The 52,352-nt window shown below is 63.6% G+C and carries 59 protein-coding genes (1 of these 59 running past the window's edge); 41 read left to right on the forward strand and 18 right to left on the reverse strand.

Features of this window, described 5'->3' with window-relative positions:
* The 6 genes from rdgC to ACF8NF_RS16970 form a co-directional block, all read right to left on the reverse strand.
* On the reverse strand, positions 1 to 366 hold a 366-nt coding region (gene rdgC, locus ACF8NF_RS16945; protein ID WP_392450903.1), incomplete at its 3' end, for a recombination-associated protein RdgC.
* Positions 367 to 372: 6 nt separating this feature from the next.
* The gene (locus ACF8NF_RS16950; RefSeq protein ID WP_392450904.1) at positions 373 to 834 is read right to left on the reverse strand and encodes a hypothetical protein; all 462 of its coding nucleotides are present in this window, start codon (positions 832 to 834) and stop codon (positions 373 to 375) included.
* A 20-nt stretch (positions 835 to 854) separates the two neighbouring features.
* Positions 855 to 1,142, reverse strand: a complete 288-nt coding sequence (locus ACF8NF_RS16955) for a hypothetical protein (protein WP_392450905.1) — start codon at positions 1,140 to 1,142, stop codon at positions 855 to 857.
* Positions 1,143 to 1,147: 5 nt separating this feature from the next.
* Positions 1,148 to 1,444, reverse strand: a complete 297-nt coding sequence (locus tag ACF8NF_RS16960; protein WP_392450906.1) for a hypothetical protein — start codon at positions 1,442 to 1,444, stop codon at positions 1,148 to 1,150.
* Positions 1,445 to 1,550: 106 nt separating this feature from the next.
* The gene (locus ACF8NF_RS16965) at positions 1,551 to 1,862 is read right to left on the reverse strand and encodes a hypothetical protein (protein WP_392450907.1); all 312 of its coding nucleotides are present in this window, start codon (positions 1,860 to 1,862) and stop codon (positions 1,551 to 1,553) included.
* A gap of 1,417 nt (positions 1,863 to 3,279) precedes the next feature.
* On the reverse strand, positions 3,280 to 3,633 hold the full coding sequence (locus ACF8NF_RS16970) for an excalibur calcium-binding domain-containing protein (RefSeq protein ID WP_392450997.1): 354 nt from the start codon (positions 3,631 to 3,633) through the stop codon (positions 3,280 to 3,282).
* A gap of 162 nt (positions 3,634 to 3,795) precedes the next feature.
* On the opposite strand from ACF8NF_RS16970, the gene ACF8NF_RS16975 reads away from it, so the two are divergent.
* On the forward strand, positions 3,796 to 4,206 hold the full coding sequence (locus tag ACF8NF_RS16975; protein WP_277848723.1) for a hypothetical protein: 411 nt from the start codon (positions 3,796 to 3,798) through the stop codon (positions 4,204 to 4,206).
* 1,073 nt (positions 4,207 to 5,279) lie between these two features.
* On the opposite strand, the gene ACF8NF_RS16980 is transcribed toward ACF8NF_RS16975, so the two are convergent.
* Positions 5,280 to 5,987, reverse strand: a complete 708-nt coding sequence (locus ACF8NF_RS16980; RefSeq protein ID WP_277848722.1) for a S24 family peptidase — start codon at positions 5,985 to 5,987, stop codon at positions 5,280 to 5,282.
* A 33-nt stretch (positions 5,988 to 6,020) separates the two neighbouring features.
* Positions 6,021 to 6,314, reverse strand: coding sequence for a hypothetical protein (locus ACF8NF_RS16985; protein WP_392450908.1), 294 nt, complete (start codon positions 6,312 to 6,314; stop codon positions 6,021 to 6,023).
* Here ACF8NF_RS16985 and ACF8NF_RS16990 point away from each other — a divergent pair.
* The 12 genes from ACF8NF_RS16990 (at position 6,313) to ACF8NF_RS17045 (ending at position 12,134) form a co-directional block, all read left to right on the forward strand.
* Positions 6,313 to 6,543, forward strand: coding sequence for a hypothetical protein (locus tag ACF8NF_RS16990; protein ID WP_392450909.1), 231 nt, complete (start codon positions 6,313 to 6,315; stop codon positions 6,541 to 6,543). The genes ACF8NF_RS16985 and ACF8NF_RS16990 overlap by 2 nt on opposite strands.
* A 44-nt stretch (positions 6,544 to 6,587) precedes the next feature.
* Positions 6,588 to 7,016: a hypothetical protein gene (locus tag ACF8NF_RS16995; protein WP_250439647.1), complete on the forward strand. Its 429-nt coding sequence runs from the start codon at positions 6,588 to 6,590 to the stop codon at positions 7,014 to 7,016.
* Positions 7,013 to 7,729 carry a phage antirepressor KilAC domain-containing protein gene (locus tag ACF8NF_RS17000; RefSeq protein WP_392450910.1) on the forward strand — a complete coding sequence of 239 codons (717 nt, stop codon included), beginning with the start codon at positions 7,013 to 7,015 and terminating at the stop codon, positions 7,727 to 7,729. The genes ACF8NF_RS16995 and ACF8NF_RS17000 overlap by 4 nt, the downstream gene beginning before the upstream one ends.
* Positions 7,726 to 8,559, forward strand: coding sequence for a helix-turn-helix domain-containing protein (locus ACF8NF_RS17005; protein ID WP_392450911.1), 834 nt, complete (start codon positions 7,726 to 7,728; stop codon positions 8,557 to 8,559). The genes ACF8NF_RS17000 and ACF8NF_RS17005 overlap by 4 nt, the downstream gene beginning before the upstream one ends.
* Positions 8,559 to 9,335 (forward strand): ATP-binding protein, encoded by a 777-nt coding sequence (locus ACF8NF_RS17010; RefSeq protein ID WP_392450912.1) that lies wholly within the window; start codon positions 8,559 to 8,561, stop codon positions 9,333 to 9,335. Before ACF8NF_RS17005 ends, ACF8NF_RS17010 begins: the two co-directional genes overlap by 1 nt.
* The gene (locus tag ACF8NF_RS17015; protein ID WP_392450913.1) at positions 9,332 to 9,841 is read left to right on the forward strand and encodes a hypothetical protein; all 510 of its coding nucleotides are present in this window, start codon (positions 9,332 to 9,334) and stop codon (positions 9,839 to 9,841) included. Before ACF8NF_RS17010 ends, ACF8NF_RS17015 begins: the two co-directional genes overlap by 4 nt.
* Positions 9,842 to 9,884: 43 nt before the next feature.
* Complete coding sequence (locus ACF8NF_RS17020; RefSeq protein ID WP_180319365.1) at positions 9,885 to 10,049, forward strand: hypothetical protein; 165 nt, start codon at positions 9,885 to 9,887, stop codon at positions 10,047 to 10,049.
* On the forward strand, positions 10,046 to 10,513 hold the full coding sequence (locus tag ACF8NF_RS17025) for a hypothetical protein (protein WP_392450914.1): 468 nt from the start codon (positions 10,046 to 10,048) through the stop codon (positions 10,511 to 10,513). Before ACF8NF_RS17020 ends, ACF8NF_RS17025 begins: the two co-directional genes overlap by 4 nt.
* Entirely contained in the window at positions 10,510 to 10,830 is a 321-nt protein-coding gene (locus ACF8NF_RS17030) for a DUF4406 domain-containing protein (protein WP_392450916.1), read from the forward strand. The genes ACF8NF_RS17025 and ACF8NF_RS17030 overlap by 4 nt, the downstream gene beginning before the upstream one ends.
* Positions 10,823 to 11,080: a hypothetical protein gene (locus ACF8NF_RS17035; RefSeq protein WP_392450917.1), complete on the forward strand. Its 258-nt coding sequence runs from the start codon at positions 10,823 to 10,825 to the stop codon at positions 11,078 to 11,080. The genes ACF8NF_RS17030 and ACF8NF_RS17035 overlap by 8 nt, the downstream gene beginning before the upstream one ends.
* 104 nt (positions 11,081 to 11,184) lie before the next feature.
* A complete protein-coding gene (locus ACF8NF_RS17040) occupies positions 11,185 to 11,601 on the forward strand; it encodes a hypothetical protein (protein ID WP_392450918.1) in 417 nt (138 codons plus the stop codon).
* Positions 11,598 to 12,134 (forward strand): hypothetical protein, encoded by a 537-nt coding sequence (locus tag ACF8NF_RS17045; RefSeq protein WP_392450919.1) that lies wholly within the window; start codon positions 11,598 to 11,600, stop codon positions 12,132 to 12,134. Before ACF8NF_RS17040 ends, ACF8NF_RS17045 begins: the two co-directional genes overlap by 4 nt.
* Positions 12,135 to 12,154: 20 nt before the next feature.
* Here ACF8NF_RS17045 and ACF8NF_RS17050 read toward each other — a convergent pair whose 3' ends face one another.
* Positions 12,155 to 12,712 carry a hypothetical protein gene (locus ACF8NF_RS17050; RefSeq protein WP_392450920.1) on the reverse strand — a complete coding sequence of 186 codons (558 nt, stop codon included), beginning with the start codon at positions 12,710 to 12,712 and terminating at the stop codon, positions 12,155 to 12,157.
* 108 nt (positions 12,713 to 12,820) lie between these two features.
* Here ACF8NF_RS17050 and ACF8NF_RS17055 point away from each other — a divergent pair, with 108 nt between their 5' ends.
* From ACF8NF_RS17055 to ACF8NF_RS17095, 9 genes are all read left to right on the forward strand, one after another.
* Positions 12,821 to 13,621 (forward strand): hypothetical protein, encoded by an 801-nt coding sequence (locus ACF8NF_RS17055; protein WP_392450921.1) that lies wholly within the window; start codon positions 12,821 to 12,823, stop codon positions 13,619 to 13,621.
* Complete coding sequence (locus tag ACF8NF_RS17060; protein WP_392450922.1) at positions 13,618 to 15,165, forward strand: terminase; 1,548 nt, start codon at positions 13,618 to 13,620, stop codon at positions 15,163 to 15,165. Before ACF8NF_RS17055 ends, ACF8NF_RS17060 begins: the two co-directional genes overlap by 4 nt.
* A complete protein-coding gene (locus tag ACF8NF_RS17065; RefSeq protein ID WP_392450923.1) occupies positions 15,162 to 17,486 on the forward strand; it encodes a hypothetical protein in 2,325 nt (774 codons plus the stop codon). The genes ACF8NF_RS17060 and ACF8NF_RS17065 overlap by 4 nt, the downstream gene beginning before the upstream one ends.
* A 419-nt stretch (positions 17,487 to 17,905) precedes the next feature.
* Positions 17,906 to 18,970: a hypothetical protein gene (locus tag ACF8NF_RS17070; RefSeq protein ID WP_392450924.1), complete on the forward strand. Its 1,065-nt coding sequence runs from the start codon at positions 17,906 to 17,908 to the stop codon at positions 18,968 to 18,970.
* A 17-nt stretch (positions 18,971 to 18,987) separates the two neighbouring features.
* On the forward strand, positions 18,988 to 20,274 hold the full coding sequence (locus tag ACF8NF_RS17075; protein WP_392450925.1) for a DUF4043 family protein: 1,287 nt from the start codon (positions 18,988 to 18,990) through the stop codon (positions 20,272 to 20,274).
* Positions 20,275 to 20,334: 60 nt separating this feature from the next.
* On the forward strand, positions 20,335 to 20,814 hold the full coding sequence (locus tag ACF8NF_RS17080) for a hypothetical protein (protein ID WP_047470172.1): 480 nt from the start codon (positions 20,335 to 20,337) through the stop codon (positions 20,812 to 20,814).
* 68 nt (positions 20,815 to 20,882) lie between these two features.
* A complete protein-coding gene (locus ACF8NF_RS17085; RefSeq protein ID WP_392450926.1) occupies positions 20,883 to 21,332 on the forward strand; it encodes a hypothetical protein in 450 nt (149 codons plus the stop codon).
* Complete coding sequence (locus ACF8NF_RS17090; protein WP_392450927.1) at positions 21,329 to 22,000, forward strand: DUF6682 family protein; 672 nt, start codon at positions 21,329 to 21,331, stop codon at positions 21,998 to 22,000. The genes ACF8NF_RS17085 and ACF8NF_RS17090 overlap by 4 nt, the downstream gene beginning before the upstream one ends.
* Before the next feature lie 18 nt (positions 22,001 to 22,018).
* Entirely contained in the window at positions 22,019 to 23,656 is a 1,638-nt protein-coding gene (locus tag ACF8NF_RS17095) for a hypothetical protein (protein ID WP_392450928.1), read from the forward strand.
* Here ACF8NF_RS17095 and ACF8NF_RS17100 read toward each other — a convergent pair.
* From ACF8NF_RS17100 to ACF8NF_RS17115, 4 genes are all read right to left on the reverse strand, one after another.
* Complete coding sequence (locus tag ACF8NF_RS17100) at positions 23,653 to 24,261, reverse strand: hypothetical protein (RefSeq protein WP_392450929.1); 609 nt, start codon at positions 24,259 to 24,261, stop codon at positions 23,653 to 23,655. The genes ACF8NF_RS17095 and ACF8NF_RS17100 overlap by 4 nt on opposite strands.
* Positions 24,258 to 24,464, reverse strand: coding sequence for a hypothetical protein (locus ACF8NF_RS17105; protein ID WP_212645729.1), 207 nt, complete (start codon positions 24,462 to 24,464; stop codon positions 24,258 to 24,260). The genes ACF8NF_RS17100 and ACF8NF_RS17105 overlap by 4 nt, the downstream gene beginning before the upstream one ends.
* A 52-nt stretch (positions 24,465 to 24,516) precedes the next feature.
* The gene (locus ACF8NF_RS17110) at positions 24,517 to 24,699 is read right to left on the reverse strand and encodes a hypothetical protein (RefSeq protein WP_392450930.1); all 183 of its coding nucleotides are present in this window, start codon (positions 24,697 to 24,699) and stop codon (positions 24,517 to 24,519) included.
* A 150-nt stretch (positions 24,700 to 24,849) separates the two neighbouring features.
* The gene (locus ACF8NF_RS17115; protein ID WP_392450931.1) at positions 24,850 to 25,218 is read right to left on the reverse strand and encodes a hypothetical protein; all 369 of its coding nucleotides are present in this window, start codon (positions 25,216 to 25,218) and stop codon (positions 24,850 to 24,852) included.
* A gap of 533 nt (positions 25,219 to 25,751) precedes the next feature.
* On the opposite strand from ACF8NF_RS17115, the gene ACF8NF_RS17120 reads away from it, so the two are divergent.
* Complete coding sequence (locus ACF8NF_RS17120) at positions 25,752 to 27,425, forward strand: AAA family ATPase (RefSeq protein ID WP_392450932.1); 1,674 nt, start codon at positions 25,752 to 25,754, stop codon at positions 27,423 to 27,425.
* 10 nt (positions 27,426 to 27,435) lie between these two features.
* Positions 27,436 to 28,305 (forward strand): DNA adenine methylase, encoded by an 870-nt coding sequence (locus tag ACF8NF_RS17125; RefSeq protein WP_392450933.1) that lies wholly within the window; start codon positions 27,436 to 27,438, stop codon positions 28,303 to 28,305.
* A gap of 307 nt (positions 28,306 to 28,612) precedes the next feature.
* On the opposite strand, the gene ACF8NF_RS17130 is transcribed toward ACF8NF_RS17125, so the two are convergent.
* From ACF8NF_RS17130 to ACF8NF_RS17140, 3 genes are all read right to left on the reverse strand, one after another.
* Positions 28,613 to 28,744 (reverse strand): hypothetical protein, encoded by a 132-nt coding sequence (locus tag ACF8NF_RS17130; protein WP_392450934.1) that lies wholly within the window; start codon positions 28,742 to 28,744, stop codon positions 28,613 to 28,615.
* A gap of 351 nt (positions 28,745 to 29,095) precedes the next feature.
* Entirely contained in the window at positions 29,096 to 29,596 is a 501-nt protein-coding gene (locus ACF8NF_RS17135) for a hypothetical protein (protein WP_392450935.1), read from the reverse strand.
* Positions 29,597 to 29,989: 393 nt separating this feature from the next.
* Positions 29,990 to 30,304 carry a KTSC domain-containing protein gene (locus ACF8NF_RS17140; RefSeq protein WP_392450936.1) on the reverse strand — a complete coding sequence of 105 codons (315 nt, stop codon included), beginning with the start codon at positions 30,302 to 30,304 and terminating at the stop codon, positions 29,990 to 29,992.
* Positions 30,305 to 30,392: 88 nt separating this feature from the next.
* Here ACF8NF_RS17140 and ACF8NF_RS17145 point away from each other — a divergent pair, with 88 nt between their 5' ends.
* The gene (locus ACF8NF_RS17145) at positions 30,393 to 30,665 is read left to right on the forward strand and encodes an H-NS family nucleoid-associated regulatory protein (RefSeq protein WP_392450937.1); all 273 of its coding nucleotides are present in this window, start codon (positions 30,393 to 30,395) and stop codon (positions 30,663 to 30,665) included.
* Between the two features lie 727 nt (positions 30,666 to 31,392).
* Here ACF8NF_RS17145 and ACF8NF_RS17150 read toward each other — a convergent pair.
* Positions 31,393 to 31,635 carry a DUF333 domain-containing protein gene (locus tag ACF8NF_RS17150; RefSeq protein ID WP_392450938.1) on the reverse strand — a complete coding sequence of 81 codons (243 nt, stop codon included), beginning with the start codon at positions 31,633 to 31,635 and terminating at the stop codon, positions 31,393 to 31,395.
* A gap of 120 nt (positions 31,636 to 31,755) precedes the next feature.
* Between ACF8NF_RS17150 and ACF8NF_RS17155 the strand changes: the two genes are divergently transcribed.
* The gene (locus ACF8NF_RS17155) at positions 31,756 to 32,043 is read left to right on the forward strand and encodes an H-NS histone family protein (protein WP_392450939.1); all 288 of its coding nucleotides are present in this window, start codon (positions 31,756 to 31,758) and stop codon (positions 32,041 to 32,043) included.
* 261 nt (positions 32,044 to 32,304) lie between these two features.
* Complete coding sequence (locus tag ACF8NF_RS17160) at positions 32,305 to 39,684, forward strand: PLxRFG domain-containing protein (protein WP_392450940.1); 7,380 nt, start codon at positions 32,305 to 32,307, stop codon at positions 39,682 to 39,684.
* A 192-nt stretch (positions 39,685 to 39,876) separates the two neighbouring features.
* On the opposite strand, the gene ACF8NF_RS17165 is transcribed toward ACF8NF_RS17160, so the two are convergent.
* Positions 39,877 to 40,629 carry a discoidin domain-containing protein gene (locus ACF8NF_RS17165; protein ID WP_392450941.1) on the reverse strand — a complete coding sequence of 251 codons (753 nt, stop codon included), beginning with the start codon at positions 40,627 to 40,629 and terminating at the stop codon, positions 39,877 to 39,879.
* A 233-nt stretch (positions 40,630 to 40,862) separates the two neighbouring features.
* Here ACF8NF_RS17165 and ACF8NF_RS17170 point away from each other — a divergent pair, with 233 nt between their 5' ends.
* The 14 genes in view from ACF8NF_RS17170 to ACF8NF_RS17235 are tightly spaced (at most 55 nt apart) and all read left to right on the forward strand, a layout consistent with a single transcriptional unit that may run on beyond the window.
* Positions 40,863 to 42,044, forward strand: coding sequence for a hypothetical protein (locus tag ACF8NF_RS17170; protein WP_392450942.1), 1,182 nt, complete (start codon positions 40,863 to 40,865; stop codon positions 42,042 to 42,044).
* On the forward strand, positions 42,041 to 42,502 hold the full coding sequence (locus ACF8NF_RS17175) for a hypothetical protein (protein WP_052155296.1): 462 nt from the start codon (positions 42,041 to 42,043) through the stop codon (positions 42,500 to 42,502). Before ACF8NF_RS17170 ends, ACF8NF_RS17175 begins: the two co-directional genes overlap by 4 nt.
* Before the next feature lie 18 nt (positions 42,503 to 42,520).
* Entirely contained in the window at positions 42,521 to 44,446 is a 1,926-nt protein-coding gene (locus ACF8NF_RS17180) for a hypothetical protein (RefSeq protein ID WP_392450943.1), read from the forward strand.
* 8 nt (positions 44,447 to 44,454) lie between these two features.
* On the forward strand, positions 44,455 to 46,119 hold the full coding sequence (locus ACF8NF_RS17185) for a hypothetical protein (protein ID WP_392450945.1): 1,665 nt from the start codon (positions 44,455 to 44,457) through the stop codon (positions 46,117 to 46,119).
* A 2-nt stretch (positions 46,120 to 46,121) separates the two neighbouring features.
* Entirely contained in the window at positions 46,122 to 48,020 is a 1,899-nt protein-coding gene (locus tag ACF8NF_RS17190; protein WP_392450946.1) for a hypothetical protein, read from the forward strand.
* Positions 48,021 to 48,075: 55 nt separating this feature from the next.
* The gene (locus ACF8NF_RS17195; RefSeq protein ID WP_392450947.1) at positions 48,076 to 48,513 is read left to right on the forward strand and encodes a hypothetical protein; all 438 of its coding nucleotides are present in this window, start codon (positions 48,076 to 48,078) and stop codon (positions 48,511 to 48,513) included.
* Positions 48,510 to 49,040, forward strand: a complete 531-nt coding sequence (locus tag ACF8NF_RS17200; RefSeq protein WP_392450948.1) for a hypothetical protein — start codon at positions 48,510 to 48,512, stop codon at positions 49,038 to 49,040. Before ACF8NF_RS17195 ends, ACF8NF_RS17200 begins: the two co-directional genes overlap by 4 nt.
* A gap of 9 nt (positions 49,041 to 49,049) precedes the next feature.
* Positions 49,050 to 49,556 (forward strand): hypothetical protein, encoded by a 507-nt coding sequence (locus ACF8NF_RS17205; RefSeq protein WP_392450949.1) that lies wholly within the window; start codon positions 49,050 to 49,052, stop codon positions 49,554 to 49,556.
* Positions 49,557 to 49,562: 6 nt separating this feature from the next.
* A complete protein-coding gene (locus ACF8NF_RS17210) occupies positions 49,563 to 50,399 on the forward strand; it encodes a hypothetical protein (protein WP_392450951.1) in 837 nt (278 codons plus the stop codon).
* On the forward strand, positions 50,396 to 50,938 hold the full coding sequence (locus ACF8NF_RS17215; RefSeq protein WP_392450952.1) for a hypothetical protein: 543 nt from the start codon (positions 50,396 to 50,398) through the stop codon (positions 50,936 to 50,938). The genes ACF8NF_RS17210 and ACF8NF_RS17215 overlap by 4 nt, the downstream gene beginning before the upstream one ends.
* A 39-nt stretch (positions 50,939 to 50,977) precedes the next feature.
* A complete protein-coding gene (locus ACF8NF_RS17220; protein ID WP_252652752.1) occupies positions 50,978 to 51,289 on the forward strand; it encodes a hypothetical protein in 312 nt (103 codons plus the stop codon).
* Positions 51,286 to 51,864 (forward strand): glycoside hydrolase family protein, encoded by a 579-nt coding sequence (locus ACF8NF_RS17225; protein ID WP_392450954.1) that lies wholly within the window; start codon positions 51,286 to 51,288, stop codon positions 51,862 to 51,864. Before ACF8NF_RS17220 ends, ACF8NF_RS17225 begins: the two co-directional genes overlap by 4 nt.
* Positions 51,861 to 52,109: a hypothetical protein gene (locus ACF8NF_RS17230; RefSeq protein WP_392450955.1), complete on the forward strand. Its 249-nt coding sequence runs from the start codon at positions 51,861 to 51,863 to the stop codon at positions 52,107 to 52,109. Before ACF8NF_RS17225 ends, ACF8NF_RS17230 begins: the two co-directional genes overlap by 4 nt.
* Before the next feature lie 46 nt (positions 52,110 to 52,155).
* Positions 52,156 to 52,352, forward strand: partial view of a hypothetical protein gene (locus ACF8NF_RS17235; protein WP_392450956.1) — the 5' portion only. It continues 190 nt past the right edge of the window; the window shows 197 of its 387 coding nt (coding positions 1-197); it begins with the start codon at positions 52,156 to 52,158; the stop codon falls past the right edge of the window.

Here is a 52,352-nt window from a genome sequence, read left to right on the forward strand (position 1 = left end):
GCCCTGCTTGGTGAAGGCCATGGGCAGCAGGTCCAGCTTGGCCTCGTCCTTGAGTTCCTTCTTTTCCTTCTTGCCGGGCTTGCGTCCTTCGGTGGCCTCGATGTGGGCGGCCTTCTCGTTGACGCGGCGGTTGAGCACGCTGGCCGGCAGCAACTTGGCCTCGGTCATGAAGCGCATCACCCACTGATTGGCCACGGACTCGGCCAGCGGGCCATGGGGCTCACCGCGCGGCGGCACCCAGCCGGCGCTGCGCTCCTGCGTGGCGCCGCACTCGGCAAACGGGCTCTTGCCCAGGGCGCCCTCGACGGCCCGCAGGTCTGGAGTCCAGGAATCGGAGATTCGGTAAATGATCAGGTTCTTGAGCATGGTGTGTCAGGCAAGGGATTTCGGATGCTTGGGTAGGCAGCCCAGGCGGTTGGCTTCTGCGTCGGTCCAGGATGCGTGGCCCAGCAGCAGGGTGTGGGCCTGGGTGGCCAGGGCCAGGTTGGGCTGCACTCGCCTTGCCTGAGACACGAGCAGATCCAGCAGCTTGGTATAGGCGCGGGTCTTGAGAATCCCCCAGCCGCCGAACTCGGGCGGCATGCGCTTCACCATCTGTTCGGCCTGGACGCCAATGCCCTTCACGGCTTCCCTGTGAACGAGCTTGGCCTCGTTGCGCAACTGGGCCGCCTCGGCCGAAAGTGCTTTTGCGCGTGCGCGCAGGTTGTAGGCTTCGACGGCGCGTTTCTCGCCCTTTGCTTCGAGGCGCAGCGCGGCGGCCTCGGTGGCCTTGGCCTTGGCCTTGGCACGCATGGTCATTTCTTGCGCGTAGAGATCTGCCGGTGTTTGCGACATGGGGTTCTCCAAACTGTGGGTTACAGGGCGCCGCCTTCGGTGTCGTCGGCAGGCAGGTGCTGGATGGCCGGCGCAGGGATGGCTGGCGCGCGAGGCGCGAGCCCGGCCAGGAATTCCTCGCGCTTCAGGTAGAGCTGGTCGATCAGGGCGTCGGCCAGGCGGGGCAGGTCGCGGGTGTTCATCAGCACCGCGCTGCGGTCCTTTTCGAAGGGCACGCCCAGGGCGACGAGGTTGGCGGCGCTGAGCTGCAGCACGGGCGCGAATGCGGCGCAGATCTGCGACAGGTTGAGCTTCTCGGGGTTCGGCATGGCGATCAGTGGGCCTGTGCCTTCGCCTGGGACTCGCGCATCGCCTGGTAGCCGGCGAGCATCGGTTCGAGCTGCTGACGCAGATCCACGCCGGGCTCCAAGCTCGTGCCAATGCTGGCCAGGGCGCAGCCCATGGCGTACAGGCCGCCGTAGACGGCGAATGTGTTGCCGTTGCGCTGGCCATAGGCACTCAGGATTTCGATGATGGGCTCGGCCACATGCGTCATTGCATGGGCGTGGTGGTTGGACGTGATTTCGCGGGTCACGCGCGCGCCCTCGATGGGGTCTGTGAATTGGCTCATGAGCTGGTGCTCCAGGTTCAGAAAAGGGGTGCTCCGGAGATGGCGGCCGCAGCGACAAGGCTGGCAGCCGAGAAGGCCGACCAGAGGAAAAAGCCGAGGAGTTTGGTCATGGCAGCTCGCGCAGGCATTCCATGGATTGCGGGCCGTTCCACACGACTGCATGACCTGGCGGGCAGGCCTGGGCGGCGCTGTGCGCGCGCTGCACGTCTGCTGCGCCATCCACCGGCTCCTGGGCCGCGCCGGCATCTGCGCAGGCGCTGAGCACCAGAGCCACCAGCAATGCCAAGCACAGCAGCAGCCAGCCGCCGGGCGTGGGCGCCGGGCCCGGCCCGGCAACAGGGCCGGGGCGCGAGGCCTCGCGGAGAAAGCGCGCATCGGGGTCAGGATTGAAGGGCTCGGATGGGATCACTCGTTGCATTTGGGCTCTCCAGAAACAGCAATCCCGCCAGAGGGCGGGATCGGGGTGGTGGCTGCTTGCCGTTGCAGGCGCTGGGCCTCCTGCTCGGCGATGAGGCGCTCTTCTTCGCGCCAGTCCGCATAGGTCTGCGGCTCATATGCGACGCGGCCGCGCTCGCCTCGCAGGCGGTTGAATCTGAATCTCACGATGAATTCCCAAAAAAAAAAGCCCGCCCTGCATTGCTGCAAGGCGGGCCAATGCCGCACTAGGCGGGCCCCACAAAAACACAAGCCGTCAGTGTTGCTGAGAGCTTGCCAATGCCCGCACGGTGCAGACGCGAGGAAGAAAAAGTCCGGTGCCCTTTCAGGGCGTGCCTATGAATTCCAGGAGAACCATGAGTCAGCCATAGGCCCGGTAGTCAACCGAGGTTCAACTTGTGACCGGGAACATTGGTCCGGCCAACACAGCGACGTAGAGAGAGATGAGGGTCACCACAGACCAGAAAAATGTTAGGAAAATATGCCGCATCACAATCCTCCTCAAGTCATTGAAAAAGCGTGCGAATCGCCCGAGAAAAAGCCTTCGAAAAACGTCGGAAGGGACTGCGAGATCTCCTGCTTCGAAGCTGTATGAGCTGGTAGCTGCCCCTTACCGGAAAAGCCTCCAATAGGCTCCTGTGATAGCGAGCATCCGGGTCTGGATTGAAAGACTCACTGGGCACAACTTGACTCATGCTTACCTCCATCAGCAGGGTTTTGCAGGGCTTGGGACAGACGTTATTTCAGCTTGTTGTGAGGCCTCTGCTTGCGAGCAAAGACAGGTTGGTCATGTAGGTCCGACAAGCCATGCCTGTATGAATTTCTTGGACAAGGTGTCCGCGTGGGACGCGGGAGGATGGTGGGAGCGCCGCTTGCTTGTCCGTGCGACGGTCGCGTAGGGAGGCAACACACATGCGCGATGCAAGCGCATCCAGGCCGGAGTCGCCAACAATGGTTTACATGCTTCAAGAAGCGGTGCTCTTAGACTGTCGCGCGCAACTCTATGAAAGGCTCCCACATGAAAATCGCGTTCGCCATGGCCGTTGCGGCCTTTGTTCTCGGAGGCTGTGCTGTGTATGACGATGGCTACCGTGGCGGGTACAAGAGCCATCCTCACGGTTGCCCGCCTGGCCAAGCCAAGAAGGGCAACTGCTGAACTCCAGAACCCGCCTCGGCGGGTTTTGTTTTTCGGGGTCCGTGTGAGCGGCCCGGTCCCCAGACGAAAAGGCCCGCGAGCGATGAAGCTGCGGGCCTTGGTGCAAAGTGCCGATGCCGAGAAGGCGCGCCTGGGAAGTAGAGAGGGAGGGAGGAGGAACCCAGGCTCGGCGTGAAACTGTTGAAGTTAGTATGCCCTGCCCATGTTCAGGCGAACATGAACAGGAGGTAAAGGGAGGTAGGGATCAGTTGCAGAACTGACGCTCACAGGGAATGCCATCGCCATCCCCGTCCATCTTGGTGCCGGGACAGTTGCGGAGAAAGAATGTGGCTTCTTCGCAAGACGTCATCTGCGAGCAGTGCGTGCGCCCGTCGCAGGTGTATTTCTGCGTGCTGGATGTGCTGCTGCGCACGTCAATGCTGCGAGGCCGTGGCTCCGTCAGCAGCAGGGTTGGCGATAGGCCGCCAGTCTTGGCTTGATATGCCGTGTACGCTTTCCAGGCCGCCACCGCGAGCAGCACGTAAACAATTAGCCTCAGCATTGAATGCCCCTCTCTTGTTGTGATTGGTATGGCGAGCATCGTATCGCAGCCCGCCATCGGCTGAAGGGTTCGTCTTCGCAGCGGCAAAGTGCCTTCTGAGTTACATTTAAATTTGCTGAGTCAAGAACTTCCTGCCGAAGAGGTAAACAAGAGTTGGATCGACGTCTTTTAATTCAGTCAGTTCGGCATGGCTACTGGTACAACTGCCTCCAGGAGGCCTTGTACCGACGAGCCGCACTCTTGATCAAATGTGTTCATCTAGTTGCGGCATGTGGTGCCGTGGTCGCTGCGGCGCTTGGGAAGTACCCTGCTTTGATGGGCATCTCTATCGCAGCAGCTGCGGCATGCGGTGGGATCTCTCGTCGAATCGATCCGTCCGCCAAGGTGCGCCACTTCAAGCACCTGAAGTGCAAGTTCCTAGAGCTTCGTGAGCAAGAAAATCAACTCAGTGATGAGGATTTGAATATGGCCCTCTTTCGCCTTCAGAGCGATGGAGAAAATGAAAAAGGGCTGACCTGGCTGGCTAACCCCGCAACAAACATGGCTCGCCGAGAAATGGGGTACAGAGATCCCAAAGACTTTGCGCGCGTCACCCTTCTTCAGAGCTTGGCAGCGAAGCTTGTTCGTTGACCGTCCTGCGGGAAGGCCTCTCTTGTTTTGCCCCGATGCGCTCGGGGAGGGCGTACTGCATCTGGTAGCAGCAGCGCGGCATCAACATGCCGCACCGTTTATTTGCTCCGTGGTGTCATCTCACTGCGTTCGTCACCGGAATGCCCGGGCGGTGTTCCATCGTCGGCTCCAGATGCGCTGGCGCGCACCCTTCACTGCCTCCCGCCTACTCTCTACAGGGCATGCCGCCCGCAGTTCCTTCCCTATGCCGTGAACCGTGCTTTGACGGACTGGCAACCGCGCGGAGACGCGGCGCGCTGACCTGGCCCATGCCCAGGAGCGCCATTGCGCCGGACGAATGCCCCGCTCGTGGGGCAAGCAACATCGGCGTGCAGTGCGAGAGCTGAGTGCAGATTGGATGAGGCGGCCATCTGAGATACTTGCTGCGGGGAGATACCGCTCCCCACTGCGCCCTGGTAAGGCGCATAAGGTGCGGTGACTTGGGGTGGTATGGGATGGATGTCCCGCCTGCTCGGCGATAAGAGCATCGCCCCCTTTCACCAAGCCGATGCCAGAAGCCTATTCGCGGTAAGCAACTGGCCGCGCCAGCAAGGGCGCGTAATAAGTGCAAAGCGGGTTCTTGACCCGTGGCCACGGGTCTTCACCGGAGCAATCCAAATGAAGACTTCTGTGCGTGTGAGCATCAAGATCGACGTGGCCAAGTGCCTCCAAGCCATCGGCTACATCGTTCTGCTACTGATGCTGTGACCGAGTGGGGCGGGCTGGAGCGATCCAGCCCGCTTCCCGCTGAACTTCTCACGCGCCGTCAGCGGCCGCCTCAACCAATCTGTACTCAAGCTCTCTTGTTAAAGACCGGGGCCAGCCCGGTCGATGCCGTGGTGCCCAACTTCCCTGCCGGTCCGCGATGTGCGGTGGCTGGGATGCTGAGATTTATTATCAGCGCCGCTGGTTTGTATGTCAACCAGCGCCGCTGATTTTTGTTTCGTGCGCGCTGGTGCCATCGGCGAATGGCCGTAAAAAAACCCGCACAAGGCGGGTCTTTTTTGACGTTGGGAAGATGAGTTGCAGTCGCGTCAGAGCATGATTCCTGCCCATACGGCGCGGCCAATTACTTCGAAATCATCACCTTCTCGGTACATGATTTGCTTGGGCTTGAAGCTGGGGTTGTCGGCTATCGCCAAGACGCCGGCCCCAGGGACATCCTGAAGACGCTTGATGAGCAGCTCACCGTCGGCACGGAAGGCATAGAAGTCACCGTTCAGCCGCTCCTTGTCCCCACGGTTTACGAGGACGATCGACCCGTCTGGGATTTTTGGTTCGTTGCTGTGGCCTGTCGCATCCACGACCACAGCATTTGCCTGAGAGACGCCAGCCTTCTTCAAAAAATCGGTCCGGAACACGAGGGCAGGTTTGTCGGCAGCGACGTAGGCCACCTTGCCAGTGCCGTTTGCAAAGCGGACATTGGCGTATCGCACTGACGTGTATTCGTCGCTGGAGGGTGGCGGCGGCGGGGTCAGCTCTGCGATTTGGGCCGCAGGGGCTGCCAGTCGCGGGCTGAAATCCTCAATGCGACAGCCTAGACCAGCGGCAAATCCTGCGGCTGCCTTCAGACTGAGGGCGGATGTGCCGCTCAGGAAGTTGCTGACAGCAGTCTGCCCGCCGATCCCAAACTCCGCGCCGAATTCCTTCTGGTTTCTGGGCTTGACCCTGTTCCAGATTTCACGCAGGGCACGCGCCTCTTCGCGGTGCTCGTCCGTGACGATGGCTTTCTTGCTACTCATGTCTTAAGTATCAGGCGCGCTGATTATTTATGATCAGCGGCGCTGGTTGACGCTGGAACCAGCGCCGCTGATAATGATGTCATGCAGACACTCAAACCCATACGGTCGCTCCTGGGTGTGACCCAAAAAGAGCTTGGCGTTGGAATCGAATGCAGCCAAGGAAACATCGCCAACTACGAGTCCGGGCTGCAGTCCATGCCTGTGCACGTTGCCCTGAGGCTGATCGATTTCGCGCTCGGGCGCGGCCTGTCCGTGACCTTGGACCAAGTCTATGGGCGAGATCCGCTGCCCGAGCTTGCGCAGCCCGCCGCCCAGGAGCCGGGTCATGCATAGCCCCCGCGAGTCCAAGCGGCCGGGCCCACTGCCGTTCCAGAAGCGCTTGCACCGCGTCCGCCAGGAGCGTCGCATGGAGGCTTGGCACAAGGCCAGCCTGAATCTGCACGCCGACATGAAAAGGCTGATGTCGCAGCAGGCCACAGTGGCTGCCCAGCAGTCGATCACCGCCTTGGCGCTGACCGTCAGCCCTTCGCCGGATCCCGATTGGAGGCTGCCGTGAGTTCGCGTACCCCTTTGAAAAATCAAGCCGAGGAGTGAGTCCGCATGCGTGACGCCCCCCAAGTACTGAGCCGCGCGGAGATTGACGCGGCGGAACGAATCATCAAGGCACTGAAGGGGCTGGCCCCTGAGGAAGCAGAGCGCGTGCTGACGCATGTCCAGGCCCGGTTGGACGAGGCTGAAGGTGGCGACGTGATGTTTGCCCGTGGCATCGCTGGCCCGAATGGGGCTCTGGACACCTGCATGAAGACGTGGGTTGACAGTGGCACTGCGGAGCTTTTCAGGCGTCGAGCGGCCATGCGCAAACAGAACTCGTCGGCCTGCCAGCGGGACTGCATTTACCTGCTGGTCCACGAGAAGACTTACACGTTGATGGTTGCGGAAAAAGCGTTGCATGACGCTGATGCTATGGACCTGCGTGAGCATTTGACAGGCCCATTTCCGGCCCGGAAATTCTGGGGGCCCGGGCAATGAACGCGATCACCGCAATTTCTTCCGCCGTGCTGACCATGAGCAGCCGCGAAATCGCCGAGCTGACGGGCCGCGACCATGGCAACGTGATGCGCGACATCCGCACGATGCTGGACGACCTGCAGGCTTCAAATTTGAATCCTGCTTGCGAAACAACGACTTACGCGGGTGCCAACGGCCAGCGCTACCCGCAGTACGAACTGGACCGCGACACCTGCCTGACCCTGCTGCTGGGCTACGACGCCGTGGCGCGCATGAAGGTGGTGAAGCGCTGGCAGGAGCTGGAGGCTCAGGCAGCTCCTGCCGTGCCGCGCACGATGTCTCAGGCGCTGCGCCTGGCCGCTGAACAGGCCGAGCAGATCGAGCAGCAGCAGGCCGCCCTGGCACTGGCCGCGCCCAAGGCTGAATACGTGGACCGCTACGTGGCCGCCAACGGCGCGAAGGGCTTCCGTCAGGTGGCCAAGCTGCTGGGCGCGAACGAGCATGCATTCCGGGCCTGGCTGCAGGAGGAAAAGATCATGTACCGCCTGGGCGGCGAGTGGACTGCGCACCAGTGCCACATCGATGCCGGCCGCTTTGTCGTGAAGACGGGTGTGGCCCAGGCCAACGAGCATGCCTTCAACGCGACGAAGTTCACCCCCAAGGGCGTGAACTGGGTGGCCGGCCTGTGGGGCCAGCACCAGGCCCGCCTGGCGCAGGAGGGCGCGCAAGCATGAGTTCCGACTACACGACCCTCGCATGGCGCACGGAACTGCAATCAGGCCCACGCCTGGTGTTCCTGGCCCTGTGCGACAACGCCAATGACGCGGGCAACTGCTTCCCGTCCATCCAGACCCTGGCAGACAAGTGCGGTCTGTCGGTCCGCGCTGTGCGTGGCCACGTGGCCGCCATGGAAGAGCAGGGGCTGGTGCGGCGCATTCAGCGCACTGGATGGAGTTCCGAGTACCAAATCAATCTGAAGGTACTGCGCGCGGCGGTTTACGAGTGCCTGTCCAAGCGTCCGCGCTTGACCGAATACGACCAGATGATCATGCGCTCCTGCGCGCCGGAAACCCCGGCAGATTCTGCACCCCGGCAGGATTTGCCGCCCCCTCAAACCCCGGCAGATTCTGCCGGGGACCCCGGCAATATCTGCAACTCCCCCCGGCAAGATCTGCCGGGGACCCCGGCAAATCCTGCCGCCATAACCTACAAAGAACCTACAAAGAATAAACAAGGAAAAGGGAAAGGCGCGCGCACGGCTGCGAACGCCATCACTCGCCCTGACGGCGTGACCGAGCAGACCTGGGCCGATTGGCTGACGCTGCGAAACGGCAAGAACGCGCCGGTGTCGGAAACGGTTCTGCGCATGGCGATCACTGAGGCGGACAAGGCCAAGCTGTCGCTGGAGGACTTCCTGCAGATCTGGTGCTTCCGTGGCACGCAGGGGCTGCAGGCCGACTGGCTCAAGCCCTCGGACTTTGCTGGACGGACCGTGAAGCCTGCGAAGACGCCTGCCCTCGACAACTTCGGCGGCGTGAACTACGGCCAGGCGAGGAAGATCTGATGGACCTCCTCGCATCCCGCATCCACCGCCCGCCGCTGACGCGCGAGAGCACATGCCCGATCCATGGGCTGTACCTGAGCAGCTGCCATCTGGGTGACATCTGGACGAAGTGCAACCTGTGCGCCGAGGAGGCGAAGGCCAAGGAGCAGGCCCAGGCCCAGGACGAGCAGAAGCGCCAGGCGCGCGAAGAGTGGGAGAAGCGCCTGGGCACGGCCGCCATTCCCGAGCGCTTCCAGAGCTGCCGCCTGCGGACCTACATCGCGGAAACGCCGGAGCAGCAGGCAGCCCTGCAGTTCGCCAAGGACTACGCGGCCCGTTTCGATGACTTGCAGCGCAAGGGCAGCGGCGCCATCTTCGTGGGCAACGTGGGCACAGGGAAGACGCACCTTGCCATCGGCATCGGCATGCAGGTCATGCACACCCACGGCGCATCGGTGCTCTTCACGACCGTTGCGCGCGCTGTCCGCCGCATCAAGGACACCTGGTCCAAGCGCAGCGGCGAGTCCGAGGGCGAGGCTATTGCCGCAATGGTGTTCCCGGATCTGCTGATCCTGGACGAGGTGGGTGTGCAGTTCGGCAGCGACTTCGAGAAGAACCTGCTGTTCGACGTGCTCAACGAGCGCTACGAGCGTCGCAAGCCCACGCTGTTCCTGTCGAACCTGCCCATTGGCGAAGTGGCCGCATTCCTTGGCGAGCGTGTCATGGACCGCCTGCGCGAAGACGGCGGCGACGTGCTGCCGTTCCAGTGGGAAAGCTATCGCGGGAGGTGCGCATGACCGCCATCCATCCGGCCGCGACCCGCGCCTACCTGACGCTGCCCTATGCCTACACGCTGGCACAGGAGTTGTCGGCCAGCGAGCGGCAGCCGCTGCACCAGCGCAAGCGCGAGCCCATGGGCGCTGCAGTCCTGGCTGCTGTGCATGCCGTCGGCTACGCCGTTCCGACGGTGCAGCACTGGCGCGACCTGGCTGACGCCGCGAACCTGTCCGAAACGCTGCTCGGCATGGGCGTCTTCACAGAGCCCGAGGCCCAGAGCCTGTTTGCTGATGCCGTGGCGGCCGTCGTGGACCTGGGCCGCAAGCACGGCCACGGACAGGAGATGCGCCTGAACGCCGTACAGCTGGGCCACCTGGTCGAGTTCGGCGAGGCCTACGGCCAGGTGCTGGAGGTGATCCCGGCCCGTACCTTCATCCGCGCGCACCGCGCCACCGAACGCCGTCTGCGCGAGCTGCTGGTCAACAGCCACGGCAGCGACACCCATGAATTCATCGTCGTCGTCTGAACATCAATGGCAGCAACACCAAATCAATCTCAGCGGGGCAGCCGTGGCGCACCTCGTCAAGCTGGCCCAGCAACCCGGGTGGTGGGAGTACGTCAAGGCCAGGGCCAGGGAGCTGGACAGGGACGAGTCCCGGCTGTTCGTGGACATCGAGCAGCAGGTGGTGCAGCAGCTGCAGGCGCTCGCCTGGCGCCCGCCGCCCCGCGCGTGACGGTGCCGGCTGGCCACCAGGGCCCGATCACGGTGCTGGGCATGGACCCGGGCAAGCACACGGGCCTGGCCTGGATCGTGGATGGCCATCTGCAGGCGCTGGAGGAGATTGCGCCAGCCCAAATCCTGCAGACGCTGCAGGGCAGGGCGCCCACGCTGGTGATATTCGAGGACAGCCGCAAGGCGCGGAAGACCTGGACCGGCCAGGGCAGTGCCGCGGCGCGGGCCAAGATGGCGCGCAACGTGGGCGAGATCGATGCATGGTGCGTGCTCATCGAGACCCTGTGCGCGAGCCTCGGCATTGCCTGCTTCGGTATGGCTCCCAGCGCGAAGGCCGGCAGCGCCCACGGTGCAAAGATCGATGCCGCCACCTTCAGCCGCCTGACCGGCTGGGCCGGCCGCAGCAATCAGCACCAGCGTGACGCCGCAATGATCGCGTGGTCCTTCCGGAGGGCACGGCCATGAAGCGCATCTACATCGCCGGCCCGATGACAGGCCTGCCAGAGTTCAACTACCCGGCCTTCAACCGCGCGGCCGCCGTGCTGCGCGCCCAGGGCCACCACGTCGAGAACCCGGCCGAGAACCCCGCGCCAGCGTGCGGCAGCTGGGCTGGCTACATGCGTCTGGCGCTGCCACAGCTGTGCACCTGCGATGCGGTCTACATGCTGCCCGGCTGGCGCGGCTCCAAGGGCGCGCGCGTGGAGCACGGCCTGGCCCTGGATCTAGGCATGGAGGTGCAGGACTTCGATGCCAGCGCAGGGGAGGGCGGTGCCCATGCTTGATTTCCGCCCCGATCTGCCCCGGCGCGGCATGCGTGGCCAGGAGCGACCGAAGCCCAAGTACCCGCCGCTGTGGCGCGACGCCACCATGGAAGAGCACATCCACGGACCGGACGCGCATGGCCGCTACCGCCTCTCCACCTGGGCCTACAACCGTTGCTGCATGCTGCAGCAGTACGGTCCGATCCGCGTGTGCGTGATGGGCGATCACGGCTTCCTCGTGGATGTGGGGCTGGAGGGCGACATCCGATGATCCAGAACCGGAGCACCTGGCCCAGCCGCGGCTTCGGCCGCCGGCCCGCCGTCGCACCAGCGCAAGACCGAGAGGAGCGTCTGGCGCAGCGTGCTGCCCGCGCCATGGACAGCGCCCGCGCCACTGCCGGCTTGGCGTGCACCAGCATCGTGGTGATGGGCGCAGCCAGTACAGGCCTGGTCGTGCCCAAGACTGAAATCCTCGAATGTGAGGCCTACCGCTGCGCCGTGGCCGCGCTCCCGTGCATGTGGTGCGGCATCTGCGGGTTCTCCCAGCACGCACACCTCAACCTCGGCAAGGGCTTCGCGCTCAAGACGGACGACCGCACTGGCTTCCCCTTGTGCTGCACACGCCCCGACATTGAGGGCTGCCACGTTGCATACGACCAATACCGCCTGGTTGATGGCGGCCGTGAAGCCCACCGGGACTACGGCATCGAATGGGGCCGCATCACTCGCCACACCATCCTCGAATCCGGCCTATGGCCACAACGCCTGCCCCTCTGGAGTGAAACCCCATGAACCAAGCCATCACCAGCACCATCCACAAGACAGCCGGCGGCAATCCGGACACTGGCGCGGTCGAGGCCGTGCCCACGCTGACGCAGGTCTATGAGGCGATCCGCCAGTTGCACGAGGCCGGTGAGGAGCCCACACGCGACCGCATCCACAAGATGACGGGCCTGAACCTCACCACCGTGGACGATCGCATCAAGGTGCTGCGCGGCGAGGGGATGATCTCGGCGGTGAAGCAGTGCTACCGGCCGGTGCACCAGCACGGGCCAGCGCGTGCTGTGACGGTCACTCACCTGACCGATGGGCGCTCCATCCTGGAGATCGGCGAGCATGTGGTCCACTTCAGCAGGACCGAGGGCGGAATGGTGGGCCAGGCCTATGCTGGCATCGCTCTCGAGCACACAGCTCTGGCGCGCGTCACGGAGCTGCAGGACCAATTGCTGGAGGAGGTGGCAAAGCGGAGAGCGCTTGAGCGCAAGGTGGAGGCTTTGAAGGTGCAGCGCAGGGCCGACCCACGCCAGGGAGACCTGCTGACATAGGCCGCCGGAAGCTTCAAGTGTCACTGAGCGTTGGTTGACACCGATGCTTTCTTGCGAAAGCCGCACCAGTCGATGCCTGATTCAATTAGATCGACGTATTTCTTATCGAAGGTGTTTTTCATGTCTTGGTCCCAGCGTGGGCCAAGGAAAAACTTCTTGTGATAGCAGACTTGAAGTTGAAGCGTGCGCTCCCAAGCATCATCGCCTTTAGTGGCTAAGTAAATCTGTTCACCGGAATTCAAGAAATAGCTGACGAACCATTCATATTTCTCCATCTCTTTCTCTTTCTCCTTCTCTTTCTCCTTCTCTTTCTCGCAATTGCATTCGCTGGCGGAAATTTGCTGGCTGTCGCCTTTTGACTCGTTTTGTTCACGAAGGCCGCCAGCCAGTTCTGGGTGCTCGATTGCAAGCTTTAAGTATTCGCCGTACGCCTGTTGGGCAGTCGCTTCTTTTTGAGATGCATTCGAAGATGCAATCTGCTCCTTTGCAACATCGAGAGCGCAGTATGCAATCACTACACCGACAATAATCGCAAGGCATTCAAGCCATGATTTGATGCAATTTATGTTGAATTTCATCTAATGATTGGATAAGGATGGCAGGCAGTCAAGTGTATCAAATTGTTTGATGTAAGGCGCCCCGGCTAGGGTTCGACGGCCCTAGGTCATGCCGGAACACTTCCGGCCATGGCCCAACGTCCTGCCGGCAAGTCCGAGCCTCAAACGAAACCTTCACCCAAGAAGCCTGCTGCTGACAAATCGGCCGCAGGCGTGGCCTTACCTGCCAGCCGCGCGGCGACCAGCGTCCCGGCCGACTGGGAGCGCATCGAGTTGGACTACCGGGCTGGCATCAAGACCCTCCGCCAGATCGCCGACGAGAACGGCATCACCCATGGAGCCATCAACAAGCGCGCCAAGCGTGATGGGTGGGAGCGTGACCTGGGCGTCAAGATCCAGGCGAAGGCTGATGCGTTGGTATCCAAGGCGGCGGTATCCAGTGAGGTATCCACGGATACCAAGGTTCGGGAACGTGCCGTCATCGACGCCAATGCTCAGGCCGTAGCTGACGTTCGTCTCGCACATCGCCGAGACATTCGTCGGGCACGGCGCATCACCAACACCCTTTTGGACGAGCTGGAAAAGCAGACCGACCCGGATACCTTGCTGCTTCTCGGCGAGTTGGGCGAGATGCTGCGGCAGCCTGACGACAACGGCCAGGACCGCCTCAACGACCTGTACCACAAGGTCATCAGCCTGTCCGAGCGCTCCAAGACCATGAAGACTCTTGCCGAGAGCCTTCAGAAGCTGGTGGACATGGAGCGCACTGCGTTCGGCATGGACAAGCTTTCCGAGAAAGGCGATGAGCCGGGCGCGCTCAAGCAAATGACCGATGCTGAGCGGGCGGTGCGGCTTGCGGCCATGCTCAATGGCGGGCCGGGCGCGGCTATGGTGCTGGCCACGCTCGCGGCCAAGCGGGGCGAGAAATGATCACTCCCGTGCTCACCACGGCTGACATTCTGGATCTGCTCAAAGGTCTGGACGCGGACACGCGCGCGGAGCTGGACTCCCTGCTGCTGTCGGGCGATGCGCCCATCTGGGTGCCGCAGCCTGGCCCGCAGACCGTGGCCTTCGAGTCAGACGCCGATATCGTCTTCTATGGTGGCGCGGCCGGCGGCGGCAAGACCGATCTGCTGCTGGGCCTGCCGCTGACCAAGCAAAAGCACAGCATCATCTTCCGGCGCCAGTCCGTGCAGCTCACCGGCATCGAAGAGCGCATGACTTCGATCCTGGGCACGCGCGATGGCTACAACAGCCAGGACGGGATATGGCGGCTGCCACAGGGCAAGGTCCTGGAGCTGGGCAGCGTGAAGGAGCCGGGCGACTGGATCAAGTACCAGGGCCGCGCGCACGACTTCAAGGGCTTCGATGAGATCACCCACTTCACGGAGCTGCAGTTCCGCTCCCTGATCGGCTGGCTGCGCACCGACGACCCGACCATCCGCCAGCGCGTGGTCTGCGCGGGCAATCCGCCTACCGAGCCCGAAGGCGAGTGGGTGAAGCGCTTCTGGGCGCCGTGGCTGGAGCCGTCCCACTCGAACCCGGCCAAGCCGGGCGAGCTGCGCTGGTTCGTGACCAATGAAAAGGGCGAGGACCAGGAGGTTCCTGGCCCTGAGCCCGTGATGGTCGGCCCGGACCTGATGACGCCCAAGAGCCGGACCTTCATCCCCTCCAGCGTCAACGACAACCTGTTCCTGCTGTCCACGGGCTACAAGGCCACGCTGCAGTCTTTGCCCGAGCCACTGCGTAGCAAGATGCTGAACGGCGACTTCAATGCCGGCAGCGCGGACCCGGCCTGGCAGGTGATTCCCACCGAGTGGGTGAAGGCGGCGCAGGCGCGGTGGAAGCCACGCGAAGCCAAGGGCGGCATGACGGCTCTGGGCCTGGACCCGGCGCGCGGCGGCATCGACAAGACCTCGGCGGCGCGGCGCCACGGCGCATGGTTCGATGAGCTGATCACCGTGCCGGGCGCGGTCACCAAGGACGGCCCGACCACGGCGGGCTTTGTCACCCCTCTGGTGCGCGACGGTGCGTGCATCTGCGTGGACAGCATCGGCATCGGCTCCAGCGCCCTGGATTTCATCGTGGGCCTGAATCTGCTGGTGCTCGCGGTCAACGGATCGGAGACGTCCAACGCCATGACCAAGGCCGGCAACCTGCGCTTCCGGAACCGGCGCGCGGAAATGTACTGGCTGCTGCGCGAGGCCCTGGACCCGACGAATCCCAATCCCATTGCGCTGCCGCCTGACCCCGAGCTGCTGGCCGACCTGACAGCCGTTCGCTACAAGGTCGTGACCCTGGGCCGGGTCGCGGCGATCCAGATGCTGTCCAAGGACGACATCCGCAAGGCGCTGGGCCGCTCCCCTGACAAGGGCGATGCGGTGGCAATGACCTTTGTCCAGGGCATCCCTGAGCCCGGCAGCAAGCGGCACGAATACGAAGAACCCGAAGAGACCGATTGGAGGCTCAATTGATCAACACCAGCACGATGGACGTGGACTCACCCGAAACCGAGGGTTCTCTCGACACCGGGGATGATGATCTGCGCATGGGTGAGGGCGAGGTATCGCTCCACGAATACACGGAATGGCTGCGCGAGATGGACGAGGAGCCGCCATGGCGCATCGCGGCGGACAAGGAGATGGACTATGCCGACGGCAAGCAGCTGGACACCGAGCTGCTGAACGCTATGAAGGAGCAGGGCATTCCGCCGGCCATTGAGGATCGCATCGGGCCCACACTGCGCGCGCTCACGGGCTACGAGCAGACCACGCGCACGGACTGGCGTGTCACGGCCAACGGCCAGACGGGCAGCAAGGATGTGGCAGACGCGCTCAACGTCGAACTGAACGAGGCCGAGCGCGAGTCCCATGCCGACGATGCCTGCAGCGATGCCTTCCGGCCCCAGGCTGCCGTGGGCTTTGGCTGCGTGGGCGTGCAGCGCGTGAGCGATCCCACGCAATACCGCTACAAATGCGCTGTCGTGCGCCGCAGCGAGGTGCGCTGGGACTGGACGGCGGAAGAGTGGGACCTGAGCGACGCGCGGTATTTCAAGCGGGACAAATGGCTGCACCCGGAGCGCATCGCGCGCGCATTTCCGCAGGCGCGCGAACTGATCCTGTCCTGTGGCCGAAATGGCGCCACCTGGTGGCAGCAGGGCTACCCCGGTCGGCTGGCCAACCAGGGCGGCAGTTCCACGGGCCTGACCAATGCCGGCCAGGACGCGCGCGGCTGGACGGTGGAGGAGGCGCGCTGGTACGACCGCACCAACAAGCAGCTGTGCCTGACCGAGCTTTGGTATCGGCGCTGGGTCGAGGTGGTGCTCATCGAGTCGCCCGACGGCCGCGTGGTCGAGTACGACGCGGGCAACCAGGCCCACAACTACGGACTGGCCACGGGCATGACCAAGGCATTCAAGGCCATCGTGGCGAAGGTGCGCCGCAGCTACTGGCTTGGGCCGCACAAGCTGCACGACAGCCCCTCTCCATACCCGCACAGCCATTTCCCCTATGTGATCTTCTGGGGCTTCCGCGAGGATTCCACGCGCGTGCCCTATGGCTACGTGCGCGGGCTGATCTACCAGCAGGACAGCCTGAACAGCGGCACGGCGCTCATGCGATGGGGCCTTTCCGCCTACCGTGTCGAGAACACCAAGGGCGCGACACAGATGCCGGACGCGGTCCTGCGGCGCACCATCGGCCGGCGCAACGCCCATGTGGTGCTGGACCAGGAGCACATGGCAAAGCCTGGCGCGCGCTTCGAGGTCAAGCGGGATGTGCAACTCACCGAGCAGCAGCACCAGCTCATGAACGACTGCCGCGCGGTCTTCGAGCAGCTGTCCGCGGCGCCGGCTGCCTTCACGGGCCAGCGCGGCAACGCGACCAGCGGTCTGCAGGAGCGCACGCAGCTTGAGCAGGCCAACCAGGCGCTGGGCGAGATCATGGGCAACTTCCGCCGCGCGCGCACGCTGATGGGCGAGATGCTGCTGTCCATGATCGTCCAGGACCTGGGCGCCAAGGAGAAGACGGTGATCATCGAGGGCGATGCCGTCACCGAGGACCGTTCGGTGGTGCTCAACAAGATCGAGACCGATCCGGCCGGCTACACCTACCTGAGCAACGACGTGCAGCGCACCCTACTGAAGGTCCAGCTCGAGGAAGTGCCCAGCACACCGGGCTACCGATCCCAGCAGCTGTATGCGATGCAGGAGGTAATCAAGACCATGCCGCCTCAGTTCCAGCAGGCCGCCATGCCCTACATGGTTGCGCTCATGGACACGCCCTACAAGCGCGAGATCATCGAGGCCCTGCGCGCGGCCGGCTCCCAGGAGAGCCCGGAGCAGGTCGAGCAGCGGATCCAGCAGGAGGTGCAGGCCGCACTGTCCAAGGCCGGGCACGACCTCAAGGCGCGCGAGCTGGAGATGAAGGAGCGCCTGACGGACGCCCAGATCAAGAAAGTGATGGCCGATGCCGTGCAGGTGGGCGTGCAGGCCGCCTTCTCGGCCATGCAGGGCGGGGCCCAGGTCGCCATGAATCCTGCCATCGCACCCATTGCCGACGCCATCATGCAGGGCGCGGGCTACCAGAAGCCCAACCCAGGCGGTGACGATCCGGACTTCCCGGTGCCGGGAGTTGTTGCCGGTGACCCCGCGCCTCAGTCTGGCGGGCCGGGCGCGGCCAGCGACATTGGCCAGGTGCGCGAGAACACCAGCCCCGCTTTCCCGCCTATCCCGCAGGAGCCGGCGCGTGGCATGCAGGGCATCGAAACCACGTCGGCGGCAGACAATTTGCCGTAGCCAATAGCGCGACCCCAAAGAGAAACGCCCCTATCGGGGCGTTTACTTTTACTTCTTGCCTCCGCCGCTGGGCGGATTGTTGCCGCGTCCGCCACCCGAGGGGTTGCCGGTCTTGCTTGGCCAGTTGGGGTTGTCGCTCATCACATCTCCTTCGGAATCAAAAAGAGGGTTTGTCAGTGTAGGGGCCCAGTCCGCACGCGTCCATGCCGCAGTGCAACCGCGTGTTTCGCAAGTTGCCCCGTCTAGGGTTGGTCTTTTGTTCCCCGCTTTTTGACACTGCTTCCAAGCCGTAGCGCATGTCGCTGTGGCGATGACTGCGGCGCTTCAGCGCTGCGGATTCAAGAGCAGATGGCGCGGCGCCCAGGCGCTGCTCCGGATTGCTGGCCCATGCGGCCACGGCGATATGTGGCGGGACAGGCATGACGACATCACAACAGGATTCTTTGGAAAGCGCGGGCGGCGAACTGTCGGCCGATCAGTTGACCCAGATGCTCAACGCTGGGTTGCATGGCGATACCTCGGCAGCGTCCGAGGAACCCGGCGGCGCGCCAGCGCCCGCCACTGATCCGGCAAGCACTCCTGCTGCACCCGCTGTGGAAGCGGTAGCGAAGCCCGTGGGCGATGCGGCGCCGGCCGAGCCAGACCCGGCAAATGCCGTGGTGCTGGCCAAGGATGGCAAGCACACCATCCCCTACGAGAAGTTGGAACAGGCGCGCCAGGGCGAACAGCGCTGGAAGTCTGAGGCCGAGCGTGAGACCGCCCGTGCTGCCGCAGCCGAGGCCGCCCTGGTCGAGCTGCAGGCGCAGGCGGGCCAACGCGCGGCCGATGGCAAGGCCCCGACCGAGACAGACAAGCTGGCAGCGCAGGCAGGCGCGGCCATCGAGGCCGGCGCGGATCCGGAGCTCTTCGGCGACTACTCGGAAGAAGGGCTTCGCGCCGGGATGCTGAAGCTGCACGCGGCCACCCGCGAGCAGCTCAAGGCAGAACTGAAGGCGGAACTGCAGGCGGAGGTCGAGCGCGAGCTGGCGCCCCTGCGTCAGCACCGCCAGGCCTCGGCCGAAGAAGTGCACTCGAACGCCATCTACGCGGCGCACCCCGACGTGGATTCCATCGCCCAGAGCGCGGAGTTTGATGCATGGCTCAAGGCCATGCCCAGCTACGCGCAAAGCGCCGCTCGCGGCGTGCTGGACGGCGGAAGCACCGAGCAGGTGATCGAGCTCTTCAAGGACTACAAGGCCGCGACTGGCGCTTCCTCCGCACCCGCCCCAAAGGATCCCCCGAACGATCCGACCAAGGCCGCCAAGGAAAAGCTGGCGGCCCTCGCAGTGCCCGTACCCAACAGCCTCTCGGACATTCCGGGTGGCCGTCCAGGCGGCGGGTCGCTGTTCGAGCGGCTGGATTCGCTCGAAGGCATGGAGCTCTTCAACGCGATGGCCGACCTCACGGAGGAGCAGCGCGAAGGGTTCCTCAACCGAAAAACCTGAACTGAGCGAGGACTGACATGACCAAGACCGCAATGTCGGCCAGCGACAAGCAAAAGCTGGTGCAACAAGCCGTTGGCGTTTTCACTGCGACGCAGAAGCGCCATTCCAACATCAACCGCCTGACGGGCAAGTTCCCGAAAATCGATACAGCCGCCAGCTCTATTGCCAACCAAACGAGCAACACCATGCCTATCGTCCAGACCATGGACATGGGCAAGGGCAAGGGCGACGAGTTGAAGTTCAACTTCGTCAATCCTGTGGGCGGCATCCCCATCATGGGCGGCGAATACGCGGCCGGCCGCGGCGAGGGCGTGAGCCTGTCCGAGGACCGCCTGCGTGTGAACCAGGCCCGCTTCCCGCTGGACCTGGGTGGCGTGATGGACGAAGTGCGCAGCCCCGTGGACATCTACCGCCTGGCCAAGCCTCTGCTGCAGAGTGCCATGGACAACTACGAGGATCAGTTGTCGCTGGTGCACATGGCCGGCGCGCGCGGCTTCGAGGACAACATCACCTGGCGCATCCCCCTCGCGGCAGATCCTCGCTTCAACAAGGTGGTGGTCAACCGTGTGAAGGCGCCTACCAAGAACCGCCACTTCATCGTGGACGGGGATTCGGTCCAGCGCTTCAAGACGAACGGGGGCGAAGTGGACCTGACCACGGCCGACATCATGAAGATGTCCAACGTGGACGCCATCCGCAGCTTCCTCGGCCAGATGGTGCTGCCGCCGCCGCCCGTGGAGTTCGACGGCGACGAGATGGCCAAGGACAGCCCGTTCCGTGTCCTGCTGGTGTCGGATGCCCAGTACGAGAAGTTCGCCACCGACCCGAACTTCCGCAACTACCAGGCCCAGGCTCTGGCCCGCGCGCGCAATGCCAAGGATCACCCGCTGTTCCGCAATCCCGAGGTGGCGCTGTGGAGCGGCGTGCTCATCGTGAAGATGCCCAAGCCGATCCGCTTCTTCGCGGGCGACGAGATCAAGTACTGCACGCAGTTCGACAGCGAGACCGAGGCCGGCGTGATCGTGCCCCAGTCCTTCGGCGAAACCTTCGCCGTGGATCGCGCCATCCTGCTGGGCGGCCAGGCCCTGGCCAAGGGTTACGCCAAGAGTCGTCACAACGGCCTGCCGTACTTCTGGAAGGAGCAGGACGATGACTTCGAAGACAAGCTCGAAGCCATGATCGGCGGCATCCTGGGCGCCTCCAAGATTCGCTTCGCCGTGAACATGGGTGATCGGGTCGAGTTCACCGACCACGGCGCCACCGTGATCGACACCGTGGTGCCGATCTTCGGTCGCAGCCTGTAAGGCCTGGGGCAGGTGGCGCGGCCCCCTGTCTCGCTTCCTGAACTTCCAAAGGAGCCAATCATGGCAAAGATCAAAATCCTCGGCGCCGACCGCAACCAGTTCGGCGGCGCTCGTCCCTATGGCAACGTGACCACCATCCGCAGCGTGCTGGAAACGGGCGCCACGGGCATCCCCGTGCGCTCCAACGCCATCGCGGCGCTGGCCGTCAACGATGTCGTTCAGATCAACACGCTTCAGCCGGGCTTCCTGGTCGAGGCAGTGTCGCTGATCGTGTCCAACGGCTTCGGCACGGGCGTCACTGCCTCGCTGGGCTTCGAGTACACCGACGGCGTGGACCGGCCCGAGCTGCCCCAGGCCGCCAACTACTTCGGCGCGGGCATCGACCTGGCCACCGTGGCCAACCTGCGCCTGAACCTGACCAAGAAGCTGGCCAAGTTCCCCGCTGGCGTGACGCTGCTGCTGACCATCACCGGCGCGGCCGTGGCCGAAGCCGGCTATCTGGATCTCATCGTCCACGGCGAAGGCCTGGGCGCGGACTGACCCCGCCGCGCGGCCACAAGGGGCGGCGACGCCTCTTTCCGCGCTGGCATGAACCGCAGAGGCTCATGATGAACCAAGAACCCAAAGTCGCGGTCCAGTACATCGGGCGCCGCCCCTCGTACATAGACCGCCTGTATGGCACCGGCCTGTCGTTCGACGCAGAGCAGGTGCGCGACCTGCCCGCGTCCATCGCCAAGAACTTCCTGCGCCATGGCGACCTGTTCCAGCGCGCGGCCGTGGTCGAGGAGGCCGGCGCGGGCCAGGGTGGCCAGCAGCCCCCCATCACGCCGTTGGACGATACGGCTGCCCAACTTGCCGAGGCACAGCGCCTGCAGGACGAGCAGCGCGCCAAGGACATGCGCCGGCAAGAGCTGCTGGACCAGGTCTCCAACATGGACAAGGAAGGGCTTCAGGTGTTCGCCAAGGACACCTACAACCAGGTGGTGCCCAAGACCATGACGCTGGAGAACATGCGCGCCAAGGTCTTCGCCTTCATTGACCAGTACGGCCCGGTATGAACCTGAAGCAGCTGGTCGCCCAGTTCCGCAGCGATGCGGACGACCGTTTGGAGCCATTCCGCTGGAGCCAGGACGACATCCGTTCTTGGCTCAACGAGGCCCAGGCCGAGGCTGCGGTGCGTGGCCGGCTGCTGCTGGACGACTTCACGCCGGGTCTGTGCGAGATCCCTGTGGTGGCGGGCCAGGTCAGCTATCAGCTGCATCCGAAGGTCTACGAGATCGCCGACATCCGCTTCGTCCCTGCGACGGGCGAGGACGTGGGATGCCTCGAGCTGGTCACGCGCGAGTACCTGGACCAGAAGGCGCCGCGCTGGCGCGAGGCCGCCGCCGGGCTGCCCCGGTATGCCATCCAGACCGAGAAGCGGCTGCGCCTGGCGCCTGCCCCTCGCATGACCGGCACGTTGAAGCTGGAGGCCTACCGCCTGCCGCTGGCTGCGTTGATCAGTTCCGTGGAAGAGCCGGAGATCCACGAAGCCCATCACCCCTATCTTGTGCACTGGGCCCTGTATCGCGGCTTCGGGCAGCCAGATTCCGAAGGCTTCGACCCAGAGCGCGCGGCCCAGGCCTATGCAGTGTTCGAGCGGTACTTCGGAATGCGGCCCGATTCTGATCTGCGGCGCAGCACGCGCCACGACGAACCCCAGGTCACGGTCATCCATTCCCTGTGAGAACAGGAGGAGAAAAGCATGCGTGGATTCGATCCCGAAAAAATGAAACAGGTCAGGGCCAGCGCGCTGGCCAATCAGCCACGCCTGGGGTTCCGACCGCGCGGCAGCGGTGGGCAGCAGGAGGAGAGTCAACCGGGGCCCGGCCTCGGCTTCGGCCCCACATCGGTGTTGGAGGCGCGAAAGGCACAGGCCCAGAACCAGGCGCCCGACTCCATCCCCGGCATGTTTAAGCCGGGCGAGTTCGTCCTGCCACCCGATACCGTGCACGCCATGGGCGGCGCGGGCGCGCTGCAGGCTGCCGTCGATGCCACCCACACGCCCGCCGCCGAAGAGGCATGGGTTCCGCGCGGCTTCAAGCCCAAGGTGTTCTTCGCCAACGGCGGCCGGCCTGAAGACCAGATCCCCCTGGGCGGCCAGCGCCCGGCACCGGCTCCCGACGGCTCCCAGGACAACCCGATGAATTCGGAGCTGGGTCGTAATGTGACCAACACCCTCAATGCCCTGGGCGGTGGTGCGGCCGGCGCGTCTGGCGCTGTGGCGCGCGCCGTGGACGCGGGCATCGGCGCCAATGCGGCACTGGGTGCTGGACGTGCAGCAGGTTTTGCGAGCCGGGCTTCGTCCACTGCGGCGCCCCTTGGCGTGCCAGCTGCGGGCGCCGTGGGGCTGGAAGCGGCATACGAGGCTGATCGGCCTGTGGGTGGACTGCCGTCCAACCGCGCGAGCAGCCCTGCAACTGCTTGGACCTCGCCGGCAAGAACCACGCCAGCCTCCGGCACGCCCGGCTCAACGATGGGCCCGCCAAGCTATCTGGCCGGCACCGGCCGCCCCGGCGCGGACCAGGTCATGCCCGGCGTATTCCGCACCGGCAACAGCTACGGCGACAGCGAGCAGGCCGCCATCCTGGGCGCCGAGCCGCGCGGGCTTCCTTCCTGGCGCAACCAGAATGCAGCCAACAACCTGGCAGGCCAGCAGCAGGCCGAATCCATGCAGCGCGTGCAGGCCGCCATGGCGCCGCCACCCACATCGCCCATCCAGCGCGTGGCCATCATGGGCTCCGGGGACGCGCGCGGCTTCCGCCGTGCCAGCAACCTCCGCGCATCAGATCGCGGCGACCTGGCACGCCTGCATGAGGCCCAGCGCTACGACACCCGCCTGGGCTTCGCGGCCGGCCAGCAGCAGCTGGAGCGCGACCGCATCGCGGCCGACACCTTCCGCACAGCACGCGGTTTCAATGTGGATCAGCAGCGGCTGAATACGGAGCGCCGCTTGGCCGATTCCGAGATCACGGCGCGCGGGTTCAAGTCGCGGGCACTTCAGCAGGAAGAGCAACTGCGCAATACCTTCCTCGATCCCAACGCCACACCACAGCAGCGACAGCAGGCCCAGCAGTCGCTGCGCGCGATCAACGGTGAGACGGAGCAGTCGCCCTGGAAGGTCACAGTCACGCCCGCGATCAAGAATGCTGATGGGTCAACAACCCAGGGCAGCATCATCCGTCACAACAATGTTACGGGTGAGGTGCAGCAGGTGGATGCGGGTATGGCGGGCGGGCCCAAGACCATTACGAACGACGACGCGGGCCGCCGTGCCCTAGCCGCGCTACCCTCGGGGTCGGTGTATGTCGGCCCCGATGGAAAGCAGTATCGGAAGGCTTAATTCAGAGGGACGGCGTCGCGCTTCCACCAGTCGAGCTGTCCCTTGAATTCGTCCAGCACCCTGACCACATCGGCGGTGGACCCTTTGGTCAAGGTCTGCTCCCTGGCCTTGTCCCGCGTCACCCAGGCCCAGAAGTCCTTCCGGGCAAACAGCGCATCGGCATCCGGGTGCGCGGCATAGATCTTCCTGTAGTGCGTCTCCAGCTTCAGCAGGTCTGCATCGGTCTTCACCAGCGGGTGCTGCGCGCGAATCTCAGCAGACAGCGGATACCGCTCGCACATGTCCGTCGGGCCAGCGCTCGGCGTGTACAGGCAGCCGCACGCGCGCATGATCATCCCAGCCGCCGGCTGCCACGACGTGTCGCGCGCCTTGTCCAGCGTGCACTGCTCTGGTGACTTCGGGCCCAGCAGGCCACGGCCCGAGCCGCGGCGGACCTCGAAGAACTTGTCTGGGTGCTGCTGGGCACACAGGTTCAGCGCGGCAGCGTGGGCCGGCGCGTTCTTCACCCCGGGGAGCTTATCCAGGAGGCAAGTGGCGTAGTCAGCGGCCAGGGCTGGACCTGCGGCACATAGGCCTGCGGCGAGGAAGAGAACGCGGAGGATCATCTGCTCGTCTCGTCGATGATTTCTTCCAGCACCTGCACCGCTCCACGGATTCGTGCGAGGGTTGTCTGGAGTTCGGTCTTTTTCTCTTCAACTGCCCGAAGCTCGTCCTCAATACGAATGGCGTTCTCACGCAGTTCACGCGCCCGTTGGCGATACCGCTCGATGGATTCAGGGGACGTGTCTGGGGGGATGTTCTGGCTCATTGGCGCCTCCTGAGCGGAAATGTAGCAGGGCTCGCGTCAGGCCCCGCCGCGCTCACTCACGAGCTTCCCGCAGCATCTCCTTGAGCACATCGATGCGGCCTTCGATACGGCGCAAATCCCATTCGAGCGCAGGATCCTTGGATTCGGATGCCTGCAGCTGCGCCTCTGCAAAGGCCTTCTTTGCTCGAAGGTGGTCCAGCATGTCTTCCATCGCTCTGATGTCCAGGGCGCTCATAGGTAGAACCTCCTGGCGGCAATGTGGCAGTAGGCTGCATGTATGAGGAGCGAGGTGTACCAGGGCGCAGGGAAATCAGCCGGCCAGGAGGAGGGCGGGGAGGATGAGGAGGGCTGGAAGGATGAGGGCGGGGCGCATGGGCGGAATGTATCAGCCTCTGCGATCAGCCCGCCGCGAGACGGCGCGCAGGTACAGGCCGCCACCCACGGCCGTCAGGACCAGCGGAATGGGGGCGAGCGATACAAAGTCGATGGCGTAGACAGCTGAGCCAACCACCGCAGCGATCAGCGCATGCCGCATCGGCCGATTGCTGGCCGCCCGCGCCACCATGCCGCCCGCGAGAAGCGGGGGCACAGCCCAGTAGGCCGGGATCAGCACCCACAGCGCACTCGAGTACTTCGCGGTTCCAGGCTCCGGGCTGCCGACCACGGACTGCATCAGGAAACTCAGCAGCCACCACACGCAGCCGCAGCTGATCAGCAGGGACAGGCACAACGTTTTGAAGTCGAGATGGCGCACGGCGGGAATGTAGCAGGGCGGGCGTCGCGCCTCTCTGGCTGATTCCCCAACAACGACTCCTTCAGCAAATCCGAGCGGTCCTCAGCAGGTCGGGCGCGAACTTTAGCGCCGGGGATGTTGTCCCGGGGGCAGGGGCCGCCGCGGTCGGCAGCCATTCCGTGGTGCGTAAAGCATGGGAGAAATGCCAAGAGAGCGTGTATTCTTGATTTGATCATTGACCAGCGTTTCGTGTCACGTTCACCTTCGAAATCGTCTGCGACTCTTCTCCATAAGGGAAGACAGAGGCGCGCACTGAGTCTATAGCTCGCGGGGACATGGGCGCTTTTCGAGTTTTTGTGAACTGCGAACTGCTGGAAAGCGCGTAGTTCTGCAATGAAGGAGATCGTCGTTGCACCACACCCTAAGCGTCGCGCTGTGTCTTGTGTGTAGCGATTGCTGTTTCATATGGTGAAATGGATCTGTGTTTAATTACAGTGAATGTAAGACAATGTTTCTGTATCATATGTGTTTTTTAACGCATTTGAGGTATAGGAATGGATGAGGTTGCAAGCGGCATTGTTGTGAAATCTATTTATTTCGGCAAACACCCATTCCGAAAGCTACAGAATTTCTCTATAGACATATCTCCTAGAATAACAGTTATTGCAGGGCATAATGGTATAGGTAAATCGACCATTCTCGGGCTTATTGCTAATACTTTTGGTCTTACTGATCGAGGTGCACCGAAAAGCTATTTTGGAGAACCATACTTTGCAAATATGGAAAGAATCGTATATTTGGCGCTCGATGAAGTTGAGAAGTCTGAGAAAAAAACAGATTCTGCCGTTGTTGTAGCAGAGAGCAAAGGAATAATAATAAAGAAAAGATGTGCTCTAACTCGTCGTGATAAGGAAAAAAGAGCTCGTGTAGTTCCTCGTACCGTCGACAAAGTCGAGGGGGATCCGTATGGGCCAGATGCGAAGTTACCCTTGCCTACTATTTATCTCGGAGTTAAGCGCCTTGCATCTATTGGAGAGGCGGACGACAGTAGCATCGAAAGTAGTGTCCTTTCCATGCATGAGCAAGACGCCAAGCTGATGATTTCTTTTATTAATTCAATCACATTGGGTCACCAAGTTAATGACAACGTCACTAGCCAGAAAATAAAAGGGCTCGGGAAGATTACGGCTCAACCAGGTTATGCCCATCACGACGCATTAGCAATATCGGTGGGGCAAGACAGTTTGGCGAGTATTGCGACTGCGTTGGCCTCATTTAATAAATTGAAAAGAGAATCTCCTGATTATCCTGGTGGATTGCTTATTATTGATGAGTTGGATGTGGGTTTCCATCCCCATGCAATTGATCGTCTGGCAAAGGCCCTAAAGAGCTATGCAAGAAATCTAAAGCTTCAAATAATCGCGACCACTCATTCTCCGAGGCTAATTGAGGCTATCCACCCCGATGGAGATGGGGCCGCAGATGCGCCAGACTCAGTTGTGTATTTACTAGATACTAGACGTCCGCGCTTGGCTGAAGATCAGTCATTAAAGGAAATTCTTCTGGATATGGCACAGCGTGACGGGCAACCAGAAATTGTTGCGCAGAAGCCAGTGGTTTGTATGTATTTCGAAGACCAAGAGGGTGTAGAGTTTTGCGAGGGGCTATTTCCTCGGGGAAGGCGAGGAGCGTGGGGGAGAAAATATGGTGTGCAAATTAGACTCATTGCACTAGGCGTTGGTGGATCTAACTTGCTAGGTCTCCCTGAAAAAGATCCTATTTTTAAGCAGAGAATTTTAGTGGTTGATGCCGATACCGCTATTCCCCTTAGATCTCGAAAATTAGGGAATGCTGTGAAGTTGCCTTGTGTTACGGGTGCGTCGGGTACTGCGCGTTCTCCTGAGAACACGATCAAGCAGTTTCTTCGGGATGTAGTTGATGGAAAGTTTGAGGAGCAAATTAAAGAGTTCACCATCACGAACCCGAGCTCAGACAAAATTGAGACCACTTTCTTCTCAGACGGCGCAGGTCGGTCCGCAGACAGAAGCAGCAGCAAGAGTTGGTGGCAAGCCCATTCTGTAAAGCTTCAGCAGTGGAGCGTGTTGAGTGTGTGGGCCTCCTGCTATCCAGAGGAGGCGGAGATGTTCTTGGAGGAGCTTGAGGCAGCAGTCTGTAAGCTGGCCAAGCACATGACCGCAGGGCTGGCCAGCCTAAGCAAATCTAGTTAAAGTAGCAGCCATGTACTCGAACAAGCTATACACACCTCTGCGATACCCCGGTGGCAAGGGCCAGTTTGCGCCTCTGGTGGCAGAGGTTCTGCGCAGCAACAAGCTGGATGGAGGGCACTATTTGGAGCCCTACGCCGGAGGAGCTGGTGTTGCTCTTGTGTTGTTGTTTGATGGACTTGTTGAGCAGGTCCATATCAATGATGCTGACCCCGCAGTAGCGGTTTTTTGGAGAGTCGCTACATCTCAAGCTTGCGCCTTGTCAAAGATGGTCGCTGAAGCCGAAGTATCTATAGATGCGTGGCACCATTGGCGAAACGTGATGTTGGGAATCGAAAGTGCTACCGATCTAGAGCGTGGATTTGCAACGCTTTTTATGAATCGAACGAATCGCTCTGGAATTCTAAAAGGTGGCGTAATTGGTGGAAAAAAACAAGAAGGCAGCTACAAACTAGATGCTCGATTCATGAGGGATGAGCTTTGTAAGCGTTTGGAGAGAATTGGAAAACACTCCGGCTATATTAATGTCTATGAAGAAGATGCTCACGATCTTTTGGTTCGGAGTATTGATTTCTTGCCGAGAAAGTCACTTGTGTATTTGGATCCTCCTTACTATGTAAAAGGATCTGGATTGTATAGGAATTTTTATAAACATGATGACCATGCAAAAATAGCTGCTTTGCTAAAAAATAAAGACTTCGACAGACCATGGATCGTGTCTTACGATAATGCTACTGAGATACGAGAAATGTATTGTTATGCGCGTGAATTTACATACGGCCTCAGGTACACCGCGCAAAGGCGGTACATGGGCTCCGAAGTGATGTTTTTTAGCGAAAGTTTAACAGCACCAAAACAATTGCTTCAGCCTTGCGTTGCTTGAGTAAGCGCAATAGAGATAAATCTTCTCTTTTAGGCCCGCCCTGCGCGGGCTCGTCGTTTCTGGGCGCTGGTGCCAAGTGGCCGCACCTGTGACAATGCCCCCCATGCACGAATGCGTCTTCACCCACAACGGCGTCGAGTTCAGCGCAGATTACGAAGCCTGTGGCGACGTGCTTCTGGTCTTTCTGCCGGACGACTCTTCCAGGGAATCACCGTGGAGAGGCCGTGACCCGCACGCTGTGGCTCTGGAGCACCTTATGTTCTACGCACGCACGCTGGAGGATGAGGCCAAGCGCTGAGTCTCCAGGCTACCCGCGCACCAGCAGCGTCAGCACACCCAGCACCACAGCCAGCAGCACGATGGCCAACGCGGCCAAGCCCACGGTCACGGCCGGGCTGTTGTCGTCGTCCTCGTCCCGCTTTCCGTCTCTGCCTTCCATCGCTCCTCCAGTGCTCGGCCATTGGGTGATCCTATGCATCCCCACGGGCCAGCTGCATTGGGATCATTCCTGTGGCGAGGGGGCTACCCAAGAAAAAGGCCCGCTGGGCGGGCTTGGCTGCCTATGCGGCAGGTGAGTTATGGGACGGCTTCGAGGGGCTGGACTACATTTTCTGAGCTGCCTATGCGGCAGTGAACAAAAACGAAACGCACTCTGCGAATGCGCTTTTTTCTGAGCTGCTTATGCGGCAGTGAACAAAAACGAAACGCACTCTGCGAATGCGCTTTTTTCTGAGCTGCTTATGCGGCAGTGCCTACAGCCTACCACTCCACGCCCGGACGGGCCGCCGGCCTACGCCAACGTTCCTGCGATGGCCAGCACAGAGCCTGGCACGAACAGGAGCAGGAAGAGGGGTGGGCGCATCAACTCCCAGACTGTGTCCGCTCCCCATGTTGCGGGGGCGCGGGACAGCTGAAAAATGGTCCCCCACGCCGCGAGCCCTCCACCAGAAGCAGCGAGCCATTTTGCGAGTGTGATATCGGAAATCTTGATTCCGAGACTGAAGCACAAGATTACGGCTACAGCGGAAATCACCAGAACGGACAAACCTGAGCGCCAAAACTCACTGCGAAGTTTTGGGAGCTCGGCATCATTGATGCTTGCCCATCGATCCAACTCACTCTGATCCGGCCACTCGCCAACTCTAAATTTAGCGTCATTGATTGCATCAGCAGTGTTGATCGCAAGTGTGTGCCTTGCGGCAATGTCGGCGAATCCAGTACTGCTGAAGAAAAAATTAAACACGGCAGATACCGTCTTCATTCTTTCCCGCTGCAGGGTCGAACTGTCCATGGCTCCCTCCAAGTCTGTGCTACTTCTTTCCCTTGACTGGCGCCATTCTATGCAGGCTCTCGCGGCACCCCTCCAGGGTTCGCGCGATCCCGCCCCGGTGCTGACACTGGGGCATGCCACCTCTCCCCATCCTCATCCTCTCCGGTGCGCTGCTCCTGGCGCTTGTCTTGGTCTGCGTAGCTCTGCGCGCGGCGCATCGTGCGAGGGCTGCGGCGCGGCGGGCTGGAGCCGGCGCGCGGGCGGCCAACGCCGACCTGGCCTATGTGCGCGACGTGCTGCTGCTCGCGCGCCGCGAGTTCGACTTCCATGGCGGCTGCGTGGCCACCGACCGGCCTGACTTGCCGCTGTCTCCCGACACCAGCTGGACCGTCGATTTCTCCAGGGCGCGCGCGGCTATCGACGTCGCCATGGATTTGCTGGAACGCGCGGCTCCCCGTACTGGTCCTGAATGTTCTGACGAAAGTACCTGCCTGCCGACTGGGCCGCTTTCAACTCGGTCCAGATATGTGCCGGCACCCTCGGGTAGTCGTAAGCCCGATCCGGGCTGCTCTTGAACCATAGGCTCAGCAGGCGTGTCGAGGGATCGTATGACCCCCTCAGCAGTGCATCGGAATCAACAAATGCGTGCGACTCCATCGGTTTCGCCCTCTCGGGATGGTTGTGTAGGAGCACCCATCGTAGCCCGAGAGGGCTTTTCTCCATGGGCATGCCGGCCCCGCGCGGGCTTTGTCATTTCTGGGCTAGCAGACAGTGCGGTACGCGGCAGACTCAGGGCCGTGCCCATGGGAGCTCCCACATGCCGACCCAATACCAAGCGCTGCTTCGTGAGCAGGCGGCTCTCGACGACAAGATCGAAAAAGCCTATCGCGCGAAGAGATTCGCTGCCATCAAGGCAGCTCGCATGTTGGTGGAGCAGCACAATCTGACGCTGCGGGATCTGTTCGACCTGACGCCGCCGGCGCGCCTCGAAAATCTTTATCGCAACCCGAAGACAGGCGAGACATGGGCAGGGCGTGGACGACCTCCGCGCTGGATCGAGGGCCGAGATCGGAAGCCCTTTGAAGTTTGAACGGTAGCCAAGCCTCTGGTTGGCTTCGTTTTTTCTGAGTGCTGGTGCCGTGAGCTCGCGCCTGAGACAATGCCCCGCATGCACGAATGCGTCTTCACCCACAACGGCGTCGAGTTCAGCGCAGACTACGAAGCCTGTGGCGACGTGCTTCTGGTCTTCCTTCCGGACGACTCTTCCAGGGAATCACCGTTGAGAGGCCGTGACCCGCACGCTGTAGCTCTGGAGCACCTTATGTTCTACGCACACACGCTGGAAGACGAGGCCAAGCGCTGAGTCTCCAGGTTACCCGCGCACCAGCAACGTCAGCACTGCCGGTACAACCGTCAGCCGTAAATGAAATGTCGCCTTGGGGACGGAGCGCTAGAGATTTCTACTGAGACTCTTATGCACCTATACAGTGCACAGTCGTTTTCATGCTGTTGTGCATTTGGTCGCAGTGCCCGCTTTGCCAGGAGCGGTCCAGAGCATTCCTTCTCGATGGCGGTGCGAGGCGCCACTATTTCTGTGAAGCATGTGGTGAATTCGAGATAACGCGCCCAGCACTTTCCTCGATCACTCGTGGAACAAACGCGCTCCGTGAGCAAATTTTGAGGCAGGAGAGAGCGCTGCAAGGGAGTAGATTGGTCACGATCAGGCTTGCAGATGAAAGCACCTTCCTGGAGCGTGTAGAGGTTGCTGTTGCCAAACGCCGCGCGTGACGCCAAGTCTGTCCTCGGGATTAGGTGCCTTACTTGGCAGGATGGTCCTTGCGGTACAGCGTCCACTCTTCCATCTCCGTGCCGTTCGGCAGCACGCAGATGCCTTCAATGCCCTGGGACGTCTTCTCCATCCTGATCTGGCCGCCGATCTGGCCGCAGTAGACCGATGCGGGATTAGCCATGCCGACAGAGGGTGCCAGCTTCTGTTGAGCACATGCGCTGAGCACCAAGGCCAAGAGCGCGATTCCTGGAAGTTCAAGTGCTTTCTTCATGAGCCAGTCTATACCGTTGAAGGATGGACGGTTTGTTGCGCAAGTATCAAATCAATGTTATGGAAGGGTATATTTATGCATAGAATGCGATCTCGTTAGCATACAAACCGATTCCAGTCTATGACATCTGACTACAAGACGCTCCTCCAACAAAAAGCAGAGCTCGAAGCACGCATTGCCGAAGTCCTGAAAGTCGAAAAGGCCGACGTGATCGCCAAGGTCCGCGCGCTGATTGCCGACTACAACCTGACGGAAGGCGACGTATTCAGCACTGGCAAGCGCAAGTCTCCTGCTGGCGCAGGCGTGGCCAAGTACCGTGATCCCTCCACTGGCGCAACGTGGACTGGTCGGGGCAAGCCCCCAAACTGGATCAAGGACGCTGTGGACCGTACAGCTTTCGAAATCTGACTGAAGCCCGCAATCGCGGGCTTTGTGTTTTCTGAGACCCCCGGTTAGGGTTCGACTTTCCCCGCACCTCTCCTTGAGAGTGGGGGGATGGCAAACGACAACGAATGGTGGAAGCAGGGCGCGAGCCCGGTTGAGCCGTCCTCACCAGGCGGCGATTGGTGGAAGGCGGGCGCGAAGCCTGTAGAACCAGAGTCGCCCAGTCGCTCAGCCACAGACTACGTCCGGGACGCGGCAGCCTGGGCAGCCAAGGGCGCCGTGGCCGTGCCAGAGGCTGTTGTCGGTCTGGCCGACATCGCCACAGGCGGGCGCGCGGGCAAGTTCCTGGAGAACGAGGGTGGTGCTGTCGGCTTCCGGCCAAAGCAGGCGCGCGAGGCCATCAATGAATGGCACTCTGACGCCACCAAGGAAGCCCAGCGCAAATTCCAGGAGGCCGAGGGCCTGGGCGGCAAGTTCCAGGCCGCCATTGAGAATCCTTCCAACATCGTCGGCGCGGTTGTTGAATCGCTGCCAGCCATGGGTGCGGGCGGCGTGGTGGCGCGCGGGCTGGGTGCAGCCACGCGGTTGGGCCAGGCCGGCGCAAAGGGTGCTGCTGCAGCTGGCGCGCTGGGTGAGGGCATCGTGGGCGCGGGCTCGGCGGCCGAGCAGATTCGGCAGGAGACGGATGACGGCCTGCTTTCTCCTGGCCAGGCAGCTGCAGCGGCTGCCACGGGCGCGGCCACGGCCGGGCTGGGATATGCCGGCGGTAGGGTGGCTCAGCGGCTGGGCATTGGTGATGCCGAGACCATGCTGGCCCAGGGCAACAAGGGCATTGCCAAGCAGTTTGCCGATGACGCGGCCACGGCCGCCGCCAATCCGCTGGTGCAGCAGCGCGCAGTCAAGAGCATCCCGACGCAGGTGATCCAGGGGGCGATTTCCGAGGGCTTCCTCGAGGAACTGCCTCAGTCGGTTGCCGAGCAGATCTTCCAGAACCTGGCCCTGGGCAAGGACTGGTCCCAGGATGTGGATACGGCGGTGGTGCTGGGCACGCTGTCGGGCGCGGCCATGGGCGGCGGCGCGGCGGGGTATCGGGCGGCGCGCGAGCCGCGGTTGCCTGCGGGCCAGCCCGGCGAGGCTCCTGCAGCGGATCAGCACGTGCCCAAGCAGGCGGCGGCCGGTGCACCTGGTGCTGATGGCCCTGACACGGGCCCGAGTGCTGAAGGTGCGGCCACGCCACCGAATGCCGGCCTGGAAACCATGCGGCGTGAGTTTGAAGCCCGCATGTCCCAGCTGCAGCAGGAAGAGGGCGGCGAGCCGCAGGTGCCGCAAAGCACGCCGCCCGATGGCGCAGCCGCGCTGGCCCAGCAGCGCGCTCAGGAGCAGGCCCGGCGCGATGCGGAGATGGCCGCGAACCGCGCCGTGCAATCGCCCGATGACGAAATTTTGCAATCCACCGGCGCGGCCATGCCGCCCTCGCGCGCCATGGGTCTGGACCCCGCTGCCGGTTCGCTGTCCGCAGCTGCTGCCCTGGCCGTGGATTCCGGTGCGGCCGCCCAGACCCAGCAGGCCAGTGCTCTGGCCCAGGCCGCAGAGGTTGCTGCGCGCGCACCGGCCAAGAAGAAGGCCTCCGAGCGCCAGGTCACGGCCGACCCTGCCACCGGCGAGATCGCGGGCGGGGCCATGGCCACCTGGACGGATGAGGACCTGTCGAACGCCTTCCGCTCGGCCCAGGCCAGGAACGTGCGCCTGCAACTGGCGCGCGAGCTGGCCCGGCGCCGCGGCGAGCGTGACCAGCAGGCTGCTGCGCAAGCCCCTGCAACCACATCCAACCCCCAGCAAGGAAGCATCGATGGCACACAAGCCGATCAAGCCCAGCCGCCGCGCGCGGAATCTTCGCAGGCAGCAGGAGCGCAAGGAGCGCCGGTTGCAGGTCCTGGCTCTGCGCAGGAGCTGACCGATGGCACCACCTCGTCTCAGCACGATGGCGCGCAAGCAGCTGCAGCGCCAGGTCCGCAGGCTCAAGCGCCGGCCCAAACCCCTGCCCAGCGCATCGACGCCGGGCGCGCGGCCTGGGCCAGCATGCCCGCCGCCGAGCGCAAGGCCTTGGCCGGACGGATTGAGGGCCTGAAGCCGGTCATCCGCAAGGCGCTCCCCGGTGCGACCTGGGAGCGGCTGAATGTGGACCTGCAGCGCAAGATCGCGGACGCCATTGCGCCGCAGGGAGAGAGCAATGATTCAACCGCACCTGCAGTACGGCTGGCAGATGAACGCCCAGCAGGCCCTACGGCTTCTGCGGAGGCTGGGGGCAGTCAGCCGGCAGGACGCGCGCCAGATGCGCAGCCTGCTGGACCGCGAGGTGGCGTTGCCGGACAGCCTGCTGCCGGCGTGCAATCTGCTGTACCTGGTCGAGGTGGCGCCAGCGAACAGGCTGCCGGTATAGCTCCTGCTGCTGCGCCAGCGCCCACGGCAGGAGAGCAGCAGGCCCAGGCCATCGCCAAGGAAGGGAACGACGCGCGGCGCGCTCAGCTGCTGGCCGCCAGCGAGCGCTGGACCAGCATGCCGGCGGCCGAGCGCCAGGCGGTGGCAGCCAAGGCCAAGGGGCTGAACGCTCTGGCGCGCGCATCGTCCCACACGCGCGCCTGGGCAGACTTGGCGCCCAAGGTGCGCGAGAAGCTGGCCGCCGCCATGCCTGATGCTGCTACAGCACCTGCAGGCCGCGCGCCAGCACGTTCCGTGGAAGGCCGCGACCTGGGCGACGGCTGGGCCGAGTTCTCCCGCGATTCCGGCTCCATCGGCGTGCCGCGCGCGGAGATGCCGCAGATCCGGGCCGAGCACCGCGGCGCCATGGTCAACTTCATGAATGCCCGCGGCATTGCTCACCAGGAGGAGAGCGTGCAGTCCTCCAGCCTCAAGCCCACGCAGGCGGAATTCAGCCGCGAGCGCGTGGCGCGGGCCAGGGGCTTCGAGGGCGGTAATCGGTCCATCCTGGTCTCGCGCGACGGACATGTGCTCGACGGCCACCACCAGTGGCTGGCTGCACGCGAAGCCGGCGAGGACGTGAAGGTGATCCGGTTGGATGCGCCCATCCGCGAACTGCTGGACGCCGCGCGAGAGTTCCCCAGCTCCACGACCAGCGAGGGTGCTACCCAGGCTGCGGCTCCGGCCTCTGCTGCAGCATCCAAGGCAAAGCCTCGCGGCGTCCTGGCCAAGAAGGCCAAAGCCGAGGAGGCCGCCCGCACCGACTACTTCACCCCGGGCAACATCGTGAAGGGGTATGGGGATACCCATGTCCGCGTGGTGTCGTACACGCCGGCCAACGCTGATGGCGTGTGGAGCGTGACGGTGCGCCAGGTGGAGAAACAGGGCTCTGGCTGGGAGGATGTGCCGGGCGTGCGCGAGCGTACCCATGCAACGCCGCCCAGCGCGCGCGAATTGAAGGCCGGCCCCGTGGAGCGCACCGAAGAACTGCCATTCCGGCGCGGCGAGGCCGAGGGCCAGGGCTTGACCGATGACCAGATGGCCAACCTGTTGCGCATCATGCGACCCGAGCCGGCGGCGTTTTCCGATGCGGCGCGGGCCCAGGCTGTGGGCCAGGTGCGTGAGACGGTGGATGCCATCCGCAAGGGCTGGAGCAATGGGCCCGATGTTGTGGTGGCCTTTGACATGAACGACCCGGCCGTGCCGGAGGCAGCGCGGCGCGCGGATTTGCGCCAGCGCAGCGGCGGGGCCAGTGGGGCGCCCGAGGGCTTCTACTGGCGCGGCAAGGCCTACCTGCTGGCCAGCAAGCTGAACACGCCCGCCGACGCGGCCCGCGTGCTGCACCACGAGGTGCTGGGCCACCATGGCCTGCGCGGCATGTTCGGCCCGGAACTGAACAAGATCCTCAACCAGGTGGCCACCATGCGCCAGGCCGAAGTGGCGGCCAAGATCAAGGAATACGGCCTGCGTGGCGTCACGGACCTGAGCCGGCGCCACGCGGCCGAGGAAGTGCTGGCCGAGATGGCCGAGAAGACGCCGCAGCTGCATATCGTGCGCCGTGCCGTGGCGGCGATCCGGAACTGGCTGCGTGCCAACGTGCCCGGGTTCAGTGACCTGAAGCTCACGGACGCCGACATCATCCAGGGCTACATCCTGCCGGCGCGCGATTTCGTGGAGCGCGGGCACCGCGCCGCGACCGACCGCATCGAGCCGTCATTCAGCCGCAGCGCGGCCGAGATGTCACTGGTGGACAAGGCCCGCGTGCTGCAGGGTGAGCCAGTGGCCGTGCTGCGCGGCGATGAAGCGCCCCAGGGCTATCCGCTGCTGCGTGCCTGGGCAACCAAGGTGTTCAAGGATGCCGGGGGCCAGGCCGTGAATCCTGAGCTGGGCGCCGTTGTGCTGGACGAGCGCGCGGTCCGTGACAGCATGGCTCATGGCATGAACCCGTTCAAAGCTGCTGCATTTGCCGCAGTGCCTCGGATTCTGGAGCAGGGTGTTGTGGTTGCTGAGGGCCGCGCCAATGATGTGCAGAGCTACTTCGTGAGCGCGCCTGTGCAGATCAAGGGGGTAGATGACATCGTCACCGTGCTGGTGCGCCAGGACGTGAACAGCCGCAGGATGTACCTGCACAGCGTCATCACAAAAGAAAATCTCCTGAAGGCCAGGGATTCCGGGGCCGGTGCCGAAGCACCCGAGGAGCGATCCGGCAAGGTCACTTCAGGAGACGTTGCCAGTGTACTGCGGGGGCTCCTGCAGATCAACACGCGGGAGGCCGCTGGCCAGGATGGTGGTGAAGACCTCATGTTCAGTCGCTCGCGGCTTTCGGAGATCAAAGACAGCGCTCTGGACCAGCTCCAGAAGACGATGTCCCACCCGGGCAAGATCTCTGTCTGGGACAAGACCATCGGCACCATGCGGCACTTGGCCGAGCGCGTGCCAGCCTTCAAGCCGGTCTACGATTCGGCCCAGCAGAACATCGATGACGTGTCCATGCTGGCCAACGATGCGGCAGACCGCGCGCCCCGCCTGCTGCCGCGCGTCGACACCATCGGCGACCTGGTAGGCAAGAACCGCAAGACTCCCGTCTCGGCGGCCGACAACAAGGCCGTGGCCAAGCCGCTGTTTGAAGGCACGCTCCTGTGGGGCCGGGACGTGGATGGCAAGGCCGTGCTGGTGGACGAGTTGGCCAAGAAATACGGCAATCTGCCTGCCGACGACAAGGCCCAGTTGCTGCTGCGCGCCGGGCGACTGGATGACCGCATGCTGGGCGCCTGGCGCGGCTTGCCGCTGGCCCAGTACGAGGCCAATGTGAATTCCCGTTTCGAGAGCAAGATGCTCAAGCCGGGGGCAGTGTGGACGGACGCCGAACTGCAGACTATGTTCGGCGCGAAGCCCAACCAGATCGCGCTGTACCGTGAGGCGCGCGCGGCCATCGACCGCTCCATCGACATGACTGCACGGGCGGACATGATGCGCGCGCTGGCCGACGAGTACGCTGGCATGCGTGACCTGGTGCTGGATGCCCCCAAGCTTTCGGACGCTCTGGAGCTGCTGACCGCCACGCTGCAACACGACGCCAAGGCCAAGCCGGAGCTGGCCGACCGGCTGCTGCAGCTGAACAACCTGGTGGTGGACCGTGCGGCCACGGCCAAGGACCTGCAGGACGCCGGGTATGCGCCGCTATCGCGCTTCGGCCGGTACACGCTGGACGTGGTGGATCAGGATGGCAACCGGCAGTACTTCGGCATGTACGAGACCATGAAGGATGCCAACCTGGCCAAGATCCAGATGGCCCAGGCCTTCCCCGCAGCCGTGATCACCCAGGGCACGATGAGCCAGCAGTCTTTCAAGCTGTTCGCCGGCATAACGCCCGAGACCCTGGAGATCTTCAAGGACATGGTGGTGGGCAAGGAGGCCGACGCGGCCACGCGCAAGGTCTACGACGAATACCTGAAGCTGACCAAGAACAACCACAGCGCCTTGAAGCGCCTGATCCAGCGCAAGGGCATCGAGGGGTACAGCCAGGACGTGGGCCGGGTGGTGGCCAACTTCGTCTACAGCAACGCGCGCCAGGGCGCTGCCGGGCTGAACGCGGGCACGATGGACCGCGCCATCAACGACATCCCGAAGGACCAGGGCGAGCTGAAGGACTTGGCCATGGGCCTGCGCAGCTACATCCGCGATCCGCAGGAGGAGGGCCAGGCTGTGCGCGGCATGCTGTTCGCGCAGTACCTGGGCGGCTCCCTTGCCTCGGCCTTCGTGAACATGACCCAGCCCTTTGCGGTCACGCTGCCATGGCTCAGCCAGTTCGGCGGCATTCGCGCGGCCAGCGGCCAGATGACCCGGGCACTCAAGGACATGGGCACGCGCGGCATGAAGTACGAGACGGACCTGGCCCACGCTCTGAAATCGGCCGAGGACGATGGCGTGGTGTCGCCACAGGAAGTGCATCAGCTGATGGCCCAGGCGCGCGGCGCGGGCGGCCTGCGATCGGGCGACGGCACGCGGGCCGGCGATGTGCGCGCGGCGGCGGGCAATGCCTGGGAACGCGCCAAGGTGGCATGGGGGCAGCCATTCGCCCTGGCCGAGCAGTTCAACCGCCGCTCCACCTTCATCGCAGCATTCCGGATCGCCAAGGCCCAGGGCATGCCCGATCCCGGCGCCTTTGCGCGCAAGGCGGTGCTTGAGACCCAGTTCGTCTACTCGAAAGCCAACAAGCCCCAGTGGGCCCGCGGCGCCGTGGGTGGCACGCTGTTCACCTTCAAGACCTATTCCGTCAGCTACCTGGAACTGATGCAGCGCATGTGGAAGCAGGGCGGACCCGAAGGCAAGCGCGCCGTGGGCTGGGCCTTGGCCATGCTGCTGCTGATGGGCGGCGCCGGCGGCGTGCCTTTCGCCGAGGATGTGGAGGACCTCATCGACGGCGCGGGCCAGCTGATGGGCTACAACATCAGCAGCAAGCAATGGCGCAAGCAGGCGCTGGCAGGGATCGTGGGCAAGGAACTGGGCGAGTTCATGGAGCAGGGCCTGTCGGGCCTGCCCGGCGCGCCCATCGATGTGTCCGGGCGCCTGGGCATGGGCAACCTGATCCCCGGCACTGGACTGTTCCTGACCAAACAGAGCCGCGAGCGCGACCTGCTGGAAGTGGTCGGCCCTGCCGGCGATCTGGTCGCGCGCGGCTTCACTGCCGGCCGCAAGGTGCTGACGGGTGATGTGGCGGGCGCGGTCCTGGAGGTGTCTCCAACTGCGGTGCGCAATGCGTTCAATGGCGCGGACATGGCCACCAGCGGCATGTACAAGGACACCAAGGGCTACAAGGTGATTGACACGACGTTGGCCGAGGCGGTGGCCAAGGCTGTCGGCTTTCAGCCCAAGAGCGTGGCTGAGATCCAAGAAGCCAACAGCTTCATGCAGCGAGCCAAGAGCTTCTACAGCCTGACCAGCAGCGAGATCAAGGCGCAGTGGGCGGATGCTCTGTTCCGCAAGGACGAGGCCGCTCTGGCGCGCGTGCGCGAGCGGCTGGCCGATTGGAACCAGAACAATCCCGAGCAGCCTATCGTCGTCAAGATGCCCGACGTGTGGAAGAAGGTGCGGGAGATGGGCAAGGATCGCATTGACCGGATCGCGGACAACTCGCCCAAGGCGCTGCGTCAGCAGATGCGGGAGATGGCAGCAGAGGCACGGTAATGCGCCGGTTGCCCTGACGCCGGAACTGCCAGATGAAGCCCACGGCGCCGATCCGTAGAAGGCTAATCAGCAGTGTTGACAAACAAGAGGCAATGGGTGCTAGTTTTAATTTTGGGAGGAGACTATTCAGGTCTTCTTTAAGCTGATGTGTAGCCTCCCATTAATGGCGCTCGATACGCCATATATTGGGTATTAGTATTTAATCAAGGTGTGCAGTAGTCCAAATTGGAAGGCGGAACATCTTCCGGTAGGCGTTCCGCCTGGATTCCCTGGATCATTGTTGGTTATGAGCTTCCACCCACTGAGTCCATATGTCGAACAGGTGAGAATCTTTGTTCCCGAGCGTTGATTTCTGACATCGCGAAACCTGAAAAGATACTTGCCTTGCGTGTGGCTACATTGGTCGGTAGGGCCACTTGCGCTATAAATCGTCCATCCATATCCAAAGTCGTTAGAGAAGCAGCTTTCACGAAGCTCGCCACCATCAAAAACCTGGAATTCCCTCCATGCCACCCAAGAAGGACTACTTGTGGTTTGCAAGATGATTGTCCGCACGGGGATTTCTTGGAGATTATTAAATTCAATCCACGTGTTATCTTGGGTATGTCCTGATACTCCGCCAAAATCGAACCATTGGCCTGCATCATTTCTGCCCCAGATGTGATGCACTGTGTTTCCGGCGGGATTTTGCGCAGGGAGCATTCTCAAAATAGAGAACATTCTCTCGGAGCCAAGGTCAATGTCTATCCACTGAGTCGGTCCCCCGCCAGCGTTCCAGATCGTATTTGGGTTGCCATCCGCCGCTTTCGTCATGTCGGCAACGTTGCCAGATGCGTTTGTGATGGTGATGGGTAGCAGCACGCCGGGGCTTTGTGCGGATGCTCCTGCCGAGAACATTGCAGCAGCCACTCCAATAGACGCCGCTACCATCTTGAATGATTTCATTTGCAACTACTCCTCCAGTGTGTGAAGCCATGCATGCTAATAGAGTTTCGTCCGTGAAATTTAAGAAATGCGCTATTGAAAATGGAGATGTGTGATGGGATTTTTAGTTATTGAGCAAACTATTGCTTTGCTAACCATTTTGGAAATGGCAATGTAATTGGCCGCACACTTTCGCGGAGCGTGTGCCCCGGCTAGGGTTCGACGCATTCAGAGCCGCTCGGCAAAGTCGAGGCATGCCAGCAATCCGCTCCTTCCGAGGCCTGAACAACGTCACCGATCCCATTCGGCTCGGCATGTCGTGGTTCACCCGTGCCGACAACGTCGATGTGACGCAATCGGGCGGGGTGCAGCGGCGCGCCGGATATGCGTTGGCCCTGGCTGGCGCGCCGACGGGCATCTACGCCACCAGGGATGAGACCCGCCTGTACGTGATCGACGGCGGCGAGCTGCGCCAAGTCCTGGACGACATGACAGTGCGCCCGCTGGCGCAGGGCCTGGGCCGCGAGGCGTATTGGACCGAGATCAACGACCAGGTGCTGTACGTGGCTGGGGACGCGGCCGGGATCATCACTGCCGAGGGCGAGGCGCTGCCCTGGCGCCTGGCCGTGCCGACCGAGCCGCGCGTGGTGGTGGGCGAGGGTGGCCAGTTGCCGGCGGGCCAGTACCGTGTCTGCGCCACCTTCATCCTTCCGGATGGCCGGGAGACGCCTGCCAGCACGGCAGCCGAGGTCTTGGTGGAGCAGGGCGCTGCGCTGCAGATCAGCGGCATTGAGCAGCTGTCTGGGTGCGTGACGCGCGTATACGTGGCGCCGGCAGACAGCACCGCTTTTCAGCTTGCCTTTGGCGATGTCGGCCCGGCCGCAGTCTGGGCACAGCCGCCCGAGGCCCTGGGCCAGGAGCTGCTGACCGATGGCCTCGATCCGCTGCCAGTGGGCGTGGACGTGATCGGCGAATGGCGCGGCCGCATCTATGCCGCCCAGTACCTGCCCGATGACGACAAGACCGTGGTCTGGCGCAGCGAGCCGCTGGCGCCGCACCTGTGGAATCTCTCCGAAGGCTTCTTCATGGTGCCGGGCAAGGTTTTGGCCCTGGCGCCTAACGACGCCGGCCTGGTGGTGGCCACCGACCGCTCCATGCATGCCTACACGCCCGAGGGCCTGGCTCTGCTGGCCAGCTACGGCACGGTGCCGGGCCTGCCCTGGGCGCTGGACGGCAAGCGGACGCTGATCTGGTCGCAGCGCGGCCTGTGCCAGTTTCCCGAATTCACCAACCTGACCGCCTCGCGCGTGAGCGTGGCGCCCGGCCTGCAGGCTGGCGCGGCCGTGCTCGAGGTCGACGGCCAGACCCGTTTCCTTGCCTGCCTGCACGCGGGCGGCTCTCCCTTCAATTCCAACCGACGTGAGGTATCGCCATGACTCTCAAACTCTCCACGGCCCTGCGCAATGCGCAGGCTGGCACTACGGGCTTTGCCGGCGCGCTCAATGGCGGCTGCATCTTGGTCTACAGCGGACCGCAGCCCGTCACCGCTGATGCTGCGCCCACGGGTACGCTGCTCGGCCGCGCCACGTTGAACGGCGATCCCTGGGTTGCGGGTTCGCCCACGAATGGCCTGGTCCTGGACACGCCGGCCAATGGCGGCGTGCTCAAGCCGGCATCGGCGGTCTGGAAGTTCACCGGCCTGGCCGCCGGCACCATCGGCTGGTTCCGGTTCGTCGGCAACGGAGCAGACGATGGCTCCGCATCGGTGCTGCTTCCCCGCGTTGACGGTGCTGCGGCAGTGGGTTCGGGCGAAGGCAAGTTCTCAACGCTCACTGTGGTGGTTGGCCAGCCCATCACCATCGATTCGTTCTCGTACATGATCCCGGCGCAGTAAGGCGTGAGGGGCCAGGCCATGGGCACGGAGCGCGAACACCTGCTGCTGGGCGGCGCCGAGGAGGCCAAGCTGCTGCCCTTCGCGCGCGGCCGCGTTCGCACGCTGCGGGCGGCGGGGTTTCGGCACATCACCCAGCGCTACGAGCTGCTGGATATGCTGGTGCGCGTGACCATCGCTGGCGATGACGCATGGATCGAGATCCAGGGCGGGCGCTGGGACTATCTGGTCTGGCCGACGAGCCTGGACCATGGCCTGGGCGTGCACCAGAAGGATGGCCAGGAGATCTCGCCCTTGTGCGCCATGACCCTGAATGCCTCGGACAAAGGGCTGCGCCGCAAGGAAAACGTGGACCTGCAGGCGGGGCCGCACGACTGGATCAGCGACGACCACAAGGATGTGCTGACCTATGACCACGGCAACGGCTTCCGGTATGCAATCACGGGAGCCCAGCATGTGGGCGGCGGCGCCAAGGCGGAGATCTTCCGCAACGGTGCACGCATCAAGGTGGCCCGTGAACTGAGCGGTTGCGCCATCTTCAAGGCCTCGCTGCCCCAGGGCAGCACGGCGAAGTATTTGGTTCACGCTGCCTACGAGGCCGGGGCCAGCGGCACCATCGGGGATCAGCAGGTGGTGCTCTATCGTGTGGACCCCAAGATCAAGGACGACGACGGCCTGGCGCACACCGAAGAGTTCGCACGCTGGGAAGTGCCCGCCGACATGGAGCTGGCGATCACGCAGCCGATCTTCTTTGACGGGACCGGCACTCACTGCATCACGATGCTGGAGACGCTGACACGCGAAGTCGTGGGCGGCGTGGAGGTGTTCAGTTTCGGGAAGCCTCGATATGCGTTGCGTGGCACGCTGGCGCGTGACGGCAATGGTGATTTGGGTGCCCAGTTTGAATTGGGGCTGCTGGTCTCCACGCCCGACGAGCCCTTCACCAGCGTCAACGAGCAACGGCACAACCCTGCCGATTCATCCTACTTTCCAGGGAGCTTGGCCAACGACTTCCACGATGCCGAGAACTACCCGATAGACGAATTCAACACCTTCGCGCGGTCCAACAGCAGCTCGTCGGGGTACTCGCGCACGCGAACCACCGAGCGAGTCGTTCACATCCTGGGGCTGGATATGGCCCCTGATGGGACGGAACTGCTGGTTGAACGCGTCCGCTTTTCCGAATCGCTGAGCTATGCCGAGGAAGTGGAAAAGAGCCAATTCCAGTACACGCACTATTACAACGGCGGCGTGTTTCCGGCGGTGGAGCATTACACCGGCAGTGGATCTTTCAGCAACGTTTACAGCGCCGGCTCCACAAGCAAGACCACCGAGACCATCACGGTCAACGGGCAGGCACTGATGTCGCTTGAACTTGCCAGCGACTTCAACGATGTGACTCGGACTCGCCAATGGGCGTACTCATATTCCCAGGCGTATCCCGCGCCAAACCCCCCACCTGCTACGGTGAGCACGACTGAGTCATCAAGCTCCAGCCGGCAAACGGTGAGCCTGAGAGACATCGATGGGCGCTGGAATGCACTGGCGGCAGTGACGGCGCAATACACGCAGCCTTTCAACGGAACCGACCTCGTGCCGTATTCCGTGAGGGTGCAGGCGCGGTGCCAGGATGATCTGTTTGGGCGCGACATTTTCACAGGGCATGTGAGGCTGCCGCCACCGAGCATGAGCACGGACACGATGCACTACCGCAGCATCGCGGTGCGCCGGCCCGGCGAGTTCGTGATTTGCTGTTCGCCAGCAGGCGCGGTGCACCGCGAACCGCCTCTTTCGACGTTCTATGACGAACTGGCCCTGACCGGGACGCCTGACCGCGAACCGCTGATTGCCATGCGGCGCAAGGGCAAGGTCATCACTCCCGGTCCCGACAAATTCACGCTGGGCGACGAGGCCGGATTCCGGCTCGATCCCGTACACCTTCTCTGAGCACAACCATGGCCGAACTTGCCGGATACGCGTACCTCAGTCGCGCAGAGAGCTATTACTCGCCCCCGGGTGACCCGGAAACCTGGCAGGCCCAGGTGCATGTCTATGAGGTGTATGCCGACGGCTCCACTGTCTACTTGGGTGTGGCGCTCTACAAGGCATCCCAGCAGGATTACCTGGGCCTGCGATTTGGATATCGTCCAGAGCCGGATATCAACAATCCGGCTTACGAGTGGTACTACGACCTTGATCCCGTAGCGCTCAGGCACATCATGCTGCCGCCCGAGCGCGTGCGGTCCTTCTACTACAAGACCAACGAAACGGGCGCTGCGTTGCAGGCGGACCCAGACCAGTACGATCTTGGCGGACTGATCCCAGACCCTGCTACCGAATACATGGTTTGGTGCCATTGGGACGCACCTGATGAAGTGGGCGACTTTCCGCGGCCAGCACGGGTGGCCGTCCTGTTGCCGTTGGTCCCTGGACTCTGGCAGGGCATGGCCGTCACTGAGGACTGGCACCGTGCCGCTTTTGCGTCGGATTACGCAGAAGAGATCCTGAACGAGATCGAGCTCGTTTGCCCCACCCCGGTGCTGGAGATGATGGCCACGGTCGAAGGGCTCGCGCGGTTCGACCTGATCGCACCAATGGCGCGGGCCGAGTTTCATGCTGGGGTGCGTGTCGAGCTGGTGGCGCCTGCCGCGCGCGTGGCGCTGACAGGATCGGATGCCTCGAACCGCATTGAGCTGGTGGCGCCTGCCGCTGTGGCAGCGCTTGAGGGCGGCGCCCAGGTGCAGCTTGTCGCGCCGACTCCCGTCATGAGCCTGCAGGCCACGGTCAGCGAACTCGCGCGTATTGAGCTGGTTTGCCCCGTGCCGCAGGTCCTGCTCGAAGCGACGGTGGAGGGCTTGGCGCAGATCGCGCTCATGGCGCCGGCGGCGCGCGTCGATTTCGTGGGAGGCGCCCGCATCGAGTTGCTGGCCCCGGCCGCCGTTGTGAGCCTGGAGGCCACCACCGAAGGGCTGGCGCAGATCCAGCTGGTGTGCCCCATGCCCGTGGTGCAACTGGAAGCCGATGGCGAGGCCACGGCCAGCTTTGACCTGGTGGCGCCCGCGGCGATTGCCGGCGGCTGGGCCGACATCGTGCTCGTTGCGCCGGTCGCGCGTGCCTTGCTGATGGCCACGGCCGAGTTGCCAGTGGTGCACGAGGCATATGCGATCAACCTGCGCACCAGCCTGGAGACCGGCGGCAACGAGGTCACGCGCTACACGGCTTTCCCGTTTACGCGGATCGTGCGCTGGCGCGGCCGCTATGTGGCCATGGCCGCAGACGGGCTGTACTTCCTCGGCGGCGACACGGACGCCGGCCAGCCCATCGCCTGGCATGTGCACACCGGCACAACGGACTTCGGCAGCGCGCAGCGCAAGGCCTGGATCAGCTGCTACGTCGGCGGCCGCATGCCGCCCTGCAGCCGCTTTGTGGTGGTTGCTGGCGAGCGGTGCCAGGAGCGCTATCCCTACGACACCCCGCGCGGCGCCAGCGCTCAGAACTACCGCCAGAAGTTCGGCAGGGGGCTGGATGCCAGGTACTACGCACTGGAGTTGTCCGGCCGCGGCGCGCTGACCATTGATGACCTCGAAGCCGAGGTCGTGAACAAGACACGGAGGATCTGACCATGGCATCGGTAGAGGAAATCATCGACGACCAGCGGGGCTTTGCGGCCGAAGTGCTGGCGGACTCGCGCCAGGCGCTGCAGGACGTGAGCAACATGATCACGGGCATCGGCTACCTGCAGCCTGACCCGCAGTTGGACCCCATCGACCAGCCGCTGGAGCCACCGGTGCTCCAGCCCGTCCCCGAGTTTGCCGGCGTTGATTTCCAGCTGCCCCAGGCCCCGGGCGCCGCGCCGCAGTTCCAGGACATCGGTCCCATCGACATCAGCGGGCTGCCGGTCGCCACGGCGGTGGTGCCGACCATCGTGATGCCCTCTGCGCCGTCTGCCCTGGCGGACTTCTCCATCTCTGCGCCCTCGATCAACACGAGCTATGAGTTCCCGGACCCGCCTGTCCAGCTCATCAACCCACTGATACCCGAGCCGCAGATCCAGGACCGGGCAGCACCTGACAAGCCCACCATCGTGCTGCCGGTGTTCGATGCTGCAGCGCCCGTGTTCGACGCCGAGGCTCCCACGGATCTGGCGGTGCAGTTGGAGACCACACAGCGTGGTGCCAGTGCCGCGATGATGTCGGTGCTGGACGGCCAGCTCGACGCCATGCTGGCCAGGTACTGCCCGCGCTACCACTCCAGCATGGAGACGATGGAGCTGCGTCTCTCCCAACTGATGGCTGGCGGCTCTGGCTTCAGCGGCGATGCTGAGCGCGCGGTGATCGAGCGGGCCAAGGATCGCCACCTGGGCGAGTATCGGCGCGTGCGTGATGCGGCCTGGGCCGACGCCGCAGACCGCGGCTATACCCTGCCGCCGGGCGCGCTGATGTCGGCGGCTGCAAAGGCGCGCCAGGCGGCCGCCGACAACCTTGCACGCGCCAATGTCGAATTGGTGGTGAAGCAGGCCGAGATGGAGCAGGCCAACCTGCAGTTCGCCATCAGCACCTCGCTGAACCTGCGCCAGTCCGTGCTCGCGGCCATGCTCAGCTACCACGGCAACCTGGTGCAGATCAACGGGCAGGCGCTGGAGCACGCCAAGGCCGTGGTGGGCATGGCCGTGGAGGCCTACAACATCGCGGTTAAGGCCTTCGGCGCCAAGTTGGAGGCCTGGCGTGCGCAGGTCGCGCTGTACGAGGTGCGGCTCAAGGGCGCGATGGCGGCCATCGACCTGTACAAGGCCGAGGTCGATGCGCTGCAGGCGCTGACCCAGGTGGACATGGCCAAGGTCAACGTTTACCGCGCCCGCATGGAGTCGCTGCAGTCCCTGGCGAACGTCTATCGGGCCCGCATCGATGCCATCGTCAGCCGCGCCGGGCTGGAGAAGCTCAAGCTGGAACTGTTCCAGGCCCAGGTACAGACGCGCGCCACCGAGGTCCAGTCCAAGGCCACCGAGTGGACAGGCTACCGCGCCGCCCTGGAAGGCCAGGAACTGCAGGTGCGCGTGTACGACGCCCAGGTTCGGGCAGACGGCCAGGCCATCCAGACCTATCGCGCCGGCATCGACGCCAAGGTTGAGGTCGTGCGTGCCGCCGCGATCACCAACGACTCCCGGGCCCGGGTGCATGAGATGGCACTGCGCGAGTACGGTCAGATCGTGGCTGCACGTGGCGAGTTGGCGCGCACGCAGCTCGAAGGTGATCGCCAGAAGCTCATGGCCTACCAGGCCAGCACGGCCGCCGCCGTCAGCTATGCACAGATGGCCGCCACCTTCTACCGCTCCAAGGCGGATGTGAACGTGAGTTACGCCGATGCACGCATGCGCGCCCAGACCGTGCAGCAGTCGAGCATGCAGAGCATGCAGGCCGCCATCACGCAACTGGCCGCTGCCAACGCCAACACACACAGCCAAGTGGCGGGTCAGGCCATGGCTGGGCTGAACTCCGTGGCCATCAAGAGCAGCGACGGCTGACCACGCCCCCGGCTAGGGTTCGCCCCTGAGCGCGCCCGCCGGGAAACTGCGGGGCATGACAACCCCGGCCTGCCTCGACTTCACCATCTACCAGGGCGCGACCTTCCGCGCACCCTTGGAGCGCGTGACCGTTCCGTATCCGGTGCGAGAGGAATGCGGCCAGCTGGTGAAGGCCTGTAGCGGCGAGCCGGTGCCCGATGCCGACAAGGTGCCAGAGGACTACACCGGCTGCACGGCCCGCATGCAGCTGCGGCGCGAGATCGATGACCCGGAGGTGCTGCTGGAGTTGAGCACCGCCAACGGCGGGATCGAGCTTGACGGCGCTTGGCTGCGCCTGCTGATGACGGCCGAGCAGACCGCAGCCTTTGTGTACGGACCCGTTGCACCAGGCTGGACCTCCTGCATTGGCCAGATCGAGATCACGCGCCCCAGCGGTGACGTGGAGCGGCAGTACGAGTTGCGCTTCGCCCTGTACCCGGAGGGCACCCGGTGACCACCGTCGTCTCTTCCGAACCCTCGGCCGCCGTCATCGAGCGGCAGACCTCGGTCGTGGTGACGCGCGAGGGAGGCAAGACCCATGTGGTTCAGCAGCAGGCGCCGCCCGCTGTCGTCGTGACGCGGGGCATCCCCGGCCCCGAGGGCAAGCGCGGCCCGCCAGGCCCAGCCGGCGACGCCATCACGGTCAAAGTTGGCCCGCTGCCGATCAGCGGCCACAGCGTGGTGGCCTGCAACGCCCAGGGTGAGCTCATCGCGGCTGATGCGACCAACCCCGCGCACCGTGGCGCCGTCCTCGGAGTGGTGGCCGACGCATACAGCCCCGGCGATGACGCCGTAGTGCAGACCGGCTTTGTGCTGGAGCACAGCGGCTGGACCTGGGCGCCCGGCCCGGTGCTGGTCGGGCTGGCCGGCCAACTGGCCCAGGCCCCGCCTGCTGGCGCGCTATTCGCCCAGGTCATCGGCCAGGCGCTGTCCGCCACCCGCATCCTCATCGACATCAACCCACCAATCACCCTTGCATAGGAGGCCGCCATGGCTGCCAAGAAATTTCTCCGCCTCGTCAACAACTTGGTCACCGAGGTGCTGGGCATCCAGACCTCGGCCGGCGCGGCCAATGCCGGCGACATCGTGGCCCTGGACGATTCGGGCCGCATCGACAACAGCATGATGCCCGTGGGAATTGGCGCCGACACCGCCGTCATCGCAGCCAGCGAGGCGCTCGCGGCCGGCGACTGGGTCAACGTGTGGAACAGCACGGGCGCCAAGGTCCGCAAGGCCGACGCCACCACGTCCGGCAAGGAGGCGCATGGGTTCGTGCTGGCTGCCGTCACCAGCGGCGCCAACGCTACGGTGTACTTCGAGGGCACGAACACCCAGGTCACCGCTCAGACCCCCGGACCCGTGTTCCTGCAGACCACTGCGGGCACGGGCGGCGCCACGGCACCCAGCGCATCGGGCAACGTGGTGCAGCGCTTGGGCGTGGCCGTGAGCACCACCGCCGTGAACTTCGACGGCGGCGTGCCCGTAGTGCTGGCCTGATCCGTCATGGCTTCTCGGCGTCCCCTGGTCAACGTCAGCGGTAGCATCCGTGAGCTGCCCACGGGCGACACGCTGCCCGGCGTGCGAGAGCTGCTCACCGCTGCGCGCACCTACTACGTCCGCACCGATGGCAGCGACAGCAATACCGGGCTGAGCAATACGGCAGGCGGGGCGTTTCTCACAATACAAAAGGCCGTTGATATTGCCGCCTCACTGGATTTGTCGATTTATGACGTGACCATTGCAGTCGCCCCTGGCTCTTATGCCGCAGTGGTCTTTAAATCACAAGTCGGCGCCGGCACCGTCAATGTGATCGGAGACACGACCACGCTGACAAACTGCACCATTGCTGGGGGTGCAGGCTCTGCCGTAACAGCGGCTGGTGGCGGGCTACGGTATGTCATCTCTGGTTTTACCCTGACCGGAGCAAGAGGGCTCACGATCACCGAAGGTGCAACTGTTGCCGTAGGTCCTATGCGGTACGGATCGATTTCCGCACGGATCTTTGACGTGACCCGTGGTGCAAAGTGCTATGTCAATGCTGCGATGACCATCACGAGCGGCATGCCGTATATGGCCGTTGTGTCGGGGCAAGGACTATTGATTTTCCAGCCGGGGATCACAGTGACTCTGACCGGTACGCCCGCATTCAGTGGCAATTTTGTCTATTGCGGGGGCAGCGGCAGCAGTATAGAAATCGCCGCGATCACCTTCAGCGGCGGCGCTACTGGATCGAGGTATCTTGCGCTGCTGAACGCATCCATTTACGTCGCAAGCGCAGGCGAGAGCTACTTGCCGGGGAGCGCGGATGGGACAAAGCTCACCGGCGGTCAATACGCATGACGACATACCAACTCACCGGAGAGGGGTTCGTGTACCGCTGGCAGGGCGGCGTGCGCTCGACCATACCGCTCGTTGAAGCCCCGGACCTACCACCCAATCCCGACGCCATCGAGTATCGCGCGTGGCTGGCGGCCGGCGGCGTGCCGCTACCTGCCGAACTGCGGCCTGCTGCCGAAATTGCTGCGACCCTGCGTCAGGCCCTGGCCGTAGAGTACCGGCGCCGCATGCAAGTCATTGCCGCAGGCTACCCGCTGAGCGAGCGGGAATCGTGGCCCGTGCAGACCGAAGAGGCGAGGGCGCTCGAGGTCGACCCAGCAGCGGCCACGCCCTGGATCGATGCCGCAGCGCTGGCGCGCGGGCTTGACCGTCTGGTGCTGGCCGATCGCATCCGGGCCAAGGATGACGCATACCGCCAAGTGCACGGCCTGCTGACCGGCACCCGACAGCGCATCGAGGACCAGATCGACGCCGCAGCCGACGACGCCCTGGCGCTCTCGCAGATCGATGTCGCGGCCGGCTGGCCTGCGGCCCCCGTGTAGGGTTCGCCAGCGCGGTAGGGCCCCGGAATCATCGGGGCTATGAAGAAATACCTCATATCCCTGCTCGCGCTGATGGGCATCCACCAGCACCTGAGCGCAGAGCAGCGGCAGGACATTGCCGGCGCCATCATGCAGGCCACGCCGGGCGCTGCCGCGACCGGGGTGTTCAAGGTCTGGGGCCTACCGTTGAGCGACTGGCTCGTCGTCGCTTCCCTGGCCTTCATTGCGCTGCAGGCCGGCTATCTGGTCTGGAAGTGGCGCCAGGACTACCAACGGGCCCAGCAGCGGCAGCGCCTCGCGCGGTTGGCCGGCCTGAAGCCGGAGCCCGAAACAGACTGGGGCGCGCCATGAGCACGGCCCGCATGCCAGCGGCAGGCCTGGGCATTGGCGCGGCCATTCTCGCGGCCTGGATTGCCGCAGAAGGCTTCAGCGCAGATCCGATCATCCCGGTTCGCGGCGATGTGCCCACCATCGGCCACGGCGCCACGCGCTACGAGGACGGAACGCGCGTGACCATGGCAGATCCGCCCATCTCCCGGGAGCGGGCCCGCGACCTGGCCGTGAACCTGCTGGAGCAGCAGTACGGGGCCTGTGTGCGCGATTCGCTGGGCGACACGCTGGTGCACCAAGTCGAGTTTGCCCAGGCCGTGGACTTCGCGGGCCAGTACGGCTGCGGGGCCTGGCGCGGCTCCTCGATGCTGGCGCGCACACGAGCTGGCGACTATGCCGGGGCCTGCAATGCCTACCTGGCCTATCGCTTCATGACCAGCGCCCAGCCCCTGCAGGGCTTCAGCGCCTACCAGTGGGACGCGGCCGGCCGCCCGAAGCGCTGGCGCTACGACTGCAGCACGCCCGGCAACAAGGTTTGCCGCGGCGTCTGGACCCGTCAACAAGCGCGGTACGCCGCGTGTATGGAGGCCCAATGAAATCTCTTCTGATCGGAGCCGCTGCGGTCCTGGCTGGCTGCACCGTGGTCCCGGCTGGCTCTGTGCTGCAGGCCTGCCGCGTGATCGAGATCGCAGCAGCCGAGGCCGAGATGGCGCCTGCCTGGTACATCACTGCGGGCCAAGTACTTGAACGCTGCGGCGTTCCCGATGCCCGCGAGCGCGCCGAGCAATCCGCGTGTGCTGCCCAGCGCCGCAATGGCTACGACTGCGAGGCCCTGCCATGAACGCACTCTGGGTCGCAATGTGGTGGTACTGGTGGAGGGGCGGGCGATGACCGGAATCACCAGGAAGCTGCTTGCGGCTGCTGTCCTCGCACTGCTGGCCAGCCTGCTCGGCAACCTGCTGCTTGGCTGGGGCTGGCTGTCCGCGCGCGACGATGCGGCGACGGCCCGCGCCGAGCTGGCGAGCATGCAGCAGCAGCGCGACGGCGCGCGCCAGGCGGCGCAGGCCTGTAGCGACGCGACCGA

The organism is Delftia sp. WSY_22 (genome assembly GCF_043104185.1).
GTDB lineage: Bacteria > Pseudomonadota > Gammaproteobacteria > Burkholderiales > Burkholderiaceae_C > Comamonas > Comamonas tsuruhatensis.

Excerpts from the sequence above, each read along its gene's own strand:
- ACF8NF_RS16950 (WP_392450904.1), bottom strand. The coding sequence starts at position 834 with ATGTCGCAAACACCGGCAGATCTCTACGCGCAAGAAATGACCATGCGT.
- ACF8NF_RS16955 (WP_392450905.1), bottom strand. The coding sequence starts at position 1,142 with ATGCCGAACCCCGAGAAGCTCAACCTGTCGCAGATCTGCGCCGCATTC.
- ACF8NF_RS16960 (WP_392450906.1), bottom strand. The coding sequence starts at position 1,444 with ATGAGCCAATTCACAGACCCCATCGAGGGCGCGCGCGTGACCCGCGAA.
- ACF8NF_RS16965 (WP_392450907.1), bottom strand. The coding sequence starts at position 1,862 with ATGCAACGAGTGATCCCATCCGAGCCCTTCAATCCTGACCCCGATGCG.
- ACF8NF_RS16970 (WP_392450997.1), bottom strand. The coding sequence starts at position 3,633 with ATGGCGGGCTGCGATACGATGCTCGCCATACCAATCACAACAAGAGAG.
- ACF8NF_RS16980 (WP_277848722.1), bottom strand. The coding sequence starts at position 5,987 with ATGAGTAGCAAGAAAGCCATCGTCACGGACGAGCACCGCGAAGAGGCG.
- ACF8NF_RS16990 (WP_392450909.1), top strand. The coding sequence starts at position 6,313 with ATGCATAGCCCCCGCGAGTCCAAGCGGCCGGGCCCACTGCCGTTCCAG.
- ACF8NF_RS16985 (WP_392450908.1), bottom strand. The coding sequence starts at position 6,314 with ATGACCCGGCTCCTGGGCGGCGGGCTGCGCAAGCTCGGGCAGCGGATC.
- ACF8NF_RS16995 (WP_250439647.1), top strand. The coding sequence starts at position 6,588 with ATGCGTGACGCCCCCCAAGTACTGAGCCGCGCGGAGATTGACGCGGCG.
- ACF8NF_RS17000 (WP_392450910.1), top strand. The coding sequence starts at position 7,013 with ATGAACGCGATCACCGCAATTTCTTCCGCCGTGCTGACCATGAGCAGC.
- ACF8NF_RS17005 (WP_392450911.1), top strand. The coding sequence starts at position 7,726 with ATGAGTTCCGACTACACGACCCTCGCATGGCGCACGGAACTGCAATCA.
- ACF8NF_RS17010 (WP_392450912.1), top strand. The coding sequence starts at position 8,559 with ATGGACCTCCTCGCATCCCGCATCCACCGCCCGCCGCTGACGCGCGAG.
- ACF8NF_RS17015 (WP_392450913.1), top strand. The coding sequence starts at position 9,332 with ATGACCGCCATCCATCCGGCCGCGACCCGCGCCTACCTGACGCTGCCC.
- ACF8NF_RS17030 (WP_392450916.1), top strand. The coding sequence starts at position 10,510 with ATGAAGCGCATCTACATCGCCGGCCCGATGACAGGCCTGCCAGAGTTC.
- ACF8NF_RS17035 (WP_392450917.1), top strand. The coding sequence starts at position 10,823 with ATGCTTGATTTCCGCCCCGATCTGCCCCGGCGCGGCATGCGTGGCCAG.
- ACF8NF_RS17040 (WP_392450918.1), top strand. The coding sequence starts at position 11,185 with ATGGACAGCGCCCGCGCCACTGCCGGCTTGGCGTGCACCAGCATCGTG.
- ACF8NF_RS17045 (WP_392450919.1), top strand. The coding sequence starts at position 11,598 with ATGAACCAAGCCATCACCAGCACCATCCACAAGACAGCCGGCGGCAAT.
- ACF8NF_RS17050 (WP_392450920.1), bottom strand. The coding sequence starts at position 12,712 with ATGAAATTCAACATAAATTGCATCAAATCATGGCTTGAATGCCTTGCG.
- ACF8NF_RS17055 (WP_392450921.1), top strand. The coding sequence starts at position 12,821 with ATGGCCCAACGTCCTGCCGGCAAGTCCGAGCCTCAAACGAAACCTTCA.
- ACF8NF_RS17060 (WP_392450922.1), top strand. The coding sequence starts at position 13,618 with ATGATCACTCCCGTGCTCACCACGGCTGACATTCTGGATCTGCTCAAA.
- ACF8NF_RS17070 (WP_392450924.1), top strand. The coding sequence starts at position 17,906 with ATGACGACATCACAACAGGATTCTTTGGAAAGCGCGGGCGGCGAACTG.
- ACF8NF_RS17075 (WP_392450925.1), top strand. The coding sequence starts at position 18,988 with ATGACCAAGACCGCAATGTCGGCCAGCGACAAGCAAAAGCTGGTGCAA.
- ACF8NF_RS17080 (WP_047470172.1), top strand. The coding sequence starts at position 20,335 with ATGGCAAAGATCAAAATCCTCGGCGCCGACCGCAACCAGTTCGGCGGC.
- ACF8NF_RS17085 (WP_392450926.1), top strand. The coding sequence starts at position 20,883 with ATGAACCAAGAACCCAAAGTCGCGGTCCAGTACATCGGGCGCCGCCCC.
- ACF8NF_RS17090 (WP_392450927.1), top strand. The coding sequence starts at position 21,329 with ATGAACCTGAAGCAGCTGGTCGCCCAGTTCCGCAGCGATGCGGACGAC.
- ACF8NF_RS17095 (WP_392450928.1), top strand. The coding sequence starts at position 22,019 with ATGCGTGGATTCGATCCCGAAAAAATGAAACAGGTCAGGGCCAGCGCG.
- ACF8NF_RS17100 (WP_392450929.1), bottom strand. The coding sequence starts at position 24,261 with ATGATCCTCCGCGTTCTCTTCCTCGCCGCAGGCCTATGTGCCGCAGGT.
- ACF8NF_RS17105 (WP_212645729.1), bottom strand. The coding sequence starts at position 24,464 with ATGAGCCAGAACATCCCCCCAGACACGTCCCCTGAATCCATCGAGCGG.
- ACF8NF_RS17110 (WP_392450930.1), bottom strand. The coding sequence starts at position 24,699 with ATGAGCGCCCTGGACATCAGAGCGATGGAAGACATGCTGGACCACCTT.
- ACF8NF_RS17120 (WP_392450932.1), top strand. The coding sequence starts at position 25,752 with ATGGATGAGGTTGCAAGCGGCATTGTTGTGAAATCTATTTATTTCGGC.
- ACF8NF_RS17125 (WP_392450933.1), top strand. The coding sequence starts at position 27,436 with ATGTACTCGAACAAGCTATACACACCTCTGCGATACCCCGGTGGCAAG.
- ACF8NF_RS17130 (WP_392450934.1), bottom strand. The coding sequence starts at position 28,744 with ATGGAAGGCAGAGACGGAAAGCGGGACGAGGACGACGACAACAGCCCG.
- ACF8NF_RS17135 (WP_392450935.1), bottom strand. The coding sequence starts at position 29,596 with ATGGACAGTTCGACCCTGCAGCGGGAAAGAATGAAGACGGTATCTGCC.
- ACF8NF_RS17140 (WP_392450936.1), bottom strand. The coding sequence starts at position 30,304 with ATGCCCATGGAGAAAAGCCCTCTCGGGCTACGATGGGTGCTCCTACAC.
- ACF8NF_RS17145 (WP_392450937.1), top strand. The coding sequence starts at position 30,393 with ATGCCGACCCAATACCAAGCGCTGCTTCGTGAGCAGGCGGCTCTCGAC.
- ACF8NF_RS17150 (WP_392450938.1), bottom strand. The coding sequence starts at position 31,635 with ATGAAGAAAGCACTTGAACTTCCAGGAATCGCGCTCTTGGCCTTGGTG.
- ACF8NF_RS17155 (WP_392450939.1), top strand. The coding sequence starts at position 31,756 with ATGACATCTGACTACAAGACGCTCCTCCAACAAAAAGCAGAGCTCGAA.
- ACF8NF_RS17165 (WP_392450941.1), bottom strand. The coding sequence starts at position 40,629 with ATGAAATCATTCAAGATGGTAGCGGCGTCTATTGGAGTGGCTGCTGCA.
- ACF8NF_RS17170 (WP_392450942.1), top strand. The coding sequence starts at position 40,863 with ATGCCAGCAATCCGCTCCTTCCGAGGCCTGAACAACGTCACCGATCCC.
- ACF8NF_RS17175 (WP_052155296.1), top strand. The coding sequence starts at position 42,041 with ATGACTCTCAAACTCTCCACGGCCCTGCGCAATGCGCAGGCTGGCACT.
- ACF8NF_RS17180 (WP_392450943.1), top strand. The coding sequence starts at position 42,521 with ATGGGCACGGAGCGCGAACACCTGCTGCTGGGCGGCGCCGAGGAGGCC.
- ACF8NF_RS17185 (WP_392450945.1), top strand. The coding sequence starts at position 44,455 with ATGGCCGAACTTGCCGGATACGCGTACCTCAGTCGCGCAGAGAGCTAT.
- ACF8NF_RS17190 (WP_392450946.1), top strand. The coding sequence starts at position 46,122 with ATGGCATCGGTAGAGGAAATCATCGACGACCAGCGGGGCTTTGCGGCC.
- ACF8NF_RS17195 (WP_392450947.1), top strand. The coding sequence starts at position 48,076 with ATGACAACCCCGGCCTGCCTCGACTTCACCATCTACCAGGGCGCGACC.
- ACF8NF_RS17205 (WP_392450949.1), top strand. The coding sequence starts at position 49,050 with ATGGCTGCCAAGAAATTTCTCCGCCTCGTCAACAACTTGGTCACCGAG.
- ACF8NF_RS17210 (WP_392450951.1), top strand. The coding sequence starts at position 49,563 with ATGGCTTCTCGGCGTCCCCTGGTCAACGTCAGCGGTAGCATCCGTGAG.
- ACF8NF_RS17215 (WP_392450952.1), top strand. The coding sequence starts at position 50,396 with ATGACGACATACCAACTCACCGGAGAGGGGTTCGTGTACCGCTGGCAG.
- ACF8NF_RS17220 (WP_252652752.1), top strand. The coding sequence starts at position 50,978 with ATGAAGAAATACCTCATATCCCTGCTCGCGCTGATGGGCATCCACCAG.
- ACF8NF_RS17225 (WP_392450954.1), top strand. The coding sequence starts at position 51,286 with ATGAGCACGGCCCGCATGCCAGCGGCAGGCCTGGGCATTGGCGCGGCC.
- ACF8NF_RS17230 (WP_392450955.1), top strand. The coding sequence starts at position 51,861 with ATGAAATCTCTTCTGATCGGAGCCGCTGCGGTCCTGGCTGGCTGCACC.